Origin of the sequence: Prolixibacter bellariivorans ATCC BAA-1284, from assembly GCF_000621705.1 — a bacterium.
Lineage (GTDB): Bacteria > Bacteroidota > Bacteroidia > Bacteroidales > Prolixibacteraceae > Prolixibacter > Prolixibacter bellariivorans.
The window spans coordinates 288,357-346,027 of sequence record NZ_JHXO01000005.1 but is presented as its reverse complement, the minus strand read 5'-3'; the positions used below and the strand labels follow the sequence as shown (position 1 = coordinate 346,027).

At 44.1% G+C, this 57,671-nt stretch carries 47 protein-coding genes, 1 other RNA gene and 1 pseudogene (2 of these 49 cut by a window edge); 45 read left to right on the top strand and 4 right to left on the bottom strand.

The features are described from left to right. From T426_RS0104630 to T426_RS0104450, 37 genes and pseudogenes are all read left to right on the top strand, one after another. Nucleotides 1-2,078: the 3' portion of an SLBB domain-containing protein gene (locus T426_RS0104630; protein ID WP_036984500.1), read on the top strand. Its footprint begins 349 nt before the window's first position; the window shows 2,078 of its 2,427 coding nt (coding positions 350-2,427); the start codon falls outside the window, past its left edge; the stop codon is at nt 2,076-2,078. Between the two features lie 67 nt (nt 2,079-2,145). Beyond that, a complete protein-coding gene (locus tag T426_RS0104625) occupies nt 2,146-2,523 on the top strand; it encodes a four helix bundle protein (protein WP_025864473.1) in 378 nt (125 codons plus the stop codon). Nucleotides 2,524-2,583: 60 nt separating this feature from the next. After that, nucleotides 2,584-3,702: a Wzz/FepE/Etk N-terminal domain-containing protein gene (locus T426_RS22755; RefSeq protein ID WP_025864472.1), complete on the top strand. Its 1,119-nt coding sequence runs from the start codon at nt 2,584-2,586 to the stop codon at nt 3,700-3,702. Nucleotides 3,703-3,774: 72 nt separating this feature from the next. Next, nucleotides 3,775-4,170 (top strand): GxxExxY protein, encoded by a 396-nt coding sequence (locus T426_RS0104615; protein WP_025864471.1) that lies wholly within the window; start codon nt 3,775-3,777, stop codon nt 4,168-4,170. 130 nt (nt 4,171-4,300) lie between these two features. Next, a complete protein-coding gene (locus tag T426_RS0104610; protein ID WP_025864470.1) occupies nt 4,301-4,843 on the top strand; it encodes a hypothetical protein in 543 nt (180 codons plus the stop codon). A 389-nt stretch (nt 4,844-5,232) separates the two neighbouring features. Beyond that, on the top strand, nt 5,233-6,720 hold the full coding sequence (locus tag T426_RS0104605; RefSeq protein WP_036984499.1) for a UDP-glucose 6-dehydrogenase: 1,488 nt from the start codon (nt 5,233-5,235) through the stop codon (nt 6,718-6,720). Between the two features lie 131 nt (nt 6,721-6,851). Continuing rightward, nucleotides 6,852-8,072 (top strand): UDP-N-acetyl-D-mannosamine dehydrogenase, encoded by a 1,221-nt coding sequence (gene wecC, locus T426_RS0104600; protein WP_025864468.1) that lies wholly within the window; start codon nt 6,852-6,854, stop codon nt 8,070-8,072. 92 nt (nt 8,073-8,164) lie between these two features. Next, nucleotides 8,165-8,521 carry a four helix bundle protein gene (locus T426_RS0104595; RefSeq protein WP_025864467.1) on the top strand — a complete coding sequence of 119 codons (357 nt, stop codon included), beginning with the start codon at nt 8,165-8,167 and terminating at the stop codon, nt 8,519-8,521. Nucleotides 8,522-8,739: 218 nt separating this feature from the next. Continuing rightward, nucleotides 8,740-10,035 (top strand): non-hydrolyzing UDP-N-acetylglucosamine 2-epimerase, encoded by a 1,296-nt coding sequence (wecB, locus tag T426_RS26085; RefSeq protein WP_027585341.1) that lies wholly within the window; start codon nt 8,740-8,742, stop codon nt 10,033-10,035. A gap of 43 nt (nt 10,036-10,078) precedes the next feature. Further along, a complete protein-coding gene (locus T426_RS0104585; protein ID WP_027585340.1) occupies nt 10,079-11,548 on the top strand; it encodes a lipopolysaccharide biosynthesis protein in 1,470 nt (489 codons plus the stop codon). Further along, nucleotides 11,532-12,659, top strand: a complete 1,128-nt coding sequence (locus T426_RS0104580; protein WP_025864466.1) for a DegT/DnrJ/EryC1/StrS family aminotransferase — start codon at nt 11,532-11,534, stop codon at nt 12,657-12,659. The genes T426_RS0104585 and T426_RS0104580 overlap by 17 nt, the downstream gene beginning before the upstream one ends. Nucleotides 12,660-12,669: 10 nt before the next feature. Continuing rightward, a complete protein-coding gene (locus tag T426_RS0104575) occupies nt 12,670-13,221 on the top strand; it encodes an acyltransferase (protein ID WP_025864465.1) in 552 nt (183 codons plus the stop codon). Further along, nucleotides 13,211-14,152 carry a glycosyltransferase family 2 protein gene (locus tag T426_RS22750; protein WP_051568938.1) on the top strand — a complete coding sequence of 314 codons (942 nt, stop codon included), beginning with the start codon at nt 13,211-13,213 and terminating at the stop codon, nt 14,150-14,152. Before T426_RS0104575 ends, T426_RS22750 begins: the two co-directional genes overlap by 11 nt. A gap of 86 nt (nt 14,153-14,238) precedes the next feature. Beyond that, nucleotides 14,239-15,300: a glycosyltransferase gene (locus T426_RS22745; protein WP_051568937.1), complete on the top strand. Its 1,062-nt coding sequence runs from the start codon at nt 14,239-14,241 to the stop codon at nt 15,298-15,300. Nucleotides 15,301-15,302: 2 nt separating this feature from the next. Then, nucleotides 15,303-16,505, top strand: a complete 1,203-nt coding sequence (locus T426_RS0104560) for a DUF6337 family protein (protein ID WP_027585339.1) — start codon at nt 15,303-15,305, stop codon at nt 16,503-16,505. Between the two features lie 54 nt (nt 16,506-16,559). Further along, nucleotides 16,560-17,573: a glycosyltransferase gene (locus T426_RS0104555; protein ID WP_025864301.1), complete on the top strand. Its 1,014-nt coding sequence runs from the start codon at nt 16,560-16,562 to the stop codon at nt 17,571-17,573. Beyond that, complete coding sequence (locus T426_RS0104550) at nt 17,570-19,678, top strand: bi-domain-containing oxidoreductase (protein WP_025864300.1); 2,109 nt, start codon at nt 17,570-17,572, stop codon at nt 19,676-19,678. The genes T426_RS0104555 and T426_RS0104550 overlap by 4 nt, the downstream gene beginning before the upstream one ends. Nucleotides 19,679-19,709: 31 nt before the next feature. Then, nucleotides 19,710-21,335: an alginate lyase family protein gene (locus T426_RS0104545; protein ID WP_027585338.1), complete on the top strand. Its 1,626-nt coding sequence runs from the start codon at nt 19,710-19,712 to the stop codon at nt 21,333-21,335. Nucleotides 21,336-21,341: 6 nt separating this feature from the next. After that, nucleotides 21,342-22,553, top strand: coding sequence for a glycosyltransferase family 4 protein (locus T426_RS0104540; protein ID WP_025864299.1), 1,212 nt, complete (start codon nt 21,342-21,344; stop codon nt 22,551-22,553). A 6-nt stretch (nt 22,554-22,559) separates the two neighbouring features. After that, nucleotides 22,560-23,489 (top strand): glucose-1-phosphate thymidylyltransferase RfbA, encoded by a 930-nt coding sequence (gene rfbA, locus T426_RS0104535; protein ID WP_428829251.1) that lies wholly within the window; start codon nt 22,560-22,562, stop codon nt 23,487-23,489. Nucleotides 23,490-23,587: 98 nt separating this feature from the next. Further along, a pseudogene (locus T426_RS26080) lies at nt 23,588-23,962 on the top strand (four helix bundle protein). Between the two features lie 69 nt (nt 23,963-24,031). Then, nucleotides 24,032-24,586, top strand: coding sequence for a dTDP-4-dehydrorhamnose 3,5-epimerase (gene rfbC / locus T426_RS0104525; RefSeq protein WP_025864297.1), 555 nt, complete (start codon nt 24,032-24,034; stop codon nt 24,584-24,586). Between the two features lie 396 nt (nt 24,587-24,982). Then, nucleotides 24,983-26,002 carry a dTDP-glucose 4,6-dehydratase gene (gene rfbB / locus T426_RS0104520; RefSeq protein WP_025864296.1) on the top strand — a complete coding sequence of 340 codons (1,020 nt, stop codon included), beginning with the start codon at nt 24,983-24,985 and terminating at the stop codon, nt 26,000-26,002. Nucleotides 26,003-26,385: 383 nt separating this feature from the next. After that, the gene (locus tag T426_RS0104515) at nt 26,386-27,540 is read left to right on the top strand and encodes an ATP-binding protein (RefSeq protein ID WP_025864295.1); all 1,155 of its coding nucleotides are present in this window, start codon (nt 26,386-26,388) and stop codon (nt 27,538-27,540) included. 811 nt (nt 27,541-28,351) lie between these two features. Further along, the gene (locus T426_RS24945; RefSeq protein ID WP_025864294.1) at nt 28,352-29,005 is read left to right on the top strand and encodes a PQLLE family protein; all 654 of its coding nucleotides are present in this window, start codon (nt 28,352-28,354) and stop codon (nt 29,003-29,005) included. A gap of 336 nt (nt 29,006-29,341) precedes the next feature. Then, nucleotides 29,342-30,523 (top strand): GDP-mannose 4,6-dehydratase, encoded by a 1,182-nt coding sequence (gene gmd, locus T426_RS0104500; RefSeq protein ID WP_027585337.1) that lies wholly within the window; start codon nt 29,342-29,344, stop codon nt 30,521-30,523. 38 nt (nt 30,524-30,561) lie between these two features. Further along, nucleotides 30,562-30,927, top strand: coding sequence for a four helix bundle protein (locus T426_RS26280; protein ID WP_025864293.1), 366 nt, complete (start codon nt 30,562-30,564; stop codon nt 30,925-30,927). A 57-nt stretch (nt 30,928-30,984) separates the two neighbouring features. Then, on the top strand, nt 30,985-32,139 hold the full coding sequence (locus T426_RS0104490) for a GDP-L-fucose synthase family protein (protein WP_027585336.1): 1,155 nt from the start codon (nt 30,985-30,987) through the stop codon (nt 32,137-32,139). A 202-nt stretch (nt 32,140-32,341) separates the two neighbouring features. After that, nucleotides 32,342-33,484 carry an adenylyltransferase/cytidyltransferase family protein gene (locus T426_RS0104485; RefSeq protein ID WP_025864292.1) on the top strand — a complete coding sequence of 381 codons (1,143 nt, stop codon included), beginning with the start codon at nt 32,342-32,344 and terminating at the stop codon, nt 33,482-33,484. Between the two features lie 285 nt (nt 33,485-33,769). Then, nucleotides 33,770-34,846 (top strand): mannose-1-phosphate guanylyltransferase, encoded by a 1,077-nt coding sequence (locus T426_RS0104480; RefSeq protein WP_025864291.1) that lies wholly within the window; start codon nt 33,770-33,772, stop codon nt 34,844-34,846. 904 nt (nt 34,847-35,750) lie between these two features. After that, the gene (locus T426_RS22730; RefSeq protein WP_051568935.1) at nt 35,751-36,962 is read left to right on the top strand and encodes a glycosyltransferase family 4 protein; all 1,212 of its coding nucleotides are present in this window, start codon (nt 35,751-35,753) and stop codon (nt 36,960-36,962) included. Nucleotides 36,963-37,360: 398 nt separating this feature from the next. Next, complete coding sequence (locus tag T426_RS22725) at nt 37,361-38,455, top strand: glycosyltransferase family 4 protein (protein WP_025864290.1); 1,095 nt, start codon at nt 37,361-37,363, stop codon at nt 38,453-38,455. Between the two features lie 286 nt (nt 38,456-38,741). After that, entirely contained in the window at nt 38,742-39,827 is a 1,086-nt protein-coding gene (locus T426_RS0104465) for a Smr/MutS family protein (RefSeq protein ID WP_025864289.1), read from the top strand. Between the two features lie 320 nt (nt 39,828-40,147). Continuing rightward, nucleotides 40,148-40,543, top strand: an RNA gene (gene rnpB / locus T426_RS24975) — RNase P RNA component class A. A 45-nt stretch (nt 40,544-40,588) separates the two neighbouring features. Next, complete coding sequence (locus tag T426_RS0104460) at nt 40,589-40,942, top strand: four helix bundle protein (protein WP_025864288.1); 354 nt, start codon at nt 40,589-40,591, stop codon at nt 40,940-40,942. A 171-nt stretch (nt 40,943-41,113) separates the two neighbouring features. Continuing rightward, a complete protein-coding gene (locus tag T426_RS0104455) occupies nt 41,114-42,526 on the top strand; it encodes a capsule assembly Wzi family protein (RefSeq protein WP_025864287.1) in 1,413 nt (470 codons plus the stop codon). A gap of 39 nt (nt 42,527-42,565) precedes the next feature. After that, nucleotides 42,566-43,795: an S-adenosylmethionine:tRNA ribosyltransferase-isomerase gene (locus tag T426_RS0104450; protein WP_025864286.1), complete on the top strand. Its 1,230-nt coding sequence runs from the start codon at nt 42,566-42,568 to the stop codon at nt 43,793-43,795. A 132-nt stretch (nt 43,796-43,927) separates the two neighbouring features. On the opposite strand, the gene T426_RS0104445 is transcribed toward T426_RS0104450, so the two are convergent. Then, nucleotides 43,928-45,619, bottom strand: coding sequence for an alanine/glycine:cation symporter family protein (locus tag T426_RS0104445; protein ID WP_025864285.1), 1,692 nt, complete (start codon nt 45,617-45,619; stop codon nt 43,928-43,930). Between the two features lie 330 nt (nt 45,620-45,949). On the opposite strand from T426_RS0104445, the gene T426_RS0104440 reads away from it, so the two are divergent. The 3 genes from T426_RS0104440 (at nt 45,950) to T426_RS24940 (ending at nt 47,997) form a co-directional block, all read left to right on the top strand. Continuing rightward, nucleotides 45,950-46,207 carry a hypothetical protein gene (locus T426_RS0104440; RefSeq protein WP_025864284.1) on the top strand — a complete coding sequence of 86 codons (258 nt, stop codon included), beginning with the start codon at nt 45,950-45,952 and terminating at the stop codon, nt 46,205-46,207. A gap of 11 nt (nt 46,208-46,218) precedes the next feature. Beyond that, complete coding sequence (locus T426_RS0104435) at nt 46,219-46,419, top strand: PspC domain-containing protein (protein ID WP_025864283.1); 201 nt, start codon at nt 46,219-46,221, stop codon at nt 46,417-46,419. 387 nt (nt 46,420-46,806) lie between these two features. Next, a complete protein-coding gene (locus tag T426_RS24940) occupies nt 46,807-47,997 on the top strand; it encodes a hypothetical protein (protein WP_027585335.1) in 1,191 nt (396 codons plus the stop codon). Between the two features lie 118 nt (nt 47,998-48,115). Here T426_RS24940 and T426_RS0104425 read toward each other — a convergent pair whose 3' ends face one another. After that, complete coding sequence (locus tag T426_RS0104425; protein WP_027585334.1) at nt 48,116-50,248, bottom strand: Tex family protein; 2,133 nt, start codon at nt 50,246-50,248, stop codon at nt 48,116-48,118. 211 nt (nt 50,249-50,459) lie between these two features. On the opposite strand from T426_RS0104425, the gene T426_RS0104420 reads away from it, so the two are divergent. The 4 genes from T426_RS0104420 to T426_RS0104405 all read left to right on the top strand — a co-directional run bounded on the left by T426_RS0104420 (nt 50,460) and on the right by T426_RS0104405 (nt 53,602). Next, complete coding sequence (locus tag T426_RS0104420; protein WP_025864281.1) at nt 50,460-51,431, top strand: hypothetical protein; 972 nt, start codon at nt 50,460-50,462, stop codon at nt 51,429-51,431. A gap of 71 nt (nt 51,432-51,502) precedes the next feature. After that, on the top strand, nt 51,503-52,549 hold the full coding sequence (locus T426_RS24935; RefSeq protein ID WP_025864280.1) for a sensor histidine kinase: 1,047 nt from the start codon (nt 51,503-51,505) through the stop codon (nt 52,547-52,549). Then, nucleotides 52,546-53,301 (top strand): LytR/AlgR family response regulator transcription factor, encoded by a 756-nt coding sequence (locus tag T426_RS0104410; protein WP_025864279.1) that lies wholly within the window; start codon nt 52,546-52,548, stop codon nt 53,299-53,301. Before T426_RS24935 ends, T426_RS0104410 begins: the two co-directional genes overlap by 4 nt. 55 nt (nt 53,302-53,356) lie before the next feature. Further along, nucleotides 53,357-53,602: a hypothetical protein gene (locus T426_RS0104405; RefSeq protein WP_025864278.1), complete on the top strand. Its 246-nt coding sequence runs from the start codon at nt 53,357-53,359 to the stop codon at nt 53,600-53,602. 31 nt (nt 53,603-53,633) lie between these two features. Here T426_RS0104405 and T426_RS0104400 read toward each other — a convergent pair whose 3' ends face one another. After that, on the bottom strand, nt 53,634-54,410 hold the full coding sequence (locus T426_RS0104400) for an NUDIX hydrolase (protein WP_244957740.1): 777 nt from the start codon (nt 54,408-54,410) through the stop codon (nt 53,634-53,636). 258 nt (nt 54,411-54,668) lie between these two features. Between T426_RS0104400 and T426_RS0104395 the strand changes: the two genes are divergently transcribed. Further along, entirely contained in the window at nt 54,669-57,128 is a 2,460-nt protein-coding gene (locus T426_RS0104395) for a glycoside hydrolase family 3 C-terminal domain-containing protein (RefSeq protein ID WP_025864276.1), read from the top strand. A gap of 239 nt (nt 57,129-57,367) precedes the next feature. Here the strand turns inward: T426_RS0104395 and T426_RS0104390 are convergent, their stop codons facing one another. Then, nucleotides 57,368-57,671, bottom strand: the final stretch of a protein-coding gene (locus T426_RS0104390) for an aldo/keto reductase (RefSeq protein WP_027585333.1). 638 nt of this gene lie beyond the right edge of the window; only the last 304 of its 942 coding nucleotides appear in the window; its start codon lies beyond the right edge, outside the window — the gene reads right to left on this strand; it ends in the stop codon at nt 57,368-57,370.

The window sequence follows — 57,671 nt, the reverse complement described above, 5'->3', positions numbered from 1 at the left end:
CCATATCACCTACGCCGGAGAATGAAAAGGTTTTTGGTTTCAAATTATTCAATTCGAAGAATTTGACCTTCGAACCTTCGGTCAATATTCCAACTCCCAAAAGCTATGTGTTGGGCATTGGCGACGAAATGGTTATTACGATATGGGGTGCTTCACAGGCAACCTATCAGCTGAGCATCGACCAAAACGGAGCCATCAACATCCCCGATATCGGTCCGGTATACGTGGCAGGCCGTACGTTCGAAGAGGCCAGCAAACAGATTCAAAAACGACTCATCAGTATCTACAGCGGACTTTCAGGTGCTAATCCCAATACCTATGCAGAAGTCAGCATGGGCACCGTTCGCAGTATTAAGGTCAATGTAATTGGCGACGTAAACGCCCCCGGAACCTATACTCTGCCGGCTACAGCATCGGCATTCAACGCCCTGTATTTATCGGGCGGTCCTACCGAAAATGGTTCTTTCCGGGATATCCAGGTGATTCGGGGCGGAAAAGTGGTTCACACCATCGATGTATACGACTTTCTGGTCAACGGCAATCCCAAAGCCAATGTGCAGTTACGCGATCAGGACATATTATTGGTTCCAACCTACGAAAACCGCATTGATGTGGAAGGCGCTTTTAAACGCAACGGCCTTTTCGAAGTGAAAAAAGGAGAAACACTGGCCAACCTGATTAAATATGCCGGTGGTTTTGCCGAAAACGCCTATACGCAAAATCTTTCGGTTACCCGGAATACCAAACGGGAAAAGAGCATCCAGGACGTCGACCACGCTCATTTCAACCAATTTGCCATGCAAAACGGTGATATGGTGAAAGCCGACACCTTGCTCGACCGATACACCAACCGGGTCACCATCAACGGAGCAGTTTTCCGCCCAGGCTCGTATGAGTGGAAGGAAGGCATGAAACTTTCCGATCTGCTGAAAAAAGCCGATGGCCCTAAGGAGGAAGCTTTCCGTAACCGAGCCATCCTCTCCCGCCGCAAAGCCAACTGGGAATGGGAAAACATCGCCTTCAACCTCGGCGACGTAGAGAAAGGTACGTTTGACATGGACCTCAAGCCCAACGACGAGATCACCATTCGCTCCATCTTCGAGATGCGCGAAAACCAAACGGTGAATATTACCGGCGAAGTGCTCAACCCCGGCAAGTTTCCTTATAACGAAAAAATGACGCTGGAAGATCTGATCTTCCGGGCTGGTGGCTTCAAGGAGAATGCCGATGTAGCATTCATCGAGGTCGCGCGCCGGCTCAGCCATTCCGAGGCAGCCGAAACCACCAACCAGCTGTCGCACATCTTCACCTTCCAGGTACCCCGGAACCTGAAGCTGAATCCGAAAGACGCGGGCTTCGTCCTGCAGCCTTTCGACCAGGTTTACATTCGGCGGGCACCGGGCTACCGCGACCAGGGAAGTGTAATGGTTAACGGCGAAGTGGTTTACTCTGGTAGTTACAGTATTGCTCACAAGAATGAGCGTATTTCCGATATCATCAACCGGGCCGGAGGTTTTACACAGGATGCCTACCTGAAAGGCGCCACCCTCACCCGCAGTACCGGTTTAACCGAAGAGGAAATCGCTGCCCGCAAAGCGTTGATGGAAAAAGATACCACGCTGAAGCTGGACATTACCCCCAAGCAATTGGTCGGAATTGATCTGCAAAAAATCATGGCCAATCCCGGCAGCGACATTGACCTGATGCTGATGCCCGGCGATGAAATTCACATCCCCAAAAAGATGCAAACCATCAAGGTATCCGGAGGGGTAATGAACCCCGTAGCACAAACGTTTGAAGATGGGAAGTCATTGCGAAGCTACGTCAACAAGGCCGGAGGTTTTGTCCCACGCGCACGGCGCGGCAAGGTGTATGTCATTTACCCCAACGGTACAACAGCCACCACGCATTCGTTCCTTTTCTTCGCCCGGAATTATCCGAAGGTAACACCCGGCAGCGAAATCATCGTTCCGGCCCGCCCCGATAAAGAAGGCATGTCAGCAGGCCAGTGGATTAGCATATCCAGCGCCCTCAGCGCCATGTCGTTAACCATTGTGACGTTAGTAAATAAACTGTAAACTATTAGGTAAACGGCAGAGGGTATAGGGTGTAAGGTTTAAGAGTTGATTAAGGCAAAAGTAAGAAGTGAAAAGTAAAGAAAACGAGCTGTCTAACAGACTATTCAACTTTGCGGTAAAAGCTATAAAGTTTCTTCGGAAATTGCCCGAATCGACAGAATTCAAGGTTATTCGATACCAACTGTCAAAATCATCCACCTCATCAGGTGCCAATTATGAAGAGGCTCAAGCTGCTTCATCGACTGCTGACTTTATATATAAAGTCGAAATCGCCTATCGGGAAATGCGCGAAAGCAACTATTGGTTAAGAATCATTCAGTCAACAACCAACAGTCGCGACGAGGAATTTGCCAATGAGCTAAAAACTTTGTTAAATGAATCAAAGGAATTAAAATTGATTTTAGCGAGTATCATCATAAAAGCAAAAAGCAACCGCAAAAGCTAACTTTTGACTTTTGCCTTCTTACTTTTTCCTTTTGACTTTTGACTTAAATAAATTATTGCAATGACAACAGAATCACAACATACCCCCACTCCCGAAGTTGCCGACGACGAAATCGATCTCATTCAACTGGCGAAGACCTTCTGGGAAGGACGGAAAACCATCATCAAAACGGTCGCCGTATTTGCAGTGCTGGGCCTGTTGGTAGCGCTCTTCAGCGCCAAGCAATACACGGCAACAACCACGATGGTGCCACAGGGAACCGATGCCCAGTCAAAACTGGGAGGTCTTTCCGGTCTGGCAGCTATGGCAGGTTTTAACCTCAACATCGGTGGAGCTTCCGACATCACGCCGGCCGTCTATCCGCAAATCATCTCCAGTGTGCCTTTCCAGCTGGGACTGATGAATACGAAGCTTACCTTCAAAGGCATCGACCATCCGGTATCACTTTTCGATTATTATACTGAGTATGATAAACCGAATCCGTTGATTAAATATACCATCGGCCTGCCGGGCGTCATCCTCAAAGCCATCAAGGGAAAACCGGAAGAAGGAATCTCGGCCAATAATAATGGCCCCATCCGGTTAACCGATGACCAACGAAAAGTTCAAAAGAGACTGGCGGACCTGGTTTCCATCGACTACAACGACAAAGACGGTTACGTCACCCTCACCTGCAACATGCCCGAAGCGCTGCCTGCCGCACAGCTGGCACAGCACACGCAAAAAATGCTGCAGCAATACATCACCGATTTCAAGGTGAAAAAAGCCAAGGCCAATCTCGAGTTCGTGCAGCAGCGATACGACGAAACAAAGAAACAGTTTGAAAAAGCACAGGACGGACTGGCCCGTTTCCGCGACCGTAACAAGAACGTCGCCACCGCCATGGCACAAACCGAACTGGAACGTTTGAACAGCAACTACAACCTCTTATCGAGTGTTTATACCGAGCTGGCCAAACAACTGGAGCAGGCCAAAATTCAGGTCAAAGAAGATACGCCAGTCTTCACCATCATCGAGCCGGTATCCGTCCCACTGGAAAAATCGAAACCCAAACGGGCGATGATTCTCATTATCTGGATCTTCCTCGGCGGCATCATCGGCACCGGGATGGTCTTTGGAAGAGAGTATTTACAGCAGTTCAAAGAGCGGTGGAATACAATAGATGAAAGTGACAGCTAAAAAATCGAAGGTTAACCCCTACATTACGACACAATAGATTCACGCGGATTTTAATCACGGATGAACACTGTTATGCCGCTGCTCTCCGAAAAGGAAGGACATACAATTATTAAATCATTTTTCAATGTATATAATCAGTTAGGTTCCGGGTTCATGGAAGCTGTCTACCAGGAAGCTCTTTGCGAAGAATTTAAACTGAACAATGTACCTTTTCAAAAAGAGGCTAAATTGAACATTTGGTATAACGACAACAAACTTGACAAATATTACAAAGCTGATTTCATTTGTTACGAGCAAATTATCATTGAATTAAAAACGACGCCTGTTTTAATTGATGCACACTTCAAACAAGTCATCAACTATCTGAAAGCAACGAAATATCCGCTGGCCTATTTGGTAACTTTCGGTGGGAAAAGTTTAAAATCCAAACGAATCATTAATACAAACAGCGTAAATCCCTCAGTGTAAATCAGTGAGGTCATCAGTGTTAATCCGCGATTTCAAACCCGTGTAAATCCTTTCGACCTTCAAGGAGAAGTAATAACCAATTCCTCTAAACATTATTTTGTAGCCTAATACCCTAATCATACGATTAAACGTGCTGGAATCCCTCATTACATCTCAAACAAGAATTAAACTGTTGCTGAAGTTCTTCCTCAACAGCAGTACCTCTTCCTACCTGCGTGGACTGGCCGATGAGTTCAACGAGTCGTCCAATGCCATTAGGGTGGAACTGAACCGCTTTGAACAGGCCGGCTTGCTCACATCGAGCTTCGACGGCAACAAGAAAATGTTCACCGCAAACACCAAACATCCGCTCTTCCGCGACATCCACAACATCCTCATGAAACATGTGGGGGTTGACCGGGTGGTCAACGATTTAATCAGTAAGCTGGGGCATGTATCCCGGGCCTGGCTCACGGGTGAAATGGCCGCCGGCCGTGACAGCCGCATCATCGACATTATACTGGTAGGCGAAAACATCGATCGCAATTACCTCGGACGCCTAACCTCCAGCGCCGAGAAAATGACCGGTCGCAAAATACGCACCCTCAGCATCACGCCGGAGGAAGAACCGGAATACCTAAAAAGTGAAAAAAACGCCCTGCTCCTCTGGGAAGGCAACGAGAGAGAATTGTAGAGTGGGAGAAATGGAGTAGTTAAGGGCGATATGCTTATCGCCCCGGATAGAATGCCCCACATGGAAAAGAGGCGCACATTATAAAGTGGATTGAATTGGTGATGTTCCTGTGCCGCATACACTGCATCGAAAAGGAGTTCGACAAAGTGTATGGTTTGAAATTATTGTAACGGATTGAACAAAACAAATACGAAAGCCGCTGCGATTGCCCCTCTCCCAGCCTCTCCCCAAATTGGAGAAAGGAGTTTGGCCGGAGCCTTCGAAGCACAGTCAGCGTTAATCCGTGAACCCAATCCGTGTTAATCCGCGATTTCAAAATCCGTGTTAATCCAAACCATATTTGAAAAATATTCCTTAATCAACATACAACCCGCAACAACAACGAAAATATGATCCCTAACAAAGTAACAAACATCGCCTGCATAGGCGCCGGATACGTGGGAGGGCCCACCATGGCCGTTATCGCGCAGAAATGCCCCCACATTAAAGTTACTGTGGTAGATATTAACCCCGAACGCATTGCAGACTGGAACGACACCGACCTCTCGAAGTTGCCGGTGTACGAACCCGGCCTCGACCAGGTGGTAGCCGAAGCCCGCGACCGGAACCTCTTTTTCTCCACCGATGTGGAAAGTGCTATCCGCGAAGCGCAGATGATCTTCATCTCCGTCAACACCCCCACCAAAACCTACGGCGTAGGCAAAGGCATGGCCGCCGACCTGAAATACGTAGAGCTATGCGCCCGCCAAATTGCGGAAGTCGCCACCGAGGACAAAATCGTCGTCGAAAAATCCACTCTGCCCGTACGAACTGCCCAGGCCATCCGTACGATATTGGATTCAAGTACAGACGCCATGCCTGGCGTTTCCCCACGCTTCTCTGTATTAAGCAACCCGGAATTCCTCGCCGAAGGCACCGCCGTGAAAGACTTACACAATCCCGACCGCGTCCTCATTGGGGGCGAAGAAGACGAAGACGGCCAACGCGCCATGGAAGCTTTGGTGGAGGTATATGCCAACTGGGTACCCCGGGAGCGCATCCTCACTACCCGCATCTGGTCTTCTGAGCTGTCAAAACTCACGGCCAATGCTTTCCTGGCACAGCGCATCTCTTCTATCAATGCCCTCTCCGCCTTGTGCGAAAAAACCGGCGCCGATGTCGACGAGGTCGCCCATGCCATCGGGACCGACACCCGCATTGGTCCGAAGTTCCTGAAAGCCTCCGTCGGTTTCGGCGGAAGCTGCTTTCAGAAGGACATTCTCAACCTGGTCTATCTCTGCCGCCACTTCAACCTGCCCGAGGTAGCCGATTACTGGGAGCAGGTAGTGAAGTTGAACGACTACCAGAAACACCGTTTTACCAAGCAAATCATCGATACGTTATTCAATACCGTTTCCGGGAAGAAAATAGCCTTCCTGGGCTGGGCCTTCAAAAAAGATACCAACGATACACGCGAGTCCGCCGCCATCTACGTAGCCGACGAACTCCTCCAGGACCACGCCGAAATCCATGTCTATGATCCAAAGGTACCGGCGGTACGCATTTATGCCGACCTCGAATATCTGCAAGCCCACCGCCGCCCACAGTTTGTCATTGCGACCCCGACCATTCGGGGGATGCAATCTGACGCACCGGCAACACTCAGTTCACAGGAAATTCGTCAGCTGGTCCACGTCCACAAAACACCTTACGCTGCCACGGAAAAAGCCCATGCAATAGCGGTCTTAACTGAATGGAACGAGTTTCGCACCTACGACTGGCAGAAAATCTACGATGCCATGCGCAAACCGGCTTTTGTGTTCGATGGGCGGAATATCCTGGACCGGGAGGAATTGAAAAAAATTGGATTCGAAATAAAAGGAATCGGGAAAGGTTAAAAAAAGCACCGTTTCACTGTTCCACTTTTTCACAGAAAAAAAACAAACGGAATCAGAAAAGGCTGAACATAGCATTACGGCACTGACCACTCTTCCACCTTTTCACTATTCCACTAAAATTCAACAACAACATGACCAACACAAATTTCAAAGCCTGCTTCGTCGGATTGGGATACATCGGGTTGCCCACAGCTACTATTGCTGCCCGCGAAGGTATTCAAGTACTCGGAGTAGACATTAACAGCAAAGTTGTAGATACCATCAATCGTGGAGAAATCCACATCATTGAGCCCGGCCTCGGTGACCTGGTGAAACAGGTAGTTGAGAAAGGACAATTAAAAGCAGCCACACAACCGGAAGTCAGCGACGTCTATCTTGTTGTTGTGCCAACTCCCTTTAAAGGCGACCACGAACCGGATATATCCTTTGTCGAGTCAGCCACCCGCGCAGTGCTTCCCCTGCTGAAAAAAGATGATCTCTATATCATCGAATCGACATCGCCGGTTGGCACCACCGAAAAGATGGCGGAACTCATTTTCGAAGAGCGTCCCGAATTAAAAGGACAACTTCATATCGCCTACTGTCCCGAACGCGTACTACCGGGCAATGTTATCCACGAATTGGTTCATAACGACCGGGTAATAGGTGGTATCGATGATATATCCACACAAAAGGCGATGGAATTTTACCGCACTTTCGTGAAGGGTGAACTACACGCTACGAATGCCCGTACAGCTGAGATGTGCAAACTGACGGAAAACTCCTCACGGGACGTACAAATTGCTTTTGCCAACGAGTTGTCCCTCATTTGTGATAAAGCAGACATCAACGTTTGGGAATTGATACAATTAGCCAACAAACATCCGCGGGTCAATATTCTGCAACCCGGAGCCGGCGTAGGCGGACACTGTATTGCTGTCGATCCGTGGTTTATCGTATCAGATTTCCCGGCTGAATCCAACCTGATTGGTCAGGCGCGGAAAATCAATAACTACAAAGCCTTCTGGGTATCCGAAAAGATACACAACACCATGCTGGAGTTTCAGCTAAAGCACGGTCGTGAGCCCAGGGTAGCGTTGATGGGCATTGCCTTCAAACCCGATATCGACGATCTGCGCGAATCACCGGCCAAATACATTACCCAAAAAGTGATGCAAGGCACCAACAACAACAGCATCATGGTGGTCGAACCCAACGTCAAAGAACATAACGTTTTCAAGTTAACCGATTACAAAGAAGCCTACGAAACTGCTGACATCGTAGCTTTCCTCGTAGCACACAAAGAATTCAAAGCATTGGAATACCGCGAAGACGCAAAGATTCTGGACTTCTGCGGAGTGTTTAGAAAATAGATGCCAGTGGTCAGCCATCAGTGGACAGTGGAGGCCCACACACTACATCACTGACCGCTGATCACTGATCACTCTTTACTCATTCCTGCAATATGAATTCTTTCCGTGAACTAACCGTTTGGCAACAATCCATGATACTCGTCGAAGAGGTATACACAATAACGAAGCAATTCCCCAATGACGAAACCTTTGGATTGACATCCCAAATGAGAAGAGCTACAGTTTCGATTCCTTCGAACATTGCAGAAGGCTACGTGAGAAAAAATACGAAGGAGTATATTCACTTTCTCTATATTGCCTTGGGTTCATTGGGTGAATTGGATACGCAGATTGAGATAGCAGATCGGCTAAAATATTTTCAAACACAAAAAGAACTAACAAGTCGAATCACTGAAATACGACAAATGCTTTACGGTTTGATTCAAGCCTTGAAAAGAAAAATTCAATAATAGAAAATAGCATACACTTGATTAATAGCTTCTCTGACCACTGATCACACACCACTGATCTCTGATCACCGTTCCACTATTCCACAAAAACTCGACAAATGCTTTACGGCTTAATTCAATCCTTAAAAAGAAAAATTTAATACAAAAAAAGAGCACACCCTGATTGGCAGCGCCACTGACCACTGACCACTCGCCACTGCTCACTATCCACTAATATTATGCAAGATACCCACAAAAAACGCGTCCTTCTCGTTTTCGGAACGCGCCCCGAAGCCATCAAAATGGCACCGCTGGTAAAAGAATTCGAAAAGCACCCCGATAATTTTGAAACTCTGGTTTGCGTTACCGGCCAGCACCGCGAAATGCTCGACCAGGTATTACAATTGTTTAAGATTACACCCGACTATGATTTGAACATCATGAAAGCCGGTCAGGATTTGTACGATGTGACATCGCGGGTACTGCTGGGCATGCGCGATGTACTGAAGGAAGCACAGCCTGATGTGGTACTGGTGCATGGCGATACCTCCACCTCCACCGCTTCGGCGTTGGCGGCCTTTTACCAACAAATTCCGGTCGGTCATGTGGAAGCAGGCTTGCGGACAGGGAACATCTATAGCCCCTGGCCCGAAGAGATGAACCGGCAACTCACCGGGCGAATCACCACATACCACTTCGCCCCCACCCCCTTGAGCAAACAAAACCTGTTGAACGAGGGGGTCAAAGAGGAAAACATCTTCGTCACCGGCAACACCGTCATCGACGCCCTCTACTGGGTCACCGACAAGATGCAACAAGACAAAAGCCTCGAACAAACCATTACCGATAAGCTCGTTCAGTTTGGTTTACCTGCAGAGAAGCTGATACAGTGGAAAAACAGAGCACAGTCCAAGTGGAATAGTGAAACAGTGGAACAGAGAAAAAGTGAGGAGGCACAACGAAGCTCCACTATTCCACCTTTCCACCCTTCCACCGTTTCACAGCGCAAGCTGGTATTAATCACCGGCCACCGCCGCGAAAACTTCGGCCAGGGCTTCATCAACATCTGCGAAGCCATCAAAGAACTGGCAGAAACCTTTCCGGATGTCGATTTCGTTTACCCCATGCACCTCAATCCCAATGTCCGCAACGCAATCACCCAGGTTTTTGGTGAAATTCGCTCTAATTCGGGTAATTCGCGAGTGGACAACGTCCACTTCATCGAGCCCCTCGACTACCTCCCCTTCATCTTCCTCATGAACGCCTCCTACTTGGTACTCACCGACTCAGGCGGTATTCAGGAAGAAGCGCCGGGACTGGGCAAACCCGTATTGGTGATGCGTGACACCACCGAACGGCCGGAGGCGTTGGACGCAGGCACTGTAAAATTAGTCGGTACTGACAAATCCGCAATCATCCGCGAAGTTGCAGCATTAATCCGGGAAAAAGATATATATGAAAGTATGAGTAAAGCGAATAATCCATATGGAGATGGAAATAGCTGTGTTAAAATAATAAATATTCTTAATCATTAAATAACTGAAAAAGATATAGAAATTATTGGTTCTTACCTGAATTATGACATTAAAGCATAAAACAGTAAACGGTTTATTCTGGAGTTTTATTGATACTTTCGCGAACCAAGGGGTTCAGTTTGTTGTCGGTATAGTTTTAGCACGTATCCTTTCACCGAAGGAATTTGGATTAATTGGAATGCTCACTATTTTTATCGCGATTTCCCAATCGCTAATAGACAGTGGCTTTACGCAAGCATTGATTCGAAAAAAAAATTGCACCGATGCTGATTATTCGACAGTTTTTTATTTTAATCTGGCAGTAAGTTTTCTTACCTATGCCATCTTGTTGACTTTTTCTGGTGCAATAGGTTCATTTTTCAAAGAACCGTTATTAAAACCTTTAATTCAGGTCCTGGGAATAGGATTAATATTAAATTCATTTGGAATTATTCAACGCGCGATTCTTACAAAAACGATTAATTTCAAGCTTCAAACAAAAATTTCTTTAATCGCATCCTCGGGGTCCGGCATTATCGCTGTAACGATGGCACTTAACGGCTTTGGTGTTTGGAGTTTGATTGCTCTCACCCTTAGTCGATTTGGATTAACTTCTATTTTCTTATGGATCTGGGCCAAGTGGAAACCAAGAGCAGTATTTAGTAAAAAATCCTTTAATGAATTGTTCGGATTTGGTAGTAAATTACTGCTTAGTGGGATCATTGATACAGCATACAGAAACATTTACTACCTCATCATCGGAAAATACTTCTCAGCTGTCGAGCTGGGATATTATACCAGAGCTGATCAGTTTAATTCTTTACCATCTCAAAATATTACAGGAGTAATACAGCGGGTTACCTATCCGGTGCTAGCAAACATTCAGGATGATATTCCACGTCTAAGAGCAAATTACAGGAAGCTTATACGGAGTACCATGCTTATAACATTTGTGTTAATGCTGGGCATGGCAGCCACGGCTAAACCAATGATTCTGACGCTCATTGGCGAAAAATGGAGCCCTGCTATTATCTATCTCCAAATGTTATGTTTTGTGGGCATGTTCTATCCTCTCCATGCACTCAATTTGAATATGCTACAGGTCCAGGGTAGATCTGATCTCTTCTTAAAGCTTGAAATAATAAAAAAAATACTCGCTATTCCAACTATTATAATTGGGGTTTACTGGGGGATTAAAATTATGATAGCCGGCATGATCGTCAATACAGTGATTGCATATTACCTGAATAGCTATTGGTCCGGACGTATGATGGGATATTCATTTAAACAACAAGTTATAGATATTCTACCGGCCTTTATGATGGCTGTTTTTGTGAACGGTATAGTATTCATAGTTGGCAAGATGACAACTTTTGCACCAATGATACTCCTCTTTACTCAAATAGGATTAGGAGCAATATTAACTATTCTAACAGGAGAAATCATAAAACAAGATGATTATATTTTTTTAAAGAAATTAGTTTTGGAAAAGTTAATAACGATTAAAAGAACAAACAATGAAGAAACAAAATAAGCCAATCTATGTAACTCAGCCAGCTATGCCCCCTTTAGATGAATTTACAGAATATTTAAAGAAAATCTGGCAAAACAAAATACTAACCAACAATGGACCTCTACATCAACAACTTGAACAAGAACTGGCAGAATATTTGGGAGTCAAATACATATCACTTTTTTCCAATGGAACGTTAGCACTTGTAACAGCTCTTCAAGCTCTTAGAATCACGGGTGAAGTGATTACCACTCCATATAGTTTTGTCGCAACGACGCATTCCCTGTGGTGGAACAACATAAAACCCGTTTTCGCGGATATAGAGCCTAATACTTTTAATCTCGATCCGGAAAAAGTGGAAGCGGCAATCACTCCCCAAACAACAGCCATTATGCCTGTACATGTATACGGCAATCCATGTAATCTTGATGCATTGCAACAAATTGCCGATACCTACGGATTGAAACTCATATACGATGCTGCACATGCCTTTGGCGTTAAAGTGAATGGAAATTCGGTGCTCAATTATGGTGACTTATCTATTTTAAGCTTTCATGCCACGAAAGTTTTTAATACAATTGAAGGTGGAGCAATCATTTGTCCTGATGAAAAGACCAAAAAACGTATAGACTTTTTAAAGAACTTTGGTTTTGCTGGTGAAACAACAGTAATTGAACCAGGAATAAATGCAAAGATGAATGAACTACAATCTGCATATGGATTATTACAACTTAAATATGTAGATGATAATATAGCCAAAAGAAAAACTATTGCGGATATATATAGAAAAAATCTGATCGGAATCAAGGGTTTGAGATTTCTCAACGACATAGAGGGAGTCACACACTCATATTCATATTTCCCGATACTAATCGATTCGAAAGAATACGCGATGACTCGCGATGGACTGTATGAAGAACTTAAGTCTAACAATATTTTTGGAAGACGATATTTTTTTCCCCTTATTAGTCAATTCCCCAGCTATAAAGGATTACCCTCTGCACAAGCAGACAATTTGCCCGTTGCAGAAGGAATCACAAAACAAGTAATTTGTTTGCCTATCTATCCGGATCTGACAATGGACGAACAAATGAATGTTTGCGATATTATCAAGGCAAATCAAAGAACCTAACGATAAAAATATGACAACCTCATTTTATACAGAAAAAGAATTGACCCAAATTGGATTTAAGGAGGTCGGAAAGAATGTTTTGATTAGTAGATATGCTCAATTTTATGGGGCCAGTGATATGATCATTGGAAACAATGTGAGAATTGATGATTTTTGCATTCTTTCGGGAAAAATAAAATTAGGTAGTTACATTCACATTTCTGCATATAATGCGTTATATGGAAAGTTCGGAATCGAGATGGAAGATTATACTGGACTCTCGCCTCGTTGCACTCTATTTAGTGCAACTGATGATTTTTCAGGAGAATATTTGATTGGCCCAACAATTGATTCTAAATACACAAATGTTACTGGTGGAAAGATTATAATTAAAAAATATAGTCAACTGGGTAGCAATTGCGTGGTTTTACCTGAGGTTACAATAGAAGAAGGTGTTGCAGTGGGGGCAATGTCTCTAATAAACAAAAACCTATCCGGATGGGGTATTTATAAAGGAATTCCCGCCAAGCTACATTCTAAAAGAAGCAATAAATTACTTAATCTTTTAATAAATGAATACTAGCCCCATGTTGGTCAGCGTCTGCATGATAACATATAATCATGAATCATATATCAAACAAGCGATTGAAGGTGTTCTGATGCAAAAAACAAATTTCAGAGTTGAATTGGTAATTGGCGAAGATTGCAGCCCTGACAGAACAAGACAGATATGTAAAGAATATTCTTCAAGATACTCTAATATAAGGTTGTTACCTTCTGAAAAAAATCTTGGCGTTATACCAAATCTTATCAGAACCTTAGAGTCATGCACTGGAGACTATATTGCCTTTTGTGAAGGTGATGACTATTGGATTGATCCTCATAAATTGCAAAAACAGGTTGATTTCCTCAATAAGAATAATGACCATGGATTGTGTTATTCCAAAGCGAAAGTATATAAAGAGAAAGAAAAAACTTTTAAAAAATCTTTTGGCGTAGAGGCTTTGACTTTTGACGATCTTTTGGTTAATAATACAATCTCGACGCCAACAGTTTTACTTCGGAGGGAATTATATGATCGATATAATGGCGATATACAACCAGAGAATAAAGATTGGATAATGGGAGATTACCCACTTTGGCTATGGGTAGCACACAATAGTAAAATAAAATTTTTTGATGCAGAATTTGCCGTTTATCGGGTACTGGAAAATTCGGCCAGTCATTCTACCGATTATAAAAAAGACCTGGCATTCTTAACTAACTATCACAAAATTAAGGTATTTTATATCAACAAATATGGCCATTCCAATATGGAAAATAGAGTGTGGCAAAGATACTATTCTAACAAAGCATATCTTTTCCTTTTCAAAAATGAAAAGAAAATCGATGAATTGTTATCTGAAATTAAAGAGTTCGAAACCCCAACATTAAAGCTGAGAGTATTAACATTCTTATTAGAAAAAAAGTTTCTCAGGTTATTTTTAAAACTATACTGGAAGAAAAATTCATAACAATTATGTCTTCGCTTTGATCCGTTGTGTCAAAAAAGCGATATAAATAATTAAAAATAAAATCAGAAAAATCACTAATTTTTCAATTGTCTATTGATAATCATAATTTATTAGAAGAAATGCACGAAAGAGTGAATATTATTGTTTTAAATTGGAATGGAACAGATGATACTATAGCATGCTTGAAGTCAGTCAGGGAAAACGATTATGAAAATTATAAAATAATTCTTGTTGACAACGGTTCTGAACCAGAATCAATTTCTAATTTGATAAATTGGTGTGAGAATAATTTCTCGCAGATTGCCTTTTATGAAAAAACTCAAGCTGAGTTAGGAGGTAAAGACGACCTCGAAGAGCTTTTAGAAAAAACGAAATCATCCGAGCGGTTAGTATTTGTAAAAAACAATGATAATTTGGGATTTGCCGCAGGAAATAATGTTGCGCTACGATATCTTCTAGAAAGCAATTCAGAATATGCTATGTTGCTTAATAATGACACAGTTGTAGATAAAAATTCTATTTCATCCCTAATGACTTTTTTATCATCAAAAAAAGATTACGTGGCGGTAATACCTCAAATTAGATACTTCGAACCAAGTAACAGGATATGGAATTGTGGGGGAAAGATAATGTGGTATGGCAATCGCAAATATTTTTATGCAAAAAAACACATTGCCAGCGTCCCCCAACATGGATTTAGGGATATTACATTTGCCAGTGGTTGTGCCTTGTTATTAAAACCTGACAAAACAGGAATATTGTCAGAAAGATTTTTCTTCGGAGAAGAAGATATGGAATTTTCGTTGCGACAACAAAAAAACAAAAATAAGATGGCATGTTGCTACGATGCCATCATTTATCACAAGGTCAATACAAGTGTCAAAAGAATGAAGCCTAATACTCTTGGCATTGCATATATCAATTATTTATCGAGATTTTTAAACAATAAGCATTATTCATCTAAACCAATCTACGTTGTCAAGATAGCTGTGCAGATTTTTTATGCTATTCCAATGATTTATTTGAAATATAAAATAAATCCGGTGCACACTATAAAAATGTTTAATAAAATAATTTCAGAATCAACTAAGATTAACAAAATAGATAAAGCCTATTACATGAAATATTCTCAAAAAGATTTCAAATAATAATGAGTCAATATATCTTAATAATCTTTATAATTGAAATAGTTGTCTTATCCAAGATTGATAGACTAATATATGGTACCATCATAACTCCAATCACGATTCTTTCAATCCCCTATGGAATAATTGTTCTATTGGCAATTTTCGTTGGCCCCTCACTAGGATTTGTTTCATTCAATTTTGATTCTTTATGGATATGGATATTTGGTATATTCATTTTTTGGTTACCAGGAATATTTCTATCAGTTCTAATTTTACCAAAAACAAACATTCATAAAAACCCATTCCTTCTATATGACAACCAACACCTTGACAAGGTAATACTTAAATTATCCTACATCGCTATAGTCATACTTTCGGTAGAATTGCTTCTTACTTTGAAAATTGCACCAATCGGCAGTGATAATTTTCAGGCGGCTTTTGGAGGTGGTATTTCTGGTCATACTCTTATGGCATCAAGATTCTTCTTTATTGCTCTAATTGTTAAGTACAAAAAAAAATACAATATTCCCCTACTTATACTACTCTTCTTCTTCATCTCTTATGGGGTAAAAGGCTGGATATTTATACCAATCATTTCGGGGCTTTTCGTAAGAATTATATTAAGGAAAACAACTTTATCAATCTGGTTCATAACAAAATTACTATTATCAAGCTTTCTTTTATTTTACACCGTATACAGAATTGCTATAGGCCCTCAAATGCCAATTAAATTCGTTTTTACTCACTTTATGACATATATTTTCTCGGGACCTTTAGGGCTTTCAGAATATTTAAAACAAAATAATGAGATTGGCTTTGACCCCGGCGTCATAGTTAATCCACTTATTAACATTTACAATCACTTTTTGGGAGATGGAGAGCTATACAACTATAAAAATATAATGACGAACATAGGTGGCGACATAAGTACTAACACTAAAACCTTCTTCGGAACCATATATATATATAGTGGAAGTTTCTGGGGAATTATTTATACTCTGATTTTTGGAGCAATGACATACTCCTTCTTAATCATTTCCTTAAAAACAAAGGATTTAATTTTCCTTGTTATTTATGGAACATTCCTTACCATGTTATTTTTTGCTTGGTTTGACTCTTATACAGGTAATCTATTCTTTTATGAATTTCCAACATTTGGGATTCTATTATATTTAACTTACAACACATTAAGAAAAAAGAATAATCCAATCATGCAACACACTTAATGTCGAATTATTATCAACAAAAAAAATCATAAAACACTGAATATCTGACATGATATGAAAAATAAAAAAATCTGTTTCTTTGTTAAGATAGATGATATCAAGATACTAGACGATGTTAATTTCTATGCTCAAGACATAAGAATTTTAAAAGAACTCGGGTACGAAGTTATAATAACCAACCGCATATCTGAATTATTTAGAATAAAATATGATTTGTATTTTGTATGGTGGTGGACTTACGCGATATTTCCTCTGATTGCAAGTATAATTAATAGAAAACCCTTAATAATAACTGGAACATTCAACATTGCTAATCCTCACAATAGTTACCATAGCAGGTCATTTATTGAAAGAATACTAATAAAAACACCATTAAAATATTCAGATGCAAACATATTTGTATCTGAATATGAACTAATTGAAATGAAAAAGCACTTCAATTATAATAATTTCAACTACATACCACACATTGTTGAACCTAAGTATCAAAACCAAACATCACCTATTCTTCCAAAAGAAAAATTTTTTCTCTCTGTCTCTTGGCTTCAAAAAGCAAATTATAAAAGAAAATGCATTGACTTAACGATAAAGGCTATTGCACTAATAAAAGACCAACTAAAAGATTATAAGTATATCATTGTAGGTAGATATGGGGATGGCATTCACGAATTAGAAAAACTAGTAAAAGACCTTAAGATAGAAAACCTTGTTCAATTTAGGGGTAGTGTTTCGGAGGAAGAGAAAATAGAATTGATGAAGAAATGTAGTATATTCATTTCACCAACATATTATGAAGGGTTTGGATTAGCAATGTTAGAAGCAAGCTCATGCGGGGCAGTTGTCTTATCAACAAAAAACTCTGCAGTCCCTTACGTTCTTGATAACTTACCTGTTTACACAAAAGAAAATACACCTGAAGAAATAGCGAAATCGATACTTTCAACAATTAGTAACCATAATATCATAGAAGAAAAAGCCAGACAAGGTATAGAAAGAAGTAAAGAACTTTTCTCATATTCTACCAGGCTTAATGGTCTAAAAAATATTATTGAAAAAATTATCAAATGAAACAAATCATCCAGGACCTTAAAAAAGGCAATACCATATTAGAAGAAGTTCCAACACCGCAAGTCAGACCAGGAACCGTATTAGTTCGGACAACCCGAAGTTTAGTTTCATTAGGGACAGAGCGCATGTTGGTTGAATTTGGCAAAGCCGGCTTTATTGACAAAGCACGCCAGCAACCCGATAAGGTAAAGCAGGTGTTGGATAAAATGAAAGCTGAGGGAGTTTTGCCTACCGTAGAGGCAGTGTTTAACAAACTAAACCAACCACTTCCTTTGGGCTATTGTAACGTAGGTATTGTGGAAGCTGTTGGCAAAGGAGTACATAGCTTTCAGGTAGGTGATCGGGTGGCCTCCAATGGGAATCATGCTGAATTTGTTTGCATTCCTGAAAATTTAGTCGCCAAAATTCCTGACAATGTAACAGATTCGGAAGCTGCCTTCACCGTTATCGGTTCCATTGGCCTGGAAGGAATTCGTCTTTGTAACCCGACCTTCGGAGAAACAATCGTGGTTGTTGGCCTTGGACTTATCGGGCTTGTTACGGCAGAATTATTGAAGGCCAATGGCTGCAACGTCATTGGCTACGACTTTGACCAGCAAAAAGTCGATATGGCCGCATCCAAAGGAATTACAGCATTTAATCCTGGAAACGGAACCGATCCAGTGAAATACGTTCTGCAGCAAACAAACGAAATTGGTGCGGATGGAGTAATTATAACTGCTTCCAACAAAAGCGATGAAATCATCCACCAGGCTGCAGAAATGAGCCGCAAGAGGGGACGAGTTATTCTGGTTGGAGTGATTGGATTAAATATACGCCGGGACGATTTTTACAAAAAAGAACTAACATTCCAGGTGTCCTGCTCATACGGCCCCGGACGTTATGATGAAAACTACGAACAAAAAGGACAGGATTATCCCATCGGTTATGTCCGATGGACGGAAAAAAGAAATTTTGAAGCCATCCTGAACGCCATCTCCAAAGGACAACTGGATGTGAAGCCACTAATTACGGAAGAAGTACCACTGGAAGAATTCGATATCATTTATGGTAACATGCGAAAACAGGGCTCCATTGCTTCCATCCTGACCTATCCGGAACAAGCCAATAAAAAAGTGACAGTGGAAGTAACCTCCAGCCAATTCAATGGACAAAAAGGAGTTTTTGGAATTATTGGAGCCGGCAACTTCACGTCATCGACCATTATTCCCGGAATGTTGGCAGCCGATGCCAAAATGAAAATAATTGCCAGCGCAGGGGGATTATCAGCCAAGACGTTAGCAAGAAAAGGAAACATTACTCAGGCAACATCCGATTATCAGGAAATACTAAAGGATGCAGAGGTCGATACGATCATGATTACCACGCGCCACAATTTACACGCTCCAATGACCATCGAGGCATTAAAGGCCGGGAAAAATGTATTTGTTGAGAAACCGCTTTGTCTGAATGAAACAGAACTGGATGAAATTACGAAAGCAGCCAATCAAAATGACAGAATGGTGGTCGTGGGTTTCAACCGGCGTTTCGCTCCCCTGGCGCAAAAAATGAAAAAATTGTTAGGTGAAGGCCCTAAAAATATCGTGGCCACGATGAATGCCGGTTTTATCCCTCCCGAAGTATGGGTACACGATTTAGAAATTGGTGGCGGACGCATTATCGGTGAAGCCTGTCACTACATCGATCTTTGCACTTTCTTAGCCGGAAGTAAGGTCAAGGCAGTAGCCATGAACAGTATGGGAATCAATCCTGAGGAGAATACCGACAATGCCAGTATTTTACTAAAATATGAAAACGGAACGAATGCAGTAATCAACTATTTTGCTAACGGCAGTAAAGCCTATTCCAAGGAGCGCATCGAAGCCTACAACCAGGAAAAAACACTGATTATTGACAACTGGCGTACGTTAAAGGGGTATGGTGTAAAAGGTTTTTCTAAAACGAAAACCAAACTAGACAAAGGACACAAGAAGCAGTTTAAACTGTTGGTGGAGTCTGTCAAAAGCGGTCACCCCATTATCCCTTTCGATGAGATTGTAAACACCACCAAGGCTAGCTTTGCGGCCATTCAATCTTTGAAAGAAGGACGCTGGATTGAAATATAAACTTGACCAATCAATTCAAATCAGTATTCAAGTGGATATTTCCAAATATTATCATACAGTAAAACACCTCAAACCCATTCAGCTCCGGTACCAGCTTTGGTACCGGATTCGTCATAAGATGAGGCAGCTATTGCGGTTTAATGATTCGCTAAGTATACCATCAGAAGCTACACCTGTAAAGTTGGTGCCCTGGCTTGCAAAATCAGAAAGCTATAAGGCCGGCAAATTTACCTTTTTAAATATTTCTCACTCATTTCCGGAAGAATTCGATTGGAACCTGGCACAGTATGGCAAACTTTGGGCATATAACCTCAACTACATGGATTATCTGTTGCAGCCCAATATGGACATAGCAACAGGGATAAAGCTCATTGAAAGGTTCATTCATAATTTACCACCAAATTCTACAGGTCAGGAACCTTACCCAATTGCATTGAGAGGTATCAATTGGATTAAGTTCCTGTCTCTACATCATCCACAGCTCACTGACCACTCATCACTGATCACCATCAACAATTCCTTATACGCCCAATACCATATCCTCCTCAACAACCTGGAGTACCACCTTCTGGGTAATCACTTGCTGGAAGATGCTATGAGTCTGTTGTATGGTGCCTACTATTTTAGAGACAGAAAATTCTTTTCAAAGGCAAAGAAAATACTGGAAAAGGAACTGGAGGAACAGATATTGGAAGATGGTGGGCATTTTGAGTTAAGTACCATGTACCACCAAATTTTGCTTGATAGACTATTGGATTGCATCAACCTGATCAGCCATAACGACGTATTCCAGGATCAGGATGAACTAAGTTCTCTGATGCAATTGAAGGCACAGAAAATGTTGCAATGGCTGAACGCTATGACCTTCTCCAATGGAGAAGTCCCCTTATTGAATGATGCAGCGCCGGGTATAGCTCCTGCAACAAAGGAAATAAACAACTATGCTATTCGTCTAAAACTCTTATCTGAGGAGGAAATTCGTGACATTTGCGAAAATTTTTATAATTCGTGCCTCTCTCAATCAGGATATCGCCGTTATAATGGTGAAAATTATGAGTGCTTAGTCGATATCGGCCCTATTGGCCCATCCTACCAACCCGGGCACGCTCATGCCGACACCTCCAACTTTGTTTTGAATGTCAATAATCAGCCCATCATAGTTGACACAGGTATCTCTACCTATGACGCAGGCAAAACAAGGTTAAAAGAGCGAGGAACGTCTGCACACAATACAGTCACTGTCCAGGACAAAGATTCATCGAAAATCTGGTCATCCTTCCGAGTCGCCAAACGGGCCGAAGTGAAGATTATTGAAGACAACAACCAGCGAATCATTGCGCAACACGATGGGTATAAGAGTTTAGGAACCACACACAAACGAGAATGGCAATTTGATGAAAATCAAATTCTGATAAATGATATGCTTGAGGGCAAAATAACAGAGGGGAAAGCACATATTTGGTTGGGGCGCGGTTTAACCCCTATCCAAAATCAACAAAGCATCAAAATAGAGGGAATTTTTATCTCGTTTCAAAATGCAGAATCTGTTCGATTGATTCAGACAAAAATACCCGATGGGTATAATCGTTGTGCAGATAATTACAAAATTGAAATACGCTTTAACAAAGAATTAAATACCATTATTGCAACCGCATAATATCCAATGAAAATCTTATTTCTAACCGATAACTTCCCGCCGGAAGTAAATGCACCAGCTACCCGCACTTACGAACACTGTCGTGAGTGGGTGAAAATGGGGGCCGAAGTCACAGTGATAACCTGCTTTCCGAACTTTCCGGAAGGGAAAATATATGCCGGTTACAAAAACAAATGGAAAGCCGTAGAATGGATCGATGGCATTAAGGTGATCCGGGTTTGGAGTTACATCACAGCCAATGAAGGATTCGTTAAACGGACATTGGATTACATTTCATATGCCATAAGGGCATTCATGGCTGGCCTGTTCATTAAGACGGACTTGATTATAGCTACATCACCACAGTTTTTCACGGCACTATCGGGAAGAAATCTCGCTTTCTGGAAACGAACCCCCTGGATCATGGAGGTACGGGACCTCTGGCCCGAATCCATTAAAACGGTGGGTGCAATGAAAGACAATTGGATTCTCCGTCACTTTGAATGGCAGGAACGTCGTTGTTACAAAAAAGCAGCAAAAATTGTCGTGGTTACCGATGCATTCAAAAAAGCCATTGAAACAAAGGGCGTTGATTCTGAGAAGATAAAAGTGGTAAAAAATGGTGCAAACATGGACCTGTATAATCCGCTACCCAAAGACGCAGAATTGCTAAAGGAGCTGCAATTGGAAAATAAAATCGTGGTGGGTTATATTGGAACACATGGAATGGCACACAAACTCGATTTCATCTTGAATTGTGCTGGCAAACTAGAAAATAAAGACATCCACTTCATTCTGCTCGGAACGGGAGCAGAAAAGAAAAAACTTTTGGAACAACACAAGGAGATGAAATTGTCTAACGTCACCATGCTGAATCCCGTCCCCAAAGATCAGGTAAAACGATATATATCCATCCTCGATATTTCACTAATCAACCTAAAGAAATCACCTCTGTTCCATACTGTAATTCCATCGAAAATTTTCGAAAACGCGGCTATGGAAATCCCAATTCTGCTGGGCGTCGAGGGAGAATCAAAAGGCATGATAGAACAATACAACGCAGGCGTTTGCTTCGACCCGGAGAATGAAAAAGATTTTCTCGAGAAATTAAACGCTTTGGTGACCGATAAAGCATTATATCTACAATGTAAAAAAGGAGGCGCCCAACTGGCCAAAGACTATGATCGAAAGGTACTATCTAAAAAAATGTATGAAATAATAAAAGAAGTTTCACGATAAAACATAATGACCTACCTTAATTCTTTTTACATCAAAAAAACTAAAAATCGTTTCCATATGAAAGGCATCATCCTCGCCGGCGGGTCCGGCACGCGTCTCTACCCCATCACCAAGGGGATTTCCAAGCAACTGCTACCCATTTTTGACAAACCGATGATCTATTACCCCTTGTCAGTGCTCATGCTGGCGGGCATCAGGGAAATCCTCATCATCTCCACACCAGAAGACCTGCCCGGTTTTGAAAAACTACTGGGAAGTGGAAAAGATTTGGGAATGCAGTTTAGTTACAAGGAACAACCGAGTCCGGACGGTTTGGCCCAGGCATTCACGATTGGTGAAGAATTCATTGGAGACGATAGCGTCTGCATGGTGTTGGGTGATAACATCTTTTATGGCCACGGCCTGGTAGATTTAATGAAACAAGCTCGCCATAATATAGAAGAAGAGGGCAAACCCACTGTATTTGGATACTATGTGAACGACCCGGAGCGTTACGGAGTGGCCACATTCGATAAGGAAGGCAATGTCACGTCCATCGAGGAGAAACCGGAAAAACCAGCGTCCAACTATGCAGTGGTGGGTCTCTACTTTTACACCAACGACGTGGTGGACGTTGCCAAAAACATTCAACCTTCCACCCGCGGAGAATACGAAATTACCACCGTCAACCAGCACTATCTGGACGAAGGCCGCTTAAAGGTGGAACTGATGGGCCGTGGCTATGCCTGGCTCGATACCGGTACGCACGAATCCTTCCTCGATGCCAGCCAGTTCATCCAAACCGTCGAAACCCGCCAGGGTCTCAAAATCGCCTGCATCGAAGAAATCGCCTACAAGATGGGCTACATTGATGCCGACCAGGTCCGCAAACTTGCCGAACCGTTGAAGAAAAACGGTTACGGGCAGTACCTGTTACAGCTGGTCGCTGAAAAGTAAATGCTGGGATAACTGACAAAAAAAAGATTGATAACAAATCAAGAGAATAGACGAGTGGGAGAAAGGGCGAGTGGGGGACATAAATAGAGCTCATTAAATTGGAGACGATAAAGACACATAAAGAGCTTCGGGTTTATCAGGCAGCATTTCAGGCGGCATTGGAAATTTACCAACTGTCTAAGAATTTTCCGGCTGAAGAGAAATATTCATTAACCGATCAGGTTCGTAGAAGTTCACGTTCGGTCGCTGCCAATATTGCTGAAGCTTATCGAAAAAGAAAATATCCCAAACATTTCGTCTAGAAACTATCGGATGCCGAAAGTGAAGCCGCCGAAACCCAGGTTTGGCTCGACTTTGCCAAATCCTTCAATTATATTGAACTATCGGATTATGACCGTTTGTACGATGCCTATGACCATGTTCTGTCCCAACTCGTACTGATGGCTAACAATCCTGATAAATGGTGCCACTAAATCGCCCCATCGCTAGTCGCCCCATCGCCCATTCACTTGATAAAAAGCATTTCAAAAAATATTGAACCCATGACCTTCACCAAAACATCCATCCCCGGTGTTTTCATCATCGAACCGAAAGTTTTCGGCGACGCACGCGGGTATTTTTTTGAATCATTCAGTCAGAAAGAATTTGAACAACATATTGGCAACATCAACTTTGTGCAGGACAACGAATCCCGTTCAACACGTGGTGTTCTGCGCGGACTCCATTTCCAACGTCCGCCATTTGCCCAGGCCAAACTCGTCCGCTGCATCGAAGGAGAAGTACTGGATGTAGCCGTCGATCTGCGCCTGGGTTCACCGACCTATAAACAATACGTGGCGGTAAAACTGACAGGAGAAAATAAGCACCAGCTATTCATTCCCCGCGGTTTTGCCCATGGCTTTGTGGTATTGAGTGAAACGGCCACCTTTGCATACAAAGTAGACAATGTCTATGCACCTGACCACGATGGTGGCATTGCCTGGAACGATCCGGAAATCAACGTCGACTGGCAAATCGATGAAGCAGAAGTAAAGCTTTCAGCAAAAGACGAAGCTTTAAAACCATTGAACGAAACAGATAATCCTTTTAAATACTAATTCACAGGAACTGGCTAACGAACATTGAGAAAGGCTTAAATCGCCCCTTCTCCCATTCGCCCTCAAGTCCCCCACTTCGCCAACAGGCGAAAAGCGGGTAGGCCCGTCAAAGTCGTCCGGGCCAGCCCAGTGAAATCAATTTCATATTTCACAGGGCCGGCGAGAGCGGGATTGATTTTTGGCGGGGATTCCGGACAGTGGGTCCGCAAGAAAAAATCATGACGCGGGAGGAAAGGAATCACTTTGACTTGATTCTTTTTGTTTCGTTTTTCTCATCTAAGGAGAAAAATGAAAAGCCCGTCCGGCTTGAGGGCAGAATCCTCGAGAGGTATAACAAATAAATATCACTCATTAGTTCTTTTGATCGCAATTCAAAGGAATAAAAACATGATAAAAATGCAACACATCCTAGTTACCGGCGGTGCCGGATTCATTGGCGCCAACTTCATTCCCTATTACCTGGAAGCCCATCCGGAAGCTTTCATCATCAACCTTGACAAACTGACCTATGCAGGAGACCTGAACAACCTCTCCGAGGTGGAAAACCACGAGCGCTATGAGTTGGTCAAAGGAGATATTGGCAACCGCGAACTGGTGGAATACCTCTTTGCCAAATACGATATTCGGGGCGTTTTCCATTTTGCCGCCGAGTCGCATGTCGACAACTCCATCACCGGCCCCGAAGTTTTCATCCGCACCAACGTGAATGGTACTTTCAACCTGCTGGATGTAGCCTACAAACAGTGGATGGAAAAACCCTTCACGGTAAAACCGGGTTACGAAACATGCCGTTTCCACCATATCTCAACCGATGAGGTTTACGGAACGCTGGGTGCCGAAGGCCTGTTCGAAGAAACCACGCCCTATGCGCCTAACAGTCCCTATTCCGCATCAAAAGCCAGTTCCGATCTGATTGTCCGGGCTTATTTCCATACCTACGGAATGAATGTAACCACCAGCAATTGTTCCAACAACTATGGTCCCAAACAACACGATGAGAAGCTCATCCCGACCATCATCCGGAAAGCATTGTCTGAACAGCCCATCCCCATCTATGGTGATGGCAAAAACATCCGCGACTGGTTATATGTACTCGATCACTGCAAAGGAATCGACCTGGTGGAACAGAAAGGAAAATCCGGTGAAACCTATAACATTGGCGGCCGAAACGAACGCGATAATCTGTTCATCGTGAATCATATCTGTCAGCTGCTCGATGAACGGGCACCGCGTAATGACGGGAAAAAGTATGCCGACCTCATCACCTTTGTCACCGACCGGGCCGGCCACGATCGCCGCTACGCCATCGATGCCACCAAGATCGAAACCCAACTCGGCTGGCAAGCCGACGAAAACTTCGAGTCCGGCATCATCAAAACAGTCGATTGGTATTTGGAGAAATACACGAAGAAGTAACACAACAAAAAAACACACAATAGCAACGCCGGCTGAATAACCAACTCAGCCGGCTTTTTTTATGCCTTTTCCACACCGTGTCAGTGGTCTTGTACCCTGACAGTGGTTATCTAATATCGACCGGAAAAGATGAAATATGTTAGCTAAACCCCATTCCTTTTCCCCTTTGCCGTTTTACTTTTGACTGTTCGCCTTACCCATCACCAATTCTTCGCTTCTCCATTTCTCTCACTCACCCAATCTCCCCTTCTCTGCTTGTCCGACTCGGCATTAACATGTGCGACGCAACAACATATCCGCCCCGAATGTGAACCTCTTCTGAAAGCATAGTATTCGATTCTTTACAATTTTGGAATCCAAATCCAGAATTGTAAATTTATACCATGATACATCGGGAAGCAGAAAAAGAACTAATAAAACTGGCCGAACAGTTTAAGGCAGTTGCAGTAACAGGTCCACGGCAATCGGGTAAAACCACCCTGGTACGTAAGGTGTTTAGCCAAAAACCGTATGTCAATTTGGAGAATCCGGATATTCGTCGGTTTGCAGTAGAAGATCCAAGAGGCTTTTTATCTAATTATCCCCATGGGGCCATATTAGATGAGGCACAGCGTGCACCGGAACTGTTCTCCTATCTCCAGCAAATACTGGATGAACATGATGATAAGGGCCTATTTATTTTAACCGGCTCCAATAATTTTCTTCTGCAGGATAACATCTCTCAAAGTCTGGCCGGAAGGGTCGCCTATCTGTTTTTGTTGCCGCTTAGCCTCGCAGAAATCAGTACGCAAGGGAAACAGGATAACAATCAAAGCTTATTCAAAGGAGGTTATCCGGCTCTTTACAATGAGTCTGTTGAACCGGCAAAATTCTATGCCAATTACATCCGTACATATATCGAGCGGGATGTACGTTTATTGAAAAACATTACCGACTTATTTGCGTTCGAACGTTTTCTGCGCTTATGTGCAGGAAGGACAGGTCAATTACTGAACATGAGCAGCCTGGCGACCGAAGTCGGTGTGGATGTAAAAACCATTGGTTCCTGGATAGGGATATTGGAAACCAGTTTTATCGTTTTCAGGTTGCAACCATATCACAAAAATTTCAATAAGCGGATAGTAAAAATGCCCAAACTCTATTTTTACGATACCGGCCTGGCCCTGGCTTTGCTCGGTGTGGAAAACAGTTCCCAACTGGCACTGCATCCGTTCAGGGGAAACCTGTTTGAAAACCTGGTCATCGTTGACTTCCTGAAGCGACGATATAACAATGGCCAGACAAACAACCTGTTCTTTTGGCGCGACAACACCGGCAACGAAATCGATTTACTGATTGAAATAAACAACCGGCGCGTCCCCGTCGAAATCAAATCCGGGCAAACCATTACCAATGATTTCTTCAAAGGAATCCGCTACTGGAATAAACTCACAAAAACCGAAGGGGGGATATTGATTTATGGTGGAGACACCAGGCAAAAACGAAGCAATGACATCACGATCGTCCCAATAACCGAAATGCATTCAATAGAAATGTAACCCATGAGGTCCCTGGAAAGGGGTTGGGGTGAGTAGTTAAAAATAAATAAGTGTTAAGCATTTAAAAAATAAGACGCAAGCAAGAGGTCAGACTTTCGGCAACCTTTTTACCACTGGCCCCAAAGTCCCCTTCAGGGGATATAGGGGTGAAATTCTGACCAAGGTCATTCCCGCACAACCATTAAAATACGCCCCCCATCACAACCACCGGCCAAAGCCCATCTCTATGTTAGAGAGGGGTTGGGGTGAGTAGAAATCAACCGGCCGACCAAAAAAACACCGCCAGAACAAACAGAAAAACAGATTTTAAACCTATCCGTGAACATCAGTGAAAACAATCTGTGCCCATCCGTGGAAACTTAAGACTGACACAGTTCATTGAACAGACCCTCCGGGTACATACTTTTTCCTGCGGCATACCTTAAAACATGTTCCGGATACATACTTTTTCTTGCGGCACACTTCAAAATATGTTCTGGGGACATACTTTTTTCCACGGCACACCCTAAAACATGTTCTGGGGACATACTTTTTCAAACGGGGATGTCTCAAAAAAAGCCATGAAAAACTCCTCGAGATTGGAAAATGAGAAAAAAAATTTCCAAAAACATGAAATAGACAATATAGAGCTATAAATAAGAATTATTACTCCAATTGCAATTTCTAGTACAGTACAACGTCCGCAGGGAAGAAAAAATGAAAGAACTTTCATCAGGATAATTGAATAATAAACATAGTTGGTCGATTTCTTTATCCATTGAAATTTAATAACTTCCTACAACCTAATTTTCTAACATAAAAATTTTCCACTATGAAAGACCAATCAATTAACGACTTCATGGAAGACTGTCGCATCAAGATTTACAATGCATCCAGCGACGACGTCATCAGTGCCCGCCTCCTCCCCTTCGGATACGATGAGGCCAAACACACCGCCAACAAAACAATTTACACCGACACGGTAGCGCTCGTTAAAAAAAATGAAAACGAAAATGCCGAATGGCGAACAGCCAGTGAATTGTTCAACAACCAGCAGAAAAAGACCCGGAAGGATTTCTCCCAAATCAGGAAAAAACTGAAATTCTTCTATCCGGCCAACTCCGCCGAAGCCAATACGCTGGGACTCTACGAAGACAAAATCACCAAATACACCGATTTCCTGCAGGTAGCCAAAAACTTTTATGGTAACCTGCTGGGCATGCAGGAAGTGCTCGATAAACTCGCTCCGTTTGGTTATACCCTCGAATCGGTTCAGGCTTTGCAGGCAGACGTAGACGAACTCGATGTTCTCCGTGCCAACCGCGAAAAAGAAGGCGGGGATGCCCAATACGCCACCAAAGAGCGGAACACCAAAATGGATAAACTCTACGAAGCAGCCAACGAGATTACCCGGTTAGCCAAACTCATCTTCGAAGATGACGAAGCACAGTATCTCGAGAAACTCGGCATTATCGCCCGTTCATAAAAAAATGAATCAGGTAACCCAATCCGTTACCCAATGCTCACAAGCACACGCGATCCCATCTTATCAACAAGGTGGGATCGCGCACTTAATATCTCAATGAACGGAGGAAGCGCGACGACCTTCTACATTAGGCTTTACCCTAGACCATACACCTTATACCATAATCTTTAAACCCTATCCCCTATTCCGAACAACTTGTTATAGAAAAACTCAATTGACTGCGTCGAACGTCGTTTCGCGTAATTAGCCCTAATTCGCGTAATCTTTGTTATCGTTATTAATATTTGCACTTTTGACTTTCAGTCGATAATATCAACAATAAAATACCTTAAAAACATGTCACAAAAAGTAGCTTTGATTACCGGTGTCACCGGACAGGATGGCGCCTACCTGAGTGAATACCTGCTGAAAAAAGGATACATCGTACACGGCATCAAGCGCCGTTCATCACTGTTCAATACCGACCGCATTGATCACCTCTACCAGGACCCGCATGTGGAGCACCGGAACTTCATTCTCCACTACGGCGACCTCACCGACTCGATGAACCTGACCCGTATCATCCAGGAGATGCAACCCGACGAAATATACAACCTGGCAGCCATGAGTCACGTGGCAGTTAGCTTCGAAACACCCGAATATGTGGGCAATGCCGATGGTCTGGGAACACTCCGTATCCTCGAAGCCGTTCGCCTGCTGGAACTCACCGATAAAACACGTATTTACCAGGCATCCACCTCCGAACTGTACGGCATGGTGCAGGAGGTGCCGCAAACCGAGAAAACGCCGTTCTATCCCCGTTCACCCTATGCGGTAGCCAAACTATATGCGTACTGGATTACGGTCAACTACCGTGAAGCATACAACATGCACGCCAGCAATGGGATTCTCTTCAATCATGAGTCGCCTATTCGTGGTGAAACCTTTGTAACCCGGAAAGTGACCCGCGCCCTGAGCCGCATTGCCCTGGGGATGCAGGACAAAGTCTTCATGGGGAACCTGTCGAGCAAACGTGACTGGGGGCATGCCAAGGATTATATCCGTGCTATGTACCTCATCCTGCAACAGGATCAACCGGATGACTACGTGATTGCTACCGGCATTACCACCACCATTCGGGATTTCATCAAGAAGGCTGCAGCAGAAGTGGGTATGGAGCTAACCTTCAAAGGCGAAGGAGCCGATGAAAAAGGATACCTGACCGCAGTGGATGAAAAGATATTTATAGAGAAGGTAGGAGAATCATATCTCGAAAATATCAAATCGCATATCTCCTCTTCTCCCACTAACCCCTTCACCTCTTCCCCATTAGTGGCAGTCGACCCGGCTTATTTCCGTCCCACGGAAGTGGACCTCCTCATTGGCGATCCGACCAAATCGAAAACAGTACTGGGATGGGAACCGAAATACGACCTCGACGGCCTCATCAAAGACATGATGCAATCCGACATCAAACTCATGCAAAAAGATGCCTGGCTGAAAGAAGGCGGGTACCGCATTATGAACTATTTTGAATAAAAAGATGTCTAAACGTCACAGATCTAACGTCTAAAGTCATGGGTACCGTTCACCGATTTGAAGATTTGGATATATGGAAAGAGAGCAAAGCATGTTCTCTAATCATTTATCAACATTTTCAAAATACAAAGGATTATGGTTTTCGGGATCAGATTTGCAGAGCGGCAATTTCGGTAATGAATAATATTGCAGAGGGATTTGAGCGAGATTCAGATAAAGAATTTCAACGATTCCTGAAAATTGCAAAAGGCTCAGCCGGTGAGGTTCGTAGTATGCTTTCCATTTCTGTTGACTTGAATTATATGAGTAAGGAAGAGGCAGAGACTATTGTCAATAGGTATATTACCCTCTCATCCCGAATATCCAGATTCATTCAGTACCTGAACAGCTCAATTAAAAAATGATATTCGACCTTAGACCTTTGACATTCGACTTTTGACTTTTGACTTAGTATATAATACATGGAACAAAACAGCAAAATATACATCGCCGGGCACCGCGGCCTGGTGGGTTCAGCTATTCTGAAAAACTTAAAAGAGAAAGGCTACACCAATTTCGTGTTACGCACACACAGTGAACTAGACCTGACCAATCAGAAGGCAGTGGCTAATTTCTTTGCCGAAGAGAAGCCCGAATATGTATTTCTGGCGGCAGCCAAAGTAGGAGGCATCGTAGCCAACAACACCTACCGCGGACAGTTCATCTACGAGAACCTGATGATTCAGAACAATGTCATCCATGCCGCGTACAAAAACAATGTTAAAAAACTGATGTTCCTGGGCAGTACCTGTATCTATCCGCGGGAAGCGCCGCAGCCCATGCCCGAGGATTCGCTCCTCACCTCTCCGCTGGAATACACCAATGAGCCCTATGCCATTGCCAAGATAGCCGGCATCAAATTGTGTGAGAGCTACAACCTGCAATATGGCACCAACTACATCTCGGTAATGCCGACCAATCTCTATGGTCCCAACGATAACTTCGATCTGGAGAAATCACACGTGCTCCCAGCCCTGCTTCGCAAAGCGCACCTTGGTAAATGCTTGGAAGATGGCGACTGGGAAACGCTGCGTACCGATTTGGATAAAAATCCCATCGAAGGAGTTGATGGACAGGCAACAGATGAAGCCATCGTCAACATCCTCGCCAAATATGGCATCCGTGTCAATCCGTCTAAATCCGTGAATTCTGTGTCGATCGAGATTTGGGGCTCCGGCAAACCCATGCGCGAGTTCCTTTGGTCAGAAGACATGGCGGATGCATGTGTATTCTTAATGGAAAATGTTGAATTCAACGATATCATTGAAAGTCAAAAGTCAAAAGTCAAAGGTCAAAAGTATGATAAGGACCTTCGACTTTCAGACCTTCGACATTCGACAGAAATTAGAAATACCCATATCAACATCGGTACCGGCAAGGAAGTCTCCATCAAAGAACTGGCAGAGCTCATCAAGGAGAAAGTCGGGTTTAACGGCAATTTGGTCTTCAATGCAGACAAACCAGATGGTACCCTGCGTAAACTCACCGACCCAAACAAGCTCCATCAGCTCGGCTGGCAGCACAAGATCGAAATCGAAGACGGTATCGAACAGATGTACAGCTGGTACCTCGGTTAGTTAAAACCCTGTCAGTGGTTCGTTGTTAAAGACAGGGGAAGATAAAGAACGAAGATGAGAATGTAGCTCCCAATTGCCATAGGGAGCCAAAGGTCGAAGATGAGGCGCTGATTAAAACTCAACAAGAGAAATAATAATAACGATAGTAACAACATTAACAGCGAAGCTCAACCTGTAACCACTTTAACTTATCATTACAGCGATGCCAAACCGAAAAGTATTTGTATCCGGCTGTTTTGATATGCTCCATTCGGGGCATGTCGCATTTTTCGAGGAAGCAGCCTCTCATGGTGACCTCTATGTTGGTCTGGGTTCCGATCGAAACATAGAACAGTTAAAAGGGCGAAAAACCATCAATACCGAGCAGGAACGCCTCTATATGGTCAAATCTTTGCGCCATGTAAAAGATGCGTGGATAAATCAGGGAATGGGCCTACTCGATTTTGTGGAAGAGCTGGAGTCATTGCGTCCTGACATTTTCTTTGTGAACGAAGATGGTTACACACCCGATAAGAAAACCTTGTGCGGCCGACTCGGCATCGAATTAAAGGTGAGCAAACGTATCCCGCATGATGATTTACCGGCCCGCTCCACCACCGCATTACGCCAGGAGTGCCGCATTCCTTACCGGCTCGATCTGGCCGGTGGATGGTTAGACCAACCCTATGTATCGAAATTTCATCCCGGACCGGTCATTACCATCTCCATCGAACCCGACTTTGAGTTCAACGATCGCAGTGGCATGTCGAGCAGTACGCACAAAAAGGCTATCGAATTATGGCATACTGACATTCCCGAAGACAATCATGAGAAACTGGCTTATTCCCTTTTCTGTGTGGAAAATCCTCCCGGCCGGAAATACGTCAGTGGATCGCAGGATGCCATTGGGATTGTCTTTCCCGGTATCAATAAACTCGATTACTCACGGGAACAGTATTGGCCCGAAAAGATTACTCCCTTTACCGACGAAGACACGTTAAAATGGCTGGAGCAACGTTTATGGTTCATTAATCTTTCACCTCGGGAAAGTGGTTATGACGTCCTTTCCGATACAACAATTACAGAACGGGGAGCCCGGGAACTGGCTGAAGCAGCCGAAGGTGTATGGAAAGCCATCCAGAAAAAGGATATTGAATCATTCGGACAGCAATTCCGTCGTTCATTTGAAGCACAAATCAGCATGTTCCCAAACATGGTGAATGAACACATCCTTGAACAGATTAAGCAATACGAAAACAGAGCAATGGGATGGAAAATATCCGGTGCCGGCGGCGGTGGCTACCTGGTATTGGTTTCAGAAAAACCAGTTCCCAATGCCATGCAAATTAAGATCAGAAGGCCGTAGGTGAAAGAGTCAAGTTAAAGAGTTTCAGGTTGGGCTTCGCGGTTACTGTCGTTCAATTCTAATCAATAGTTCATTTTAGCGTATTTTGCGGTAATCTTTTGCGCCTTTCGCGTTAAACTAAGCCTGCCTATCCATTTGAATCCTTTATTCCATGCAGTCTTGAAGTGCAATTGGCTGCGTCAAACATCGTTTCGCGTAATTAGCTTTAATTCGTGTAATTTAATCTCGACAAGCATAAATACACTAAAAGCATTAAATTCGCATCTTTGAAAATCCAATAAACAAATGAACACCAACAACTATCTCGTCATCATGGCCGGAGGCATTGGAAGCCGGTTCTGGCCCATGAGTACGGCCGAAAAACCCAAACAGTTTCTGGATGTCCTGGGAACCGGAAAACCCCTGCTACAGCAAACCGTCCACCGTTTCCGGAACATCGTTCCCGCTGAAAACATCTACATTGTTACCTCAGCCAACTACCAGGAACTGGTGCTGGAACAAATTCCGGGACTGACCGCCGGACAGGTCTTACTGGAGCCCTGCATGCGGAATACCGCGCCATGCATCGCTTACGCAGCCTGGAAAATCAATCAGCAAAATCCGGAAGCGAACATCGTGGTGGCTCCCTCCGACCACCTCATCACCGATGAGACACAGTTCGAACAGGTCATCCAGACCGGACTGAATTTCACCGCTGCGAACGATACACTCCTGACACTGGGTATGAAACCCCATCGCCCCGAAACGGGATATGGATATATTCAGGCCAACGAAGAAAGAAATGAATTATCCATCCATCCGGTAAAAGCGTTCAAAGAGAAACCCAACCGCGAAACCGCTCAGCAGTATCTGGCAGAAGGAAGCTATTATTGGAACTCAGGCATCTTTATCTGGAGTGTACAAAGCATCATGAACGCCATTCGGTCCTACCTCCCGGAGATTGCTGAAATATTTGAGCAAGGGAAAAATATTTTCTACACCGGGAAAGAGCAGGCATTCATCAACCAGAACTTCCCTGCCTGTCCGAAAATTTCGGTCGACTACGGCATCATGGAAAAAGCCGACAACATTTTTGTATTGCCGGCTGACTTTGGCTGGAGCGACCTGGGAACCTGGGGCAGCCTGTGGGAAAAACGGGACCGCAATAGCGATGGTAATACCGTAGTGGGAAGCGGTGTTCATCTCTTCGAATGTTCCGATACCATCGTCCATGTACCCAACGAGCGCCCCATGGTGTTACAGGGGCTGGATGGTTACATTGTAGTAGAAGCCAACGGCGTACTACTGGTCTGCAAAAAGGAAGAAGAACAACGCATCAAGGATTTCCGCGAAAGCGTAATTACAAAGACCAGTGTGCAATAAAAAATGACAAAATAAACATAATTGAACAGAATCATTGACCGGCTCATCGATGTACCCCATTGGTGAGCCGGTTCTTTATTCAACTATCTTATCTCATCCCTGTTTATCACCGAACATACTCCTGGCTTATCCGCGAATAGAATCTATGACCAACGGTGTAAAGTCCCCTGTGCGCTCCACGTGGAAAAAAAATCAAATGCCAGAAGCAAGAACTTTTGACACCGGACTTTCGACTACCTTTTTATCACCGGCCAAAGCCCCTCTTTATTTTAGAGAGGGGTTGGGGTGAGTAGTTATTAAAACAATTATAAGTGCCAATAAATAAGTTTTAGGAAAGAAAAAAGACATAAGAAGAGATCCGATTTCTTCCTTTCGACCTTCCACATCCGTTCCCATCCGTGGATAATCCTCCGCGTTCTCTGCGGAAACCTATTCTCTATGCACTTTTCGACTCTTCACCCACTCTCCTCATCTCCCGTTCTCCATTTTCTTCGCCTTGGCCACTTTACTCTTTCTCCCATTCTCCGTTTCTCTCCTTCTCCCCCGCTCCCCATAGCAACGATCATCGATGGCTATAAATGAATGCAATACGCGTTAATCCATCAACGAAAGCAACCCCGAAGCACCAATCATTTTCAATTCTCAACTATCCATTTTCAATTTCAAACACGCCTTCTCATAATCAACGTCGAAACTCAACAACGTCAATCTGTGAAAAAATCCATAAAATTCTGTCCCTTCAGGCAACCTTTTCCAACCCGGGAGCATCATTTATGGAGATGCACACAATGAAAACCCAACTACTACGTTAAAGTTAAGTATGAATTAAAGTTGAAGTAATACGGGGTATAGAGCAGATTGTCTACATTTGTGCTGCATTTAACCTCAAACTTAGAAAGAAGACATGCCAGAATTCATTTACGTGATACTGAGTTTCGGACTTTCGCTGCTGATTGCCGTCAGGAGCATTCCGACCATCATCAGTGTCGCCCATCAAAAACACCTGTTCGACGAACCGAACGGGCGTTCAGCTGCTACACAGGTGGTCCCTACCCTCGGAGGAATTGCCATCTTCCTGGGATTTGTGTTGAGTGTGACCATTGCCGGAAACGGCTTTGTAATGCCCGGGTTGAAATACATCATTGCAGCAGTTATCATCATGTTTTTTGTGGGTTTGAAAGACGATATCCTGAATGTGTCGCCCTGGAAAAAGCTGGTAGCGCAGATGACGTCAGCCTTCATGCTGATTGTTTTGGCGGATATCCGTTTTACCAATCTTCATGGATTCATGGGAATTCACGAGATAAGTTATACCGTTAGTCTGTTACTTTCCGGTTTTGTGATGATCGTGTTCATCAACTCGTTCAACCTGATTGATGGCATCGACGGCCTCGCTTCCGGCATCAGTATCATTGCAGCCGGGGTATTGGGCGTATGGTTCTACCTGGCAGGAAACATAGAATACACCATCCTGTCCTTCTCCCTTATCGGTGCCTTAAGCGGATTCTTCTGGTTCAATGTCTATGGTAAGAAAAATAAGATATTCATGGGCGATACCGGTTCTCTCATTCTCGGGACCATCATGTCGGTGCTGGTGATTCAGTTCAACGAACTGAACATCATACAGACCCGCCCATTTGCCATTGCTTCGGCTCCGGCGGTTTCATTTGGCATCCTTATCTACCCGTTGTTCGATACCATTCGGGTATTTGCCATTCGAATCTACCAGCGACGCTCACCATTTTCACCCGACAAAAATCACATTCATCATAGGTTACTGGCAATGGGCATGTCACACAAACAAGCCACCCTCACCCTGATGGCTGTTACAGCAGTTTATCTGGTTCCGGTATTTTTGCTTCAGGGAATCGGAATATGGGGATTGATGGCAGTGAATTTTGTTTTTGCCATGGGCTCGGTTATGCTACTGGGACGACACCTCCAGGTAAAACAGCTCATCCGCAAGGATGACCCCTTCCAGCAGATATTAATCCCCCGCCACAACGAACGCCTGATTGATATGCCTAGTCTGGAAAGGCAGGATAAGAAACCTGCTCCTGTGCGACGCGGACTCGTCAGAGCATTGAGCCAACTCGATAAGATTAGTTTCTGGTAAAAAAGATTTAATGATATTTAGAAAAGCTCTCCTCTCACAAATGAAGGGCTTTTTGTGTATCAATCGCCAGTCGCTCCCTAGGGTGAACACAAACATCAAAAAGGTTAAAGAAAATCACCAGTGAAAATTGAACAATGAAAAAATTCAAAATCTGACTTCTGGCATCTAATATCCTTCAACTTTAACATTTTTCCAACAATAGAAACAACAGAAACATTTTTAACCACAAAAATTAATTTGAAACAATTCCAGCAGCAATCAGCTATAAATCAAGCATCGAAGCCCCAAAATATGCTGCAGAATTATTTTGTTTACAAAAATATTCATTTAACTTTGCACAGATTATAATTAAGACAGACACCAACAGTTCTTATTATAATAATATTTAACCTCAAAAAATGAATACATTGAAGGAAGTCATTTATTTGTTTGTCACCTTCATCATGGCCGCCGGATTAACCTATTTTTCCATTCCGACCTTAATTAAGGTAGCCCGATTGAAGCACCTCTATGACGAACCCAATCATCGCTCCGCTGCGACGACGATTGTTCCCACATTGGGTGGCGTTGCCATTTATGTCGGTTTTATCATTAGCATGATTATCGGCAGCAACGGTTTTATGTTTTCCGAAATCAAGTACATCATTGCGGCATTAACCATTATGCTGTTCATTGGTTTGAAGGATGATATTGTTGAAATGGCGCCAAAGAAAAAACTGCTTGGCCAGGTTTTAGCTGCACTCATCGTGATCATTCTGGGCAATATCCGGTTCACCAGTTTGCACGGATTTCTAAGCATCTATGAAATCCCGTTCCTGGTAAGTGTACCCCTGACATTATTTGTCATGATTGTCCTGATTAACGCGCTCAATCTGATTGACGGCATCGATGGACTGGCTTCGGGAATCACCATCCTGACGTCGGCAACATTTGGCGGCTGGTTTTTTGCTACCGGCCATTATGCCTACGCGATAACCGCTTTTGCGCTGGCCGGATCGCTGACCTCCTTCTTCTGGTTCAACGTATTCGGAAAAGAGAATAAGATATTTATGGGGGACACGGGTTCTCTCATTCTGGGAATGATTATGTCGGTTCTGGTTATCCAGTTCAACGAATTTAATATCGGGTTATCCGGAATCCATGCCTTCAGGGGGGCGCCGGCTGTTTCCATCGGAATCATGATTATCCCGTTGATCGATACGCTGCGGGTATTCGTATTGCGCATTCTTCGCGGTACTTCGCCTTTCACGGCCGACCGGAACCACATTCATCACAAGCTCCTCGATTTAGGTATGAGTCACCTGCAGGCTACATTAACAATTCTGACGGTTAACCTGGGATTCATTGTTTTAAGCATCTCGTTACAAAACGTCCCGGTAGGAAAAGCATTTATGATTATTGCCCCGTTGGCCGTTCTAATGTCCAGTCTCCCGTCGTACCTGTTGCGCCGCAAAAAAATCCGCGAGACCGCTTTACGTACTTATCCGGATTGAGAACAGACATTTAGACAGACTATAGAATAAAGACATTAGATATTTCAAAAGCAAAGCTGGGTTCGAATAGCCCGGCTTTGCTTTTCTGATCAATATACAACCTCGCATCCAGACCTTAAACATTACAACAACAGATACAACCTAAAACCACTCTTAACACTTAAAACTCTCCTAACAACAGAAACTTTTTTAATAACAGAAACCACAGAAACAATGAGCCCCATCTAACGTCTGGGGTCTGCTATCTTTTTTATTACCTTCGCGAGAACAAAAAACAGACAGTAACATGCAAATCAAGATAGGAGACCGCGTACGGTTTTTAAACGATGTAGGCGGCGGTAAGGTAACATCCATTATCAACCCCAACATGGTGAATGTGGAAACGGAAGACGGCTTTGAGTTACCAACCCTGGTGACCGAACTGGTTGTAGTGAGCGGCGGCGACACCTACGGAATACCCGACGAGGCTTCCGAAAAGAATACGGCAGTCGAGACGACCAAAGCAACGAAAGCAACTCCCGAAGAAGAGGAGGAAGAAATCGAACCGGAATTCGTTGGGTTCGCCGAAATCAACCAGGTGGAAGGAAATGATCAGCCACACTTTATATTCGCTGTAGTACCCGAAGATGCCAACAACGCAGTAGGGGCAGGTATTACGCTTTATCTGATCAATGATTGCAATTACTCCGTTTTGTACCAATTTGCCTATCGTCGCGACCAAAATTACGAAACCCGCGACAGTGGTACCCTCGAGCCCAATACCCGCATTCAGCTGGAACAACTTACGCAGGCCGATTTAAGTGACCTTCCGGCTTTCTGTTTCCAACTGCTTTACTTCCGGAAACATGCGACATCGATGGAAGCGCCGGTACAAAAGGAAATTACCCTCAACCCGGTAAAGTTTTACAAACAGAACTCCTTTTCAAAAAACGACTACTTCCGGAACCCCGCCATGACTTTCTCACTGGTAACCGACCCGCTCACAGCCGAGCTTGAAAAGTTATCCGACAAGGAATTCAAGAAAATAGTCAGGGAAAAAGAAAAACCGGCCCAAAAGAAGATGCAACCAGTAAGTCTGCCGAATCAGGATCTGGTGGAAATCGATTTACATATCCAGGAACTGCTCGACAATATCAGTGGTCTGTCAAACGCCGATATGCTGAAGGTACAGATGGATACCTTCCGGGAAGAGATGGCCAAAGCCATTGATTTAGGCGTTAAAAAGATTGTTTTTATCCATGGAGTGGGCAATGGCGTACTGAAGAACGAATTGCGCCGCGAGTTGCAACGTAAGTACCGTAAATACTCCTTTCAGGATGCCTCTTTCCAGGAATACGGATTCGGTGCCACCATGGTGAACCTGAAACGATGAATACGAGAAATTTTGAATGTTGAATTACAGTCAAAACACGGGTAACGTAATTTTGACTTCTTTGCAGTCATTTTTTTGACGACCTCAGTTTACGCAAACCCGGTTGTTTGGCACTTCGATGTTATGTGTAAACCTGGGAATGAAGAACTTTTTTGCGCAATTTGTGCTGAAGCGAACTCACTAAAATGAATTCCAGCTAGACTCCATAATGCAAAATGGATAATTCAGCACTCAAAATTTCCCGTTAGCTCTCCGTTTCTCCCAATCTCAACTTCTCCCTCTCCTATACAGTTCTCGAAATAATTCAGTATTTTCGCCCCGTCGCAGACCGTTCTATCGCGTTCCTTTCGGGGAATGAGGAAAGTCCGGGCAACACAGGGCGCCATGCTTCCTAACGGGAAGGCGGGTGTAAGCTTGCAGCAGTGTAACAGAAAATAACCGCTGTTCCGGATTTCGGTTCGAAACAGTAAGGGTGAAAAGGCGGGGTAAAAGCCCACCGGTATCTGTGGCAACACAGGTAGCCGTACGCCTCATGGGTTGTAAGGCCAAATATACTGTGAGTCCACAAGGACACAGTGCGGCCCGCGCTGGTTCCGGTTCGCCGGATATCGCAGGGGGTAGGCTGCTCGAGGCTGCCGGTGACGGTAGTCCCAGATAAATGATAGAAGCCTTGCTTCGGTAAGGTACAGAACCCGGCTTACAGGTCTGCGATTTTTTATTTATTAGACAACAGACACCTGAGGAAAGAAAAAAGACAGTTCATGCCACATGCATTCGATAAACTGGAAGTTTGGAAACGCAGCTTCAATTTAACATTGAGGATTTATCTGGAATTTGAAAAGTATCCAATTTACGCACTGCGTGAACAAATTCTTCGCTCATCCCTTTCCATTCCCAGTAACATTGCTGAAGGTGCAGAACGGAGTTCCAACAAGGATTTTATTCGTTTTTTGCATATAGCCAAAGGTTCATCGGCAGAATTACGTACGCAACTTATGCTTGTTGAAAAGTTGAACAATCATTCTTCAAAAACGGTCACTGAAATGATTAAGGAGTTAAATGAAATTTCTTCCATGCTTCATGGCTTAATCGAAAGACTGAAACAACAATTATGATACTTTGTCCAATGTTTCTCATCTAATATCTGGAGTCTATCATCTAAAATCTTATTCATGAAAATGATAAAGAAAATCGAGGCATCTCAAAACAAAACCTCAAAGCAATAATCGAGGAGCATTGCCCCCTTCTCTTAAAACTTAAAACATAACACTTAACACTCATTTTTAATGAAATATTTCGCCACCATCATCCTGCTGAGCATTAGTTCGGTGTTATTTGCCCAAAAAACCGGGTTCACGCCGGATTTTAATACGTCCTTCAGCAGTTATGCCTCTTCGGGCGACGACCTACCCTTTTGGATGACTGCCAATCAAAATGGGGTGTTCACCATGCAGAACAATACATACCAGTTGCTGCAAGTCGGACTGACAAGAAGTCTGGAACGTGACTCTACCAAAACCTGGGGATATATGTACGGAGCCAATTTGGTATATGGCTATGCCGGCGCTTCCGACTTTCAGGTCAATCAATACTGGGCTGGATTGCGATACAAGTGGCTGGTATTGCGGGCAGGTGCCAAACCGGAACCAATTCAGGATGCCGGACTTTCTTCCACCAATGGCAACATGTACTGGTCCAATAATTCACGCCCGCTGCCGGGAGTTACCCTCTCGACCGATGGCTTCATTCCGTTTTTCTTCTGGAAGAACTGGTTCTCGTTTAAGGCCGAATACCAGGAAAATTTCCTTCGCGATGACCGCTATGTAATGGACAGTCATTTCCATCACAAAAAACTTTATTTACGGGCGCAATTACCTAAAGACTGGCGCATCACAGCTGGATTGGACCACAACGTATTCTGGGGAGGTACTTCCCCCCATTATGGACAATTGCCTGGTATGAAAGACTACTTCAGGTACATTCTGGGCATGTCTGGAAGCACAATTGCCCCGGAAACCGACATTTTAAATGCCGAAGGCAATACACTTGGGATGTACAGCTTGGAAATCAGGAAGAGCTATGCGAATATGTCACTCGCATTCTATTACAACCATCCTTTTGAAGACCGATCCGGCCTGGAAATGGCCAACCTGCGTGACGGTTTGTGGGGCCTGCATTATGCCAACACCAACCGAAAAGCATTCCTCACCGACGCCGTCGTCGAATACATGAATACCCGCAACCAAAGTGGCTCTTTTCATTTAATGCCCGATCCGACACCAACCGATCCGAATCGTCGTCATGGGCGTGGACGAGACAATTATTTCAATCACAGCGTTTACAGATCGGGATATGTGTACGAGAACCGCATGATGGGAACACCGTTCTTCATTCCCTCCATCAACAGCGAAGGAATCTCAACCGGTTTTCGCAGCACAAGAATGTGGATGCAGCATTTTGGGCTGAAAGGAAATCTATGCACTCATTTTACCTGGAAAACCATGCTATCGTGGTCACGCAATTTTGGACGATATAATGCTCCCTATCCGTCGCCGTTGAATGAATTCTCTTTTCTGGCGGAAAGCCGGTACCGCAGCAGCAAATTACCATTCGATGTGAAATTCGGTCTGGCTGGCGATTATGGCGACCGTTTTCAAAACCGAATCGGTGCATTTGCCGGAATTCACTTCTCATTCTAATCGTTCAATCATTCACCTAAATCAGGATTTCCCGTTTTTATGGTTCAGGCAAAGAATCTTCAAAATATCTCCGTACAGGAGTTCACCTACGAGTTACCCGACGAACGCATTGCCAAATATCCGTTGGAAGAACGCGATCAATCGCAATTGCTCATTTGGAACAGGGGAGAAATCTCGGATGACACTTTCCGTAATCTTTCGGCCCATTTACCGGAAAATTCGCTGTTGGTATTCAACAACACCCGGGTCATCCGCGCGCGATTGCATTTCCGAAAACAGACCGGCGCCCGTATCGAGATATTTTGCCTGGAACCCACCACGCCTGCTGATTATGCGCTTTCCTTTACGCAAACAGAGCGATGCCGTTGGAAGTGCATTGTGGGCAACCTGAAGAAGTGGAAGGGAGAAATACTGGAAGAGACACTGGAACTGGATAACCAACCGGTAAAATTCCGCGCCGAAAGAATTGGCGAGGCAGGCAATGCGCAGGAAATTGAATTTTCATGGGATAACCTGACCTTCACTTTCTCAGAATTACTGGAAGCTACCGGAAATATTCCCATTCCTCCCTACCTGCACCGTGAATCGGAAGAGAGCGACCTGACCCGTTACCAAACGGTTTATTCCCGTATCAAAGGCTCGGTTGCTGCGCCAACAGCAGGTTTGCACTTCACCGAAAGAGTATTCGATTCGCTATCGGGAAAAAATATCGAACGGGCCGAGCTTACGCTTCATGTCGGTGCCGGCACCTTTCAACCAGTCAAATCGGACACCATCGGAGGTCACGAAATGCATACGGAGCATATCCTGGTCGAGAAAACGTTCATTGAGAAACTTCGTGATAAACTGGACTCGGTAATTGCCGTAGGAACCACTTCCATCCGCACACTGGAGAGTCTGTACTGGATTGGGAAAAAACTGACAGAAAATCCGGACCTGAGTGAAAAGGAATTACTGGTAGCCCAATGGGAACCTTATCAGGAAGAAAATCATCTTCCCTCGCCCGAAGAGGCCTTGTCAGCAGTGATTGACTACCTCGCTAGCAACAACATGGATAAACTGAATACGGCCACACAGATTATTATCCTGCCGGGATACGAGTTTCGCATCGTCAGGGGAATGATTACCAACTTCCACCAGCCGCAAAGCACCTTGTTGCTGCTCATCTCAGCTTTTCTGGGCGACGACTGGAAGCGTGTCTACCAACATGCACTGGACAGCAACTACCGGTTCCTCAGCTATGGCGATTCGAATTTATATATCAAATAAGTACGAAAACTCCAACCGTTAGAGTTTAGACGATTCCAAGTTCCATTGGATACCCATGAAACGGGGCGTCAACAAAAGAAACCGCGAAGCTCAACCAGAAACTTGCAACCTGAAATCTCTTAAAACTTATTTTTACCCTTTCGGGACTTTTTCTCCGGGAAAACGTGACGCATATTCCACCCAAAAACTCTTGACCTCCGATTTCATCTCCTTCCGGAGCAATAAAATACCAATCAGGTTGGGAATAGTCATCATGGCTATGGTAATACCGGAAAATGTCCAGACGATGGTCGTATCGACAAAAGACGCGAGGAAAAAGCCGATAACGTACACAATCCGGTAATAAATAACCGTATGTACGCCGAAAAGATAGGTCATCGCCCGGCCGCCATAATATGACCAAGAAATAGCCGTAGAAAAGGCAAACAACAGCAGCCCGATAGACACAATGTAACTACCGTACTTGCCGAACCAACTTTTCGTGAAGGCCACCGTTGTTAACGGCGCACTGTGCAATAGCGATCTTCCTTCGAGGTAATAATCCTCCAGCTCAGGAATCTTCCCGTCATCTACCTCTATTTTCCCATTATACGGTTCATTGTCCCGCGTGTAGACTTTCACATGATCGGCAATGGAACGTGCATGAATGATGGTCAGATTATTCTGGATGACACCATCTTTCACCGTCAGGTTACCGGTAAAACGAGGAAACTCAGGATTATCGCTTAACCCGTTCATATCTTTTCGCAATGCTTTTATTTCCGCAGCATTATGCTGATCGACCGGGTTAGCCAATATTTCCAGATCAGCCGCCTGAAAACGGTTCTCATATTTCTTGTTCCACACGCCTGATGACAACAATACCAGTCCGGTGAGCGAACAGATAATGATGGTGTCAATAAACGGTTCCAGCAACGCAACCAACCCTTCCGATACCGGCTCGTGTGCACGGGCAGCGGCGTGGGCAATCGGGGCTGACCCCTGACCAGCCTCGTTCGAAAACAATCCCCGGTTTACTCCCCGGTTAAAGGCAAACGAAAAGCCTGCTCCCAGGAATCCGCCAACAGCAGCCGTTCCGGAAAATACATCGTGGAAGATGGAAATAAAAGACGGGATAATATTTTCGTAGTTATACAAAATAACCGCAAAAGCCCCAACAAAATAGATGAGTGCCATGGCTGGTACCAGCTTGGATGTAACCTTGGCAATTCGCTTGATACCACCAATGATTACCAATCCGAGTAAAACAGCCAGAATAGCCCCTGATAATATTTTATTGATTCCCCAGGTGGCAAACAGTGAATTGGAGATACTGTTTATCTGTGGTAAACTTCCGGTTCCAAATGAAGAAAGAATGGTGGCAATGGCAAAAATCACCGCGAGCCACCGCATGTTTAGCCGGTTTTTCATGTAATACATCGGTCCGCCGGCAATACTGCCATCCGATGCTTTTTCACGGTATTTATGCGATAAGGTAACCTCCACAAACTTGGTCGTCATACCCAGCATCGCGGTCACCAGCATCCAGAATAGGGCGGCTGGTCCTCCCAGGTGAATAGCCAAAGCTACACCGGCAATGTTTCCTGTTCCAACAGTTCCCGAAAGTGCAGTTGTTAATGCCTGAAAATGGGAGGTATCTCCCTCATCACCTTCTTTATCGAATTTCCCCCGAACAATGCGAAGGGAATGTTTCAAATATCGGAATTGGGGAAATTTCAGGTAAATGGTAAAAAAGACACCGGTTCCCAACAGCAAAAAAACAAACCATTGCGAACCGCCTACATAACTGTCAATTAGGGAAAGAATATCGTTCAGTTTTTCCATGAAACAGGTTTTAGGGTTAAGCGACAGCTTCCAAAAATAGAAATATTAAGACGGAATCAAAGATTAAGTCTTGATTAATCCGCCCATTCAATAGCCACATCACACGAAAAGTCACAATCTGTTAACATCAAGGAAGAAATATCGTACAATGAGTTTTTAAACGCTGAAATATCTTCCCGACCCTCAATATTTTGGGGGGATTCCGGTAGAATAGAGTAAAACGGAAGATTAACACGTGAACATCGATTCCTTTACAAAAAATCCTTACTTTTGGTAAGGATTCCGGCTGGTCCGGTCAATTTGAATTTTAATCAATCAAATTCAGATACTATGTTACCAAAGTTTCTATTTGCTGATAACTCACAGGTGTTACCTGATAATGTCTTTATTGTCCACACCGAACAACCCCGGTTTATCGTTGAATGCGACATTGAAGGTTTCTGGACCAACCAGGAAATTTACTGGCTCGATGACAAACCGGAAAGCGATGAATTGATTTCTGAATTGCTCGACCAGGCAGCCGACTTTATGGAGATGGAGCTGGAAAACCAGGAGCGGCTGTATGACGAAGAAGAGGATGATGACTAAATATTCTAATCATGCAAACCGAATCACCTAAACGACTGATACGATCGAGAACCGATCGAATGATTGCCGGCGTTTGCGGAGGGTTAGCCGAATATTTCGATCTGGATGTTAGTATCATCCGGATTTTGTTCGTGGTGTTAACCATCTTCACCGCAGGATTTCCCGGTATTCTGGTATACATCATTATGTGGATTGTGGTACCGGAACAATAATCCTTCTTCTTACCTGCAGTTTTTCACTTCATGTTAATGGAGCAGGAATTGTTCTGTTCTGTCTAAATTGATCATTTTTTCGTTCCGGACAATCGTTCCTGTACACATTCCGGAACCACTTCCCATTAAAGAACACATTGCCAACCTATTGACTTTCTCAAATAGATTCCTTAATTTTCATTAAGTAAACTAACCGAAATTAATTGTATTACTGAGCACCTCCCCCTTATCACCCGGATCAGTAATCATCATAACTATCTCTTACAGAAAACATACAGGGGAGTGTTCACCCTTCACGGGAAAAATACACCCTGAATTTCGTGCGTTCAAGAAAAATGAAACCAATCAAAACCCAAATACAATTAACCAATCTTAAAACGTAAAATTATGAAACGACTTTTTACTCTAATCTTTTCCCTGTTGATCTGCATGTCGCTTTCAGCCATTGCTGATGAAGGCGGCGGAAACAATGGCAACAACGGAAATAATTCCGGTCAACAACAGGGTAACAATGGAAATGGTAACCAGGGCAACTCTGGCAATCAGGGAAACCAAGGTAATAGTGGCAACCATGAAAATGGTGAAGAAGGTGAAGACGAAGGTGGTGAGCACGAAGGAGGCTCCGGAGGCAATCACGACGGCGGAAGTGGTGGCTCCGGTGGTCATGAAGAAGGCGAAGAAGGTGGCGGACAAGGCAACAATTATGCCTACGTCATGCAAATTGGAGTCAACAACCATGCACTCATCAACCAGGAAGAGGTGCATAATGGTCTTGCTTCCATCGTTATCAACGGAAACGACAACGATGCCTACATCATGCAAAAAGGCAATGGTGGCATCGCCGGTTCGTCCTACGAAACCACAACCGATCCCTGTCATGGCTTTTCCGTCATCCTACCTAACGGAGATCCGTCGGGATGGAGTTCCACACAATGCCTGAACAACATCGAGCTGGCCTGCGGGAACGAATTGGTTATCACACCAGCAAGTTTTTCGTTTGCACTGATAGCCCCGGGAATACACATCAATGGCGATAAGAACAAAGCCATGATTGAACAACGGGGAAAAACCGGAACAGCGGGAATTCTGATTACCGGCGACAAAAACATGGCAAAAATTGACCAGCGGGGTAATTCCGGGCAGGCCTATATCAACATTACTTCAGGTGATTTGCATGGTAACGTAAGAGGTTTGATCGCATACATTTCACAACGAGGTAAAACCAACTTTGCTTACAGTATCCTGAAGGGTGTTTCAAATGACCCGACCATCAAAGCCGGAGCAATCATCCTGCAGGAAGGTAATTCCAACAACGCGTTGCAGTATTCCGAAGGGGATAATATTCAACTGGGAATTGAGCAAAATGGTAGTACCAACATTGCCCGGCAGGTCAATAAAGGTGACTACACATTCATGGGCATTAAACAAAGCGGCAGTCAAAATATTGCCATTGAAATGTCCACAGGGAACTATAACAAAAGCTATATCTATCAGGATGGAAGCCGGAATGAAGCGCTGATTCTGCAGGGTAGACCTAATGTTGCCGGCGTAATAATTCCGACGATAACCATGAATTAATGCGATGCAAGGAATAAGCTAAACAGTCTTGCAAATTTTAAATATCGTAATTTGGGTGAGGAGAGGCAGATCTGGCGGTCTGCCTCTTATTTTGAACTAGTAATCTCCTGCTTTTTGCCTATCTGTCAGCTTGTTTAAGCGAAAGAGAAATGCGCTTCCGCGGAATATCGACCTCCAATACTTTCACCATCACATGCTGGTGCAATTTCACCACCTCATTCGGATCACTGATAAACCGGTCGGCCAGTTCACTGATGTGCACCAAGCCATCCTGTTTCACCCCAACATCCACAAAGCAACCAAACTTCGTCATGTTAGTCACGATACCCGGAAGCACCATTCCCGGCTGCAAATCATTAATGGAGAAAATACCATCGGCAAATTCAAAGACCTTGATTCCGGAACGCGGATCTCGTCCTGGCTTAGCCAATTCAGCGATAATATCAGTTAGCGTGGGCAATCCCACCTCATCGTTCACGTATCGGTTTAAATCTATCGATTTCCTTAGCTCCTCACTCGCCACCAAATCGGTTACCTGCTTGCCCAGGTCTTTCGCCATTTTTTGCACCAACGAATATCGCTCCGGGTGTACAGCCGAGTTGTCCAGCGGATTCGCAGCGTCCGGGATACGCAGGAAACCGGCACCTTGTTCGTATGCTTTGGGGCCCATCCGGGGAACGGTCTTCAACGCTTCACGCGAAGCAAACGGTCCGTTTTCCTTCCGGTAATCGACAATATTCTGCGCCAGCGTAGCCCCCAAACCGGAAACGTAAGTCAGCAAATGTTTGCTGGCGGTATTCACATTCACACCCACCAGGTTCACACACGACTCCACCACCGAATCCAGACTTTTCTGCAATTGCTTTTGGTCAACATCGTGCTGGTACTGCCCCACTCCAATGGATTTCGGCTCAATCTTCACCAACTCGGCCAGCGGGTCCATCAAACGACGACCGATGGATACCGAACCACGAACCGTCACATCATATTGCGGAAACTCTTCACGCGCCACTTTCGATGCGGAATAAATGGAGGCACCATCTTCACTGACGACAAAAACCTGCAAATCGCGATCATAGTGGGTATTCTTCACGAAATGCTCTGTTTCGCGGCTGGCAGTTCCGTTTCCAATGGCAATAGCTTCAATTTTATAGGTACTGACCAATGCTGAGAGTTTCTTTTTCGATTGTTTCACTTCCGATTGTGGCGGATGCGGATAAATCGTTTCGTTGTGCAACAGATTTCCCTGCGCATCGAGGCAAACCACCTTGCAACCGGTCCGGTATCCCGGGTCAACCGCCAGCACGCGTTTTTGTCCAAGCGGTGCAGAAAGCAACAATTGGCGCAGGTTCTCAGCAAATACATTAATCGCTTCTGTATCGGCTTCCTCTTTCGAGGAATTAAAGAATTCGGTTTCGATGGAGGGTGCCAGCAAACGTTTATAGCTATCCTTCACCGCAAGAGAAACCTGATCGGCGCTGGCATTACGTCCTTTTACAAAAAGCCGCTCCAAACGCTCCATTACACGGTCTTCATCGGGTGAAATGCTCAGTTTCAGAAATCCTTCCTTCTCTCCACGACGCATAGCCAGCATCCGGTGCGACGGACAGCGTTTCAGAGGTTCTTCCCACTCAAAATAATCCCGGTATTTGATACCGTCCTCCGCCTTGCCTTTCACCAAACGGGAACGAATCACGCCATCCCGCGCGAAAATATTCCGTACAATGTTCCGGGCTGCGGGATTCTCGTTCACCCATTCAGCGATGATATCACGGGCTCCAGCCAACGCGTCCTCAACGGTAGGGACTTCATCCGATAGGAAGCGCCCGGCACGTCCTTCCGGATCGTTCTCAAACTGCTTCATCACAATCTTCGCCAGCGGCTCAAGTCCTTTTTCCCGCGCAATGGTGGCACGTGTCCGACGCTTGGGTTTATAAGGCAGATAAATGTCTTCCAACTCATTCGGATCGAGGCATTGCTCAATTTTCTGCTGAAGTTCCGGAGTTAATTGTTCCTGCTCCTCAATGGTTTTCAGAATGGTCGCCTTACGTTTATCCAGCTCGACCAACTTCTCCATTTCCTCCTTGATGTTACCAACAGCTACTTCATCCAGGCTATTGGTCGCTTCTTTTCGGTAACGGGAAATAAACGGAACCGTAGCCCCTTCTTCGAGCAATGAAACGGTATTTCGAACCTGACGTTCACTGATATTCAGCCTTTCGGCGATAATATGATTGAATTTCGTATCCATTTAGATTGAATTAAGGAACCCAAATTTACTGAAAACAGAAGGGATTTCCGCACGATAGTTTTCCACAACAGTCCTATTTCATCGCAAAGAACAATTCCGGTTCACCGAAAAAAAACAACGACTCATGGAGAGGATTCTCCCACCCGGCTTCTTTTTCTTTTTTTCGCGTGATTCCGGTCGTTACTTTGAGTAAACCATTGAAAAAGAAGCCATGAAAAAATCAAACTTTATTTATCAATTCAGCACCATGATGCTAATGCTTACTTTCGGTTCAGGACAGCATGTAATAGCACAGCCGTTAACCGAAAACTTGGCCGGAACATATAATCTGGCAGCTCAGCGCACCGCTAAAGTGCAGTATTTTCATATGAAAACTGTGTTAACAAACCGTGCGCCGGACGGCAAGGAAACCGGAAGAGAGACGTATATACTCGACCTGAAATGCGAACCTTCAGGATTAACCGGGAAAAACGGAGATACCTACACCTGTTTGCAGTTTGCCGTTCAAAAGGACAGTAATCAAATCGTCACTATTCCGGCGCTGAAAGGATGGACATACCTTTTCAATCCAACGGAAGGTTCTGACAATAAAGGCCAGGTACTGGGCATTGACCATGCAAAGTTTGAAAATCTAACCGACGCTAACGGTCAAGCATTGGCGGCCAATCAATCGTACTTTGTGTACAACACATTCATCGATTTTCATTCGTTTTGCGATGTGTTTGGAGGTCCATCTCCGGCAGGGAAAAGCATCGGGGATTTGCATAAAATCAATGACAAAATTGTCCATTATGCAGCCCATTCTCAACCACCGGTCGATTTGGGCAGTACTGTGGGCAAAGGCTCTACATTCACCAACGGGGAAATCACGTTAACCTTCAAAGGCCTGTCAAAAGAAAAAGATACGCCGCTGGCATTGGTCGGGTTCGATTCAGGCGACAGCCACTTCGTGATGAACATGGAACCAGCTCCCGGCTTTGCGATAAAAACCCGCGGAAGCTCGCACTACTGGGGTGATTTGTACGTCAACCTGAAAACCCACTGGATTAGCCATGTCGAGATGGAAGAAGTGGTGGTAGCCCAGACCAAACTTCCGGCTCCGCACGATCCCGTATCATCAGTCACTGTTCGTCATTCCGTTATACGGAACATTGCCAAACCGGAAATTCTCTCAGCCAAATAATTTGTAACTTTTAGCCGGATGAAACGATTGCAAGCCATTCGATTCATCCGGCTAACAAAACCAACAAAGCCATGAAACGCCAGTATAAAAGAAGTTTTTTCCGCCCTGATACGCTGGGATACCACATCAAGTTGATATCCGTATCCGCTGCACTCATTCTCATAGTATCCCTGTTGCAAAGCTCACCAGTATTTTCCGAGGGACATATCGTCGGATTCATTTTGATACTGCTGCAGGTCGAATTCTTTACATGGCTAGGAGTTAGCCTTTTCCGTTCTCTTCCCGGAGAATCAGGCAAAGATGTAACCCGCAAAATACTGAAGCGTTTTATCTGGTTCTACTTGATCTGTTTCGTTGCTGCCGCCATCATTTTCACACTGGTAACGGCTGGATTATTTCTTTGGCACGGAGATTCCCTCAGTGGATTGTTTCCACATCTTATTCATCAGGAATTGAAAGGTTGGTTAATTGGAACCAACTTCGGATTGCTGGGCGGTACCCTTATCTTCTTTTATATCCAGTGGAATGATGCCATGAAACGTGAACAGAAATTAAGAGAGGAAAATCTCATTTTTCAGAATCAGACGTTGAAGAATCAGGTCAATCCACATTTTCTGTTCAATAGTCTGAACACCTTATCTTCATTGGTCAATACCAATCCGGAGCTGGCCGAACAATTTACCGATAAACTGGCTCAAATCTATCGCTACATCCTCGAAAACAGCTCCAAAGACACTGTATCATTGAGTGAAGAGCTGGCGTTTATCGAGGATTACTTTTACCTGCACAAAATTCGCGATGAGAATAAAATAGATCTGAACATCAATATTCCGGATACGGACGGACACACCATTCTTCCGGTTTCTCTGCAATTACTCATCGAAAATGCGCTGAAACACAATATGGCCACCCGCGAAAATCCTCTGCAAATAAACCTGGTATTGGAGGACAAATCGATTGCTGTATCAAATAATAAACAGCCCATGGCCACACTTCCGCATTCGGTGGGCACGGGCTTAAAGAATCTTGCGGAACGAGTCCGGCTTTCAACCGGAAAAGAGTTAATCATTGAAGATAACCGGGAAACCTTCACTGTAAAAATACCTTTGATGCAATGAACGTATTATTAGTAGAAGATGAGAAGCCGGCGGCACAGAAAATGACCCGGCTACTAAAACAGACGGCTCCTGATGCTGATTTGGTCGCGATAACCGAAACCGTGGAAGAAACGGTGAATTGGCTGCAGGAGCGCGGTGAACCTGATTTAATCCTGATGGACATTCATCTTGATGATGGGCTATGCTTCGAAATCTTTGATACAGTCAAAGTAACCGCTCCGGTAATTTTCACCACGGCCTACGACGAGTATGCCATCCGGGCATTCAAAGTCAACAGCATCGATTACTTGCTAAAACCAGTCAACCAGAAAGATCTGGAAAAAGCGCTGTCCAAGTACCGCGCTATCCATGAGAAACACAATCATGGACAGGCAGAATATCAACATCTTTTACAGGAATTTTCACCGGCATACAAATCACGTTTCCTGCTGAAAATCGGGAATCGATACAAATCGGTATCCGTCAACCAGATTAAGTATATCTTCAGCAGAGAAGGAAACGTTTTTCTGCAAAGCATCGACGGACAGGCATTCGCATTGGAATTTTCACTCGACCATGTTCAAAAGCTGCTCGATCCTTCGGAATTCTTCCGGATTAACCGCAATTGTCTGATTCACATTAATAGCGTAGAAGAGATGATTGCTTATTCTTCTAGCCGTTTGCAATTGCGCATTACGGACGAAAAACCACAGGAAATGTTCGTGGTAAGCCGTGATCGTGTTCCGGAATTTAAGCGGTGGATGGATAGGTAGGCAGGAAAAATCTGATATCTTCGTGAGAAGATTATTCACCACAAAAAATCATATCATGAAGAATCCTATCGCATCCATTATCATTTTTGCCATCATCGGCCTGGTGCTGGGTTATTTGATTTTCGGGCGTATTTCAGGCGAATATGTTGATATCAGCACCATATTCCACGGTTCATCAGGTGCGCTGGAGTCGTTTGGACGCAAACTGGCCGGAATTACGAAAATGCGCCAGAACATCCTGATTACCGGAGGTGTCGGAGCCATTGTCGGATACGTTATCTACCTGATTCGCAAGAAATAAATTTGCTGACAACTGTTGGCAAAAGATAAATTTACCAACCGCCCTGAAGGCCCTCCTTCAGGGCTTTTTGATATTGTTCCAGATTGAATTTGTACAAATACGGCGCCTTATGCGCACCTCCTTTACGTCGCTCTTCCAATCTGTCGAGAATTCCGTAACCCAGCATCTTCCGCTGAAAGTTTCTTCGGTCGAGCGTTTTGCCCAGAATGGTTTCATACAACCTTTGCAGCTCCGGCATCGTAAATTTTTCCGGAAGCAGATTATACCCGATGGGTTGGAAATTCAATTGGCGTCGCATGGTTTCCAGTGCCGACTCAATAATTTTATTGTGATCGAGGATTAGTTCTCCTACATTTTGCAAGTCGAACCATTCACACACTTCCGAATCCCAATTGCTTGACGGAATTGCGTCCTCATAATTTACCAGCGCATAAAATCCCACCGAGATGAAACGTTGCGTTAACCAGTTATTCTTCTTTACCTCGATTCCTTCGCTTCGCATCAACTCCAGAAATTTCTCCGTATTGGACCGATGGATATCACTGAATACATGAAACTGCCGAAGAAATATATTATTTAGCCCTGTGCGTTCCCTCAAAACACGGTCGGCAGCTTCCTCCATGGTCTCCTCCTTTCGGACAAAACCTCCGGGCAACGCCCACCGATCATCATGACGGATTTTCACCAGCAAAACTTTAAGCTGGTTGGCATGAAAACCAAAAATGACAGAATCGATTGAAATATGCGCCATATAGTGCTCATCTCCTCGATTGACAAACTCATACATTTCCTGTTTTTGATCCATCATGAAAATTTTACTGCAAATAAAATCAATTTTTTGTTTCAGTTTCGAATGAAATTAAATATCATTGTGTCAGTAAAACACATTGATAAATGTAAACATTTTCGCGACCACGAAAAAACAGTACTTAAAATTATCTGGCAGAGGCTGATTTAATATCAGAGCAGAGCAAACCTTACCTGTGATGCTTTACCACGAACTAGTTAAAAGGTGTTGTACCGGCTAAAGATAGACCTGTAAATAAACGATAAAACTTAAGAACCTATGAAACATTTTCACAAACATTTGCTGCTTGGAGCACTCTTGTTGATGCTCTCATCCCATTGGGTGAATGCTCAGGAACCGAAGCTGGGTGAAGAGCCCATCTCGAAAGTTATTTCGGCAATGACGCTACAACAAAAAGCCGAGCTGGTGATCGGTACCGGAATGCATTTCGAAATTCCCGATTCCATCAAAGCAAAATTACCCGGAGGAGGAGAAAATTCTCCTTTCTTCCAGGCCCCTGATACAACGCTGGGAAAAGCCTACAATCAAATGTTGGACGAACTGCAAAAAATTGTTCCCGGTGCTGCCGGACATACAGCTATGTTCCCTGAATTCAACATCTCAACCATGGTATTAACTGACGGTCCTGCCGGTTTGCGCATTCAGCCCAAACGCAAAGGAACCGACCAAACTTATTACTGTACGGCTTTCCCTATTGCCACCTTACTGGCTTCAACATGGGACAAAGACCTGGTGACAAAAGTAGGCGAAGCAATGGGTAACGAAGTATTGGAATATGGCTCCGATGTATTACTGGCTCCGGGAATGAATATACAGCGCAATCCGCTTTGCGGCCGTAACTTCGAATATTATTCGGAAGATCCTTTTGTTACCGGACAAATGGCAGCCTCTATGGTGAAAGGTATTCAGTCGGAAGGCGTGGGGACATCCATCAAGCACTTTGTAGCCAATAACCAGGAAACCAACCGGCTTTCAGTAAATACCATTGTCAGTGAGCGGGCACTTCGCGAAATTTATCTCGAAGGATTCAGGATTGCTGTAGAAGAAGCCAATCCATGGACCGTGATGTCATCCTACAACAAAGTCAATGGAACCTACACTTCTGAGAGTGGCGACCTGCTGACCAAAATTTTGCGCGACGATTGGGGATTCAAAGGTTATGTTATGACTGACTGGACTGGCGGAAGCGATGTGATTGCACAAATGGAAGCCGGCAATGATCTGATTCAACCTGGAAATCCGAAACAGATTCACGAAATTATTGATGCCGTAAAATCCGGAAAGCTGGATGAAAAAGTACTGGATCGAAACATCGCCCGTATCCTGAAAGTATTGATGATGACACCCGATTTCAAAGGTTTTCATCATACGGACAAACCTGATTTGAAAGCACACGCTGCCATCACCCGGAAAGCTGCTACCGACGGAATGATATTGTTGAAGAACAATAACTCAGCTCTTCCTTTCGCAGGAAACGTAAAAAATGTAGCTGCATTTGGAAATACTTCCTACGAAATGATTACCGGCGGAACCGGAAGTGGTGATGTAAACGAAGCTTACACCATTTCACTGACCGATGGCCTTAAAAACGACGGCTATATCACCGATGCGTCCTTGAAAGGTACTTACGAATCTTATATCAAGGATGAAAGAGCTCATCAGCCAAAACCGAAGAACATCCTGGCTGCCATGATGGGCGTCAAGATGCCGGTTGCAGAAATGAATGTAACACCCGAGCTAGCCAAAGACATGGCCGCCAAAACGGATGTGGCACTGATAACCATTGGCCGTAATTCCGGTGAAGGTAGTGACCGCTCTGCTGGTCCCGGTGATTTTGAGTTGACAAACACCGAAAAAACGATGATTAAAAACGTAACCGACGCTTATCATGCTGCCGGCAAAAAAGCCATCGTTATTCTGAATATTGGTGGCGTAATCGAAACAGCCAGCTGGCGCGACATTCCGGATGCTATTTTGCTAGCATGGCAACCCGGACAGGAATCAGGCAACTCCATTGCTGATGTATTGAGCGGTAAAGCCAATCCGTCCGGAAAACTTGCCGTTACTTTCCCAATGAAATACGCTGATGTGCCTTCTTCCGACAATTTCCCTGGCCACGCCATAAAAAGTGACAAGCCAGCGGATAACAAAGCTGATGGTTCGGGTTTCTCCTTCATGCGCCGCGTGCCGTGGGAAGTAACCTATCACGATGGTATTTATGTAGGTTATCGGTATTATGATGCATTTAACGTGAAACCGGCTTATGAATTCGGTTACGGACTATCCTACACCACATTCGAATACAGTAACCTGAAACTAAGTTCCGATAAATTTGACGGACAGCTGACTGTTACCGTGGATGTAAAAAACACCGGGAAAGTAGCCGGACAAGAAGCTGTTCAGCTTTACCTGAGCGCCCCTAAAGGCACCATTGCAAAACCAGTGAAAGAGCTGAAGGATTTCGGTAAAACGAGATCGCTGAAACCGGGAGAATCGCAAACACTTACGTTCAAACTCAGCCCACGGAGTCTGGCATCGTTCCACACCGATTCATCGGAATGGATTGCTGACGCAGGAACCTATAAAGTTGAGATTGGTGCCTCGTCACGGAACATCCGCTTAGACGATACGTTCAGTCTTGATAAGACGCTGATGGTGAAAAAAGTGACGAAAGCTTTAGCACCAGCAGCTCCGGTTAAAGAAATTAAACCGAATTAAATTTTAGGTAAATCGATTGGTAGTTCAAGGTATTTCCCTGAGTATCTCTTACCGGGGAACGCCTTTTCTCCAAATGATTGAAGAGAAGATTTTAGATTTTCATGGATTAGGAAATAACAAGGAAAGAGTTTTAGACAACTCGATTTTTTTCACTTTTTGATTGACTGTTAATTTACATTTGAAGTGCAAAAAAAGCGCCCCTGAGCAGGGCGCTTTTTTCGTTTGTATGATATGTGTTCTTAATCAAGATTTTCCCGGATGGCTTTGTTGATCTTTTGCAAGTCATCAAGGGTAAGTGTAAAGCTGCAGGCTTCTGCATTCTCGCGAGCTTGCTTATCGCTCTTCGCTCCCACCAAAACAGAAGTAACTCCCAACTGACTGAATGTCCAGTTAATTGCCACCTGTGCAACTGTCTTATTATGATCACGGGCTACGGATTTCAGCACTTTAATAACCTCTTGCACCTTCGACCACTCTGGTTCATGGTAATAGTCATAGAACTTATCCCGGAAATCACCTTCTTTAAACGCAGGAATCTGCTTA

Bases quoted from the DNA above. Each gene is read 5' to 3' on its own strand.
- T426_RS22755 (WP_025864472.1), top strand. From the start codon at position 2,584: ATGACAACAGAATCACAACATACCCCCACTCCCGAAGTTGCCGACGAC.
- T426_RS0104615 (WP_025864471.1), top strand. From the start codon at position 3,775: ATGCCGCTGCTCTCCGAAAAGGAAGGACATACAATTATTAAATCATTT.
- T426_RS0104605 (WP_036984499.1), top strand. From the start codon at position 5,233: ATGATCCCTAACAAAGTAACAAACATCGCCTGCATAGGCGCCGGATAC.
- wecC (WP_025864468.1), top strand. From the start codon at position 6,852: ATGACCAACACAAATTTCAAAGCCTGCTTCGTCGGATTGGGATACATC.
- T426_RS0104595 (WP_025864467.1), top strand. From the start codon at position 8,165: ATGAATTCTTTCCGTGAACTAACCGTTTGGCAACAATCCATGATACTC.
- wecB (WP_027585341.1), top strand. From the start codon at position 8,740: ATGCAAGATACCCACAAAAAACGCGTCCTTCTCGTTTTCGGAACGCGC.
- T426_RS0104585 (WP_027585340.1), top strand. From the start codon at position 10,079: ATGACATTAAAGCATAAAACAGTAAACGGTTTATTCTGGAGTTTTATT.
- T426_RS0104580 (WP_025864466.1), top strand. From the start codon at position 11,532: ATGAAGAAACAAAATAAGCCAATCTATGTAACTCAGCCAGCTATGCCC.
- T426_RS0104575 (WP_025864465.1), top strand. From the start codon at position 12,670: ATGACAACCTCATTTTATACAGAAAAAGAATTGACCCAAATTGGATTT.
- T426_RS22750 (WP_051568938.1), top strand. From the start codon at position 13,211: ATGAATACTAGCCCCATGTTGGTCAGCGTCTGCATGATAACATATAAT.
- T426_RS0104560 (WP_027585339.1), top strand. From the start codon at position 15,303: ATGAGTCAATATATCTTAATAATCTTTATAATTGAAATAGTTGTCTTA.
- T426_RS0104555 (WP_025864301.1), top strand. From the start codon at position 16,560: ATGAAAAATAAAAAAATCTGTTTCTTTGTTAAGATAGATGATATCAAG.
- T426_RS0104550 (WP_025864300.1), top strand. From the start codon at position 17,570: ATGAAACAAATCATCCAGGACCTTAAAAAAGGCAATACCATATTAGAA.
- T426_RS0104540 (WP_025864299.1), top strand. From the start codon at position 21,342: ATGAAAATCTTATTTCTAACCGATAACTTCCCGCCGGAAGTAAATGCA.
- rfbA (WP_428829251.1), top strand. From the start codon at position 22,560: ATGACCTACCTTAATTCTTTTTACATCAAAAAAACTAAAAATCGTTTC.
- rfbC (WP_025864297.1), top strand. From the start codon at position 24,032: ATGACCTTCACCAAAACATCCATCCCCGGTGTTTTCATCATCGAACCG.
- rfbB (WP_025864296.1), top strand. From the start codon at position 24,983: ATGCAACACATCCTAGTTACCGGCGGTGCCGGATTCATTGGCGCCAAC.
- T426_RS0104515 (WP_025864295.1), top strand. From the start codon at position 26,386: ATGATACATCGGGAAGCAGAAAAAGAACTAATAAAACTGGCCGAACAG.
- T426_RS24945 (WP_025864294.1), top strand. From the start codon at position 28,352: ATGAAAGACCAATCAATTAACGACTTCATGGAAGACTGTCGCATCAAG.
- gmd (WP_027585337.1), top strand. From the start codon at position 29,342: ATGTCACAAAAAGTAGCTTTGATTACCGGTGTCACCGGACAGGATGGC.
- T426_RS26280 (WP_025864293.1), top strand. From the start codon at position 30,562: ATGGGTACCGTTCACCGATTTGAAGATTTGGATATATGGAAAGAGAGC.
- T426_RS0104490 (WP_027585336.1), top strand. From the start codon at position 30,985: ATGGAACAAAACAGCAAAATATACATCGCCGGGCACCGCGGCCTGGTG.
- T426_RS0104485 (WP_025864292.1), top strand. From the start codon at position 32,342: ATGCCAAACCGAAAAGTATTTGTATCCGGCTGTTTTGATATGCTCCAT.
- T426_RS0104480 (WP_025864291.1), top strand. From the start codon at position 33,770: ATGAACACCAACAACTATCTCGTCATCATGGCCGGAGGCATTGGAAGC.
- T426_RS22730 (WP_051568935.1), top strand. From the start codon at position 35,751: ATGCCAGAATTCATTTACGTGATACTGAGTTTCGGACTTTCGCTGCTG.
- T426_RS22725 (WP_025864290.1), top strand. From the start codon at position 37,361: ATGAATACATTGAAGGAAGTCATTTATTTGTTTGTCACCTTCATCATG.
- T426_RS0104465 (WP_025864289.1), top strand. From the start codon at position 38,742: ATGCAAATCAAGATAGGAGACCGCGTACGGTTTTTAAACGATGTAGGC.
- T426_RS0104460 (WP_025864288.1), top strand. From the start codon at position 40,589: ATGCCACATGCATTCGATAAACTGGAAGTTTGGAAACGCAGCTTCAAT.
- T426_RS0104455 (WP_025864287.1), top strand. From the start codon at position 41,114: ATGAAATATTTCGCCACCATCATCCTGCTGAGCATTAGTTCGGTGTTA.
- T426_RS0104450 (WP_025864286.1), top strand. From the start codon at position 42,566: ATGGTTCAGGCAAAGAATCTTCAAAATATCTCCGTACAGGAGTTCACC.
- T426_RS0104445 (WP_025864285.1), bottom strand. From the start codon at position 45,619: ATGGAAAAACTGAACGATATTCTTTCCCTAATTGACAGTTATGTAGGC.
- T426_RS0104440 (WP_025864284.1), top strand. From the start codon at position 45,950: ATGTTACCAAAGTTTCTATTTGCTGATAACTCACAGGTGTTACCTGAT.
- T426_RS0104435 (WP_025864283.1), top strand. From the start codon at position 46,219: ATGCAAACCGAATCACCTAAACGACTGATACGATCGAGAACCGATCGA.
- T426_RS24940 (WP_027585335.1), top strand. From the start codon at position 46,807: ATGAAACGACTTTTTACTCTAATCTTTTCCCTGTTGATCTGCATGTCG.
- T426_RS0104425 (WP_027585334.1), bottom strand. From the start codon at position 50,248: ATGGATACGAAATTCAATCATATTATCGCCGAAAGGCTGAATATCAGT.
- T426_RS0104420 (WP_025864281.1), top strand. From the start codon at position 50,460: ATGAAAAAATCAAACTTTATTTATCAATTCAGCACCATGATGCTAATG.
- T426_RS24935 (WP_025864280.1), top strand. From the start codon at position 51,503: ATGAAACGCCAGTATAAAAGAAGTTTTTTCCGCCCTGATACGCTGGGA.
- T426_RS0104410 (WP_025864279.1), top strand. From the start codon at position 52,546: ATGAACGTATTATTAGTAGAAGATGAGAAGCCGGCGGCACAGAAAATG.
- T426_RS0104405 (WP_025864278.1), top strand. From the start codon at position 53,357: ATGAAGAATCCTATCGCATCCATTATCATTTTTGCCATCATCGGCCTG.
- T426_RS0104400 (WP_244957740.1), bottom strand. From the start codon at position 54,410: ATGATGGATCAAAAACAGGAAATGTATGAGTTTGTCAATCGAGGAGAT.
- T426_RS0104395 (WP_025864276.1), top strand. From the start codon at position 54,669: ATGAAACATTTTCACAAACATTTGCTGCTTGGAGCACTCTTGTTGATG.